The sequence below is a fragment of the Streptomyces lacrimifluminis genome (genome assembly GCF_014646095.1).
Classification (GTDB): Bacteria; Actinomycetota; Actinomycetes; order Streptomycetales; family Streptomycetaceae; genus Streptomyces; species Streptomyces lacrimifluminis.
Window position 1 is genome coordinate 1 of the sequence record NZ_BMMU01000030.1, and the last position, 56,218, is coordinate 56,218.

The following is a 56,218-nucleotide window of genomic DNA, read 5'->3' on the forward strand; positions in this document are numbered from 1 at the left end:
GCTTCCTGATCACCTTCACCTTCGGTGGTCTGACCGGTGTCATCCTGGCGTCGCCGCCGATGGACTTCCATGTCTCGGACTCCTACTTCGTGGTGGCGCACTTCCACTACGTGGTGTTCGGGACGGTCGTGTTCGCGATGTTCTCCGGCTTCCACTTCTGGTGGCCGAAGATGACCGGCAAGATGCTCGACGAACGCCTCGGCAAGATCACCTTCTGGACGCTGTTCATCGGCTTCCACGGCACCTTCCTCGTCCAGCACTGGCTGGGCGCCGAGGGCATGCCGCGCCGGTACGCGGACTATCTCGCGGCCGACGGCTTCACCGCGCTGAACACGATCTCGACGATCAGCTCGTTCCTGCTCGGTCTGTCCGTGCTCCCGTTCTTCTACAACGTGTGGAAGACCGCGAAGTACGGCAAGAAGGTCGAGGTCGACGACCCGTGGGGTTACGGCCGCTCGCTGGAGTGGGCGACGTCCTGCCCGCCCCCGCGCCACAACTTCCTCACCCTGCCGCGTATTCGCAGTGAATCCCCGGCGTTCGACCTGCACCACCCCGAGATCGCGGCGCTCGACCAGCTGGAGAACGCCGGGCACGGCGAAAAGGCTCTCGCGGGCGGCAAGGAGGCGGGCAAGTGAAGGTCCAGGGCAAGATGTTCATCTGGCTCGCCGTCTTCGTCCTCGTCATGGCGATCGTCTACGGCGTGTGGTCGAAGGAGCCGGCGGGCACCACGGCGCTCTTCCTGGCCTTCGGCCTGTGCATCATGGTCGGCTACTACCTGGCCTTCACGGCCCGGCGGGTCGACGTGGGCGCCCAGGACGACAAGGAGGCGGACGTCGCGGACGACGCCGGTGAGGTCGGGTTCTTCAGCCCGCACAGCTGGCAGCCGCTCTCGCTGGCCATCGGCGGCGCGTTCCTGTTCCTGAGCGTCGCGATCGGCTGGTGGCTGGCGTACTTCGCCGCACCGCTGCTCCTGATCGGCCTGTGGGGCTGGGTCTTCGAGTACTACCGCGGTGAGAACCGCACCCAGTAACACGCTCGGTGCTCAGGGGAGCCCGGACACTCCGTCAGGAGGGTCCGGGCTCCCTCTTTTGCCACACCCCCGTTCCCTCGCACGGATCACCCGCCGCGCCGAGGCAGCCGCACGTTCTTAGCGTGAGTCCATGAGGCACTCACCGCGTAACCGTACGGTCGTCAGCTGCACGCTCCTGGTGGCCGCCCTGGGCGCTTCCACCACCGCCTGCGGCTCCGACGGCCATCCCCTCTCGGCGAAGCCGTACGACGCGGCTGAGCGGATCTCCTTCGGCGGCTCTCTCGGCGACGGCAGGAAGGCCGACCCGGACAAGCCCCTGGACGTCACCGTCGACGACTCCGACGACCGCATCACGGACGTCACCGCTGTCGACGCGGCCGGACGGTACGTGGCCGGCGAACTCTCCGCCGACGGCAGTCGCTGGCACAGCACCTCCCCCCTGGCCGCAGGCGCCCGCTACACGGTCCGGGTGAGCACGGAGGACGAGGACGGCGCCCCAGGCCGGAAGACCCTCACCTTCGACACCAGCAGGCCGACCACCAAGAAGCGCCTGAACGTCACCTTCGGCCCGAAGACGGGCACCTACGGCGTGGGCCAGCCGGTGACGGCCGAACTCAGCGAACCCGTACGGGGAAAGGCGCAGCGCGCGATAGTCGAGCGCGCCCTCAAGGTGGACTCGGCCCCCACCACCGAGGGCGCGTGGCACTGGGTGGACGACAGGAAACTCCACTACCGGCCCAAGGAGTACTGGCCCGCCCGGGCCACCGTCCAGGTGCGCAGCAACCTGCCCGGCATCAAGATCGCCGACCGGCTCTGGGGCGGCAGGGCCAAGCCCCTGACGTTCACCACCGGTGACCGGGTCATCGCCGTCACGGACGCGTCGACCCACGAGATGACCGTCTACAAGAACGACAAGGTGATCAACACCATCCCCGTCACGACGGGCAAGCCGGGCTTCGAGACCCGCAACGGCGTCAAGGTCGTGCTCGGCAAGGAGTACTTCGTACGCATGCGCGGCACCAGCATCGGCATAGCCGAGGGCAGCGCCGAGTCGTACGACCTGCCGGTCTACTACGCCACCCGGGTGACCTGGAGCGGCGAGTACGTCCACGCCGCCCCCTGGTCGGTGGGCTCCCAGGGCTCCGCCAACGTCAGCCACGGCTGCGTCGGCATGAGCACCGGCAACGCCGAGTGGTTCTTCGACAACGTCCGGGAGGGTGACGTCGTCAAGGTCGTCAACTCCTACGGCGACACCATGGAAACCTTCGGCAACGGCTTCGGCGACTGGAACCTGAACTGGAAGAAGTGGCAGACCGGCAGCGCCCTCACGAACGGCACGGCGACAGGCCCGGGACCTGAACAGACGGCAAGGCTGCGACCGGCGTCGGTCTGAGGGGCACGGGGCTGTGACATTTGCGGCTCCGCCGCGGGGCGCGACAAGCCACAGCGCCCCCGCACCCACCGAACAGACCAGTTGAACCGAGCTCTTAGGCGCTCAAGGCCTTCTTCGACCGCAGCAAGGAAGCCAACGCCGACGCGAACTCCACCGGATCCACCGGCAGGGTGACCGCGGCCTCGGCCCGGCTCCACGTCGCCAGCCACGCGTCCTGGGGCCGCCCGATCAGCAACAGCACCGGCGGACACTCGAAAACCTCGTCCTTGATCTGCCGGCACATGCCCATGCCCCCCATGGGCACGGCCTCACCGTCCAGCACACAGACATCGATTCCGCCCTTGTCCAGTTCCTTCAGGACGGCGGCGGGCGTCGCACACTCGAGGAACTCGACGACGGGAACGTCGGGAGCGGGGCGCCGTCCCGTCGCCAACCGCACCTGCTCGCGGGTGTTGGAGTCATCGCTGTAGACCAGCACCGTGGCGGTCGGCTGCATTGTTCCCTCCGAGACATCAGCGTCGTACGGACAGACGGACCGGGTCCGTTGGGCCGGATGCTACTCCTTCGGACCGCCTGTCTGAACACCGCTTGGACGCCTGTCCGATGGGCCATACGGGCTGGACACACCCCGCAGACACCCCGAACGGCACCCCCCGGCGTGAGGGCGGGATAAGCGACCGACATAATGTCGGTCGTGGCGACAGCAACGACAGTAGAAACCGGGCACGCGCACCCGTCGGTCAACCGGCCGAACCTCACCAGCGTCGGAACCATCATCTGGCTGAGTTCCGAGCTGATGTTCTTCGCGGCCCTCTTCGCGATGTACTTCACCCTGCGATCGGTGACCGGTCCGGATCACTGGAAGGAGATGGCGTCAAGCCTGAACTTCCCGTTCTCCGCGGCCAACACCACGATCCTGGTGCTCTCTTCCCTCACCTGCCAGCTCGGCGTGTTCGCCGCCGAGCGCGGTGACGTGAAGAAGCTCCGGATGTGGTTCATCGTCACCTTCGTCATGGGTGCGATCTTCATCGGCGGTCAGGTCTTCGAGTACACCGAGCTGGTCAAGCACGAGGGCCTCTCGCTCTCGTCCGACCCGTACGGCTCGGTGTTCTACCTGACCACCGGCTTCCACGGGCTGCACGTGACGGGCGGTCTCATCGCCTTCCTGTTCGTCCTCGGCAGGACGTACGCGGCACGAAGGTTCACCCATGAGCAGGCGACCGCCGCGATCGTCGTGTCCTACTACTGGCACTTCGTCGACGTCGTCTGGATCGGGCTCTTCGCCACGATCTACATGATCAAGTAGCCGGGCCGCCCGATCCTCGCATCGGGTCCGCCCGACACCTCCAGAAGACTCGACGCAGAAGATCCTGACACCGGGGTAATCCGTGAAAAAGCTCTCCGCACGACGACGCCATCCGATGGCGGCGGTCGTCGTCCTACTCATCGCGCTGGCGGCCATCGGGGGGCTGTACTCCGCTGTCGCGCCTACGGGCCAGGCGAAGGCCGATGAAACCGCCCAGTCCCTCACCATCACGGAGGGGCAGCGGCTCTACTCCGTGGGCTGCGCCAGCTGCCACGGCACCGGCGGTCAGGGCACCTCCGACGGTCCGAGCCTCGTGGGCGTGGGCGCCGCGGCGGTCGACTTCCAGGTGGCGACCGGCCGTATGCCTGCCGCGACCTCGCAGGGCGCGCAGATCCCGAAGAAGAAGAACATCTACTCGCAGGCCGAGATCGACCAGCTCGCGGCGTACATCGCGTCGCTGGGCACCGGTCCGTCCGTGCCGACCGAGGAGCAGTACGACCCCGACGGTGCGGACATCGCCAAGGGTGGCGAGCTGTTCCGCACCAACTGCGCCCAGTGCCACAACTTCACCGGCAAGGGCGGTGCGCTCACGCACGGCAAGTTCGCCCCGGACCTTGAGGGTGTCGACCCGAAGCACATCTACGAGGCCATGCAGACCGGCCCGCAGAACATGCCGTCCTTCCCCGACACGACGCTGTCGGAGAAGAACAAGAAGGACATCATCGCGTACCTCGACGCGGTCAACAGCGAGGACACCGTGGAGCCCGGCGGCCTCGGCCTGGGCGGTCTCGGACCGGTCAGCGAAGGCCTGTTCGCCTGGATCTTCGGCCTCGGAGCGCTCATCGCGGTCGCCGTCTGGGTCGCCGCTCGGACCGCAAAGGCCAAGAAGTCATGAGTAGCCAAGACATTCCAGAGAAGAACCTGCCAGCCGCGCAGGAGACCGAGCACGGTGCCGTGGGCGTCGCGGACGAGCAGAACCCGTTCGCGGACCCGGGGCTGCCGCCCCACGAACACCGCGTCCAGGACATCGACGAGCAGGCCGCCAAGCGGTCCGAGCGTGCGGTCGCCCTCATGTTCACGCTGTCGATGGTGGCCACCGTCGCCTTCATCGTCTCGTACGTGGCGATCCCGCACGACAAGGCGATCTACGTCTTCCCGATCGGGCACCTCAACGCGCTGAACTTCGCGCTGGGGCTCTCCCTCGGCCTGGCGCTCTTCCTGATCGGCGCGGGCGCGGTCCACTGGGCCCGCACCCTGATGTCCGACGAGGAGCTCGTCGACGAGCGGCACGCGATCTCCGCGCCGCCCGAGGTCAAGGCGAAGGTCCTGGCCGACTTCAGGCAGGGCGCGAAGGAGTCGGCGATCGGCCGGCGCAAGCTGGTCCGCAACACGATGTTCGGTGCGCTGGCCCTCTTCCCGCTCTCCGGCGTCATGCTGCTGCGCGACCTCGGCCCGCTGCCCGGCACGAAGCTGCGCCACACCCTGTGGTCCAAGGGCAAGCTGCTCGTCAACATGAACACGAACGAGCCGCTGCGTCCCTCGGACGTCGTGGTCGGTTCGCTGACCTTCGCCAAGCCCGAGGGCCTGGAGGAGCACGACCACGAGTTCCAGACCGAGATCGCCAAGGCCGCCCTCATGATCGTCCGTATCCAGCCGGACGACATCAAGGACAAGCGCGAGCTCGAGTGGTCCCACGAGGGCATCGTGGCGTACTCGAAGATCTGCACCCACGTCGGATGCCCGATCTCCCTGTACGAGCAGCAGACGCACCACGTGCTCTGCCCCTGCCACCAGTCCACCTTCGACCTCTCCGACGGCGCCCGGGTGATCTTCGGCCCCGCCGGTCACGCCCTGCCGCAGCTGCGCATCGGCGTGAACGACGAGGGCTACCTCGAGGCGCTCGGCGACTTCTCCGAGCCCGTCGGTCCTTCGTTCTGGGAGCGCGGATGAGCACTACGAAAAACTCCGACGCGCGCTCGTCGCGCGAGAAGGCACCGGCCGGCGAACGCGTCGCCGACTGGGCCGACGGCCGCCTGGGGATCTACTCCCTGGCCAAGGCCAACATGCGCAAGATCTTCCCCGACCACTGGTCGTTCATGCTCGGCGAAGTCTGCATGTACAGCTTCATCATCATCATCCTCACGGGTGTGTATCTGACGCTGTTCTTCCACCCGTCGATGAACGAGGTGGAGTACCACGGCAGCTACATCCCGCTGCAGGGCCAGCTGATGTCCGAGGCGTTCAACTCGACCATGCACATCTCCTTCGATGTGCGCGGTGGTCTGCTGATCCGGCAGATCCACCACTGGGCGGCGCTGATCTTCCTCGCCGGCATGTTCGTGCACATGATGCGCGTGTTCTTCACGGGTGCGTTCCGCAAGCCGCGTGAGGTCAACTGGCTGTTCGGGTTCCTGCTGTTCGTCCTGGGCATGTTCACCGGGTTCACCGGCTACTCGCTGCCGGACGACCTGCTCTCCGGCACCGGTGTGCGCTTCATGGAGGGCGCCGTCCTGTCCGTGCCGGTCGTGGGCACGTACCTGTCGTTCTTCCTCTTCGGCGGCGAGTTCCCGGGCGGCGACTTCGTGGCCCGGTTCTACTCGGTCCACGTACTGCTGCTGCCGGGCATCATGCTCGGCCTGATGGTGGCGCACCTGATCCTGGTCTTCTACCACAAGCACACGCAGTTCGCGGGCCCCGGAAAGACGAACAACAACGTCGTCGGTATGCCGCTGCTGCCGGTCTACATGGCCAAGGCCGGAGGCTTCTTCTTCCTGGTCTTCGGTGTCATCGCGGTCATCTCCGCCATCGCCACGATCAACCCGATCTGGTCCATGGGCCCGTACCGTCCGGACCAGGTGTCCACCGGCGCGCAGCCCGACTGGTACATGGGCTTCTCCGAGGGCCTGATCCGAGTCATGCCGGGCTGGGAGATCAACTTCTGGGGCCACACGCTCGTCCTGGGCGTGTTCATCCCGCTGATGATCTTCCCGCTGGTCCTGGTCGCGATCGCGGTCTACCCGTTCATCGAGTCCTGGGTCACCGGCGACAAGCGCGAGCACCACATCCTGGACCGCCCGCGCAACGTTCCGACGCGCACGGCCTTCGGTGTCGCGTGGATCACCTGGTACATGGTGCTGCTGATCGGTGGTGGAAACGACCTCTGGGCCACGCACTTCCACCTGTCGATCAACGCGATCACCTGGTTCGTACGGATCGCGTTCTTCGTCGCCCCGGTCCTCGCGTTCATCGTCACCAAGCGGATCTGCCTCGGCCTCCAGCGCCGCGACAAGGACAAGGTGCTGCACGGCCGCGAGTCGGGCATCATCAAGCGCCTGCCGCACGGTGAGTTCATCGAGGTGCACGAGCCGCTCAGCCAGGAGGCCCTGCACACGCTCACCGCGCACGAGCAGTACGAGCCGGCCATGATCGGCGCGACGGTCGACGAGAACGGTGTCGAGCGCAAGGTGAAGGGCACGGAGAAGCTGCGCGCCAAGCTCAGCAAGTCGTACTACGGCGAGGACAGCCAGATCCCCAAGCCGACAGCCGAGGAGTACAAGGAGATCACGAGCGGCCACGGCCACCACTGATCACCCCGCTTCGCCACACACGGCAGAAGGGCCCCGTCCGTACACCGGACGGGGCCCTTCGTCGTGCCGTCGGGCTGGATAGGGTGTTCCCATTCCCACCAGAAGTCCCGCGGAGTCCCGTCGGGACCGATCCAGGAGCGGCAGATGAGCGCTGTGAACCCCGCCGGAGGCGATACCGCGGCGGTCCGTTCCTGGCCCCGCGTGCTGAACGGGCTGCTCGACGGCCATGACCTGAGCGCCGCCGACACCGCCTGGGCGATGAACCTGATCATGCGCGGCGAGGCGACCGACGCGCAGATCGCCGGGTTCGTGGTGGCGCTGCGGGCCAAGGGCGAGACCGTCGAGGAGATCTCCGGGTTCGTCGACGCGATGTACGAGCACGCCAACGTGATCGAGGTGCCGGGGCCCACCGTCGACATCGTCGGCACCGGCGGCGACGGCGCCAACACGGTCAACATCTCCACCATGTCGGCGATCGTCATCGCCGGTACGGGCGCCAAGGTCGTCAAGCACGGCAACCGGGCGGCCTCCTCGGCCTCCGGGGCTTCGGACGTGCTGGGGCAGCTCGGGGTCAATCTGGAGCTGACCCCGAAGCGGGTTGCCGAGGTGGCGGAGGAGGCCGGGATCACCTTCTGCTTCGCGGCCAAGTTCCATCCGGCGATGCGTCATGTAGGCGCCGCACGCGGTCAGTTGGGCATCCGGACGGTCTTCAACATCCTGGGTCCGCTGACCAACCCGGCCAAGGTCAGGGCCCAGGCCGTCGGTGTCGCGCATCCCCGGATGGCGCCCATCGTCGCCGGTGTCTTCGCCGAGCGCGGCAACTCGTCCCTGGTGTTCCGGGGCGACGACGGCCTCGACGAACTGACGATCACCGCCACGTCCCGGGTGTGGGTCGTCCGGGACGGCAAGGTGACGGAGGAGGCCTTCGACCCGCGCGACGTCGGCATCGAGCTGGTCCCGGTGGAGGCCCTGCGCGGCGGTGACGCCTCCTACAACGCGGCGGTCGCCCGGCGGCTGCTGGACGGCGAGACCGGGCCCGTACGGGATGCCGTACTGCTCAACTCGGCGGCGGCGCTGGTGGCGCTGGACCCGGGGCAGGGCTCCCTGGCCGAGCAGATCGGCATCGGGATGGCGAAGGCGGCGGAATCCATCGACTCCGGGGCGGCGAAGAGGACGCTGGAGCGGTGGTCGGCGGCCACCAACGCGTAGCCGGCGCGTAGTCGCCGCTCAGCGGTTCCTGGCGAGGGACGTCCCGCGATCCGGACACGGGTTGCGGGGCGTCGATCACTTCACGTACGTTCTGTTCCAGGTCATGAGTGACAGTCATGAGGCCCCGGCCGACTGTCCGGCAACCCTCCGTCCGTGGCGGGGTGCCCCGGGATGAAGACCAGGCCGTAGGCAGCAAGGCTTACGGCAAGCGCGGGCCCCTCTCGACACCAGGGGTCCTGGTCGTTCGAGGGAGTCTTCCGTGAGCAAGCGAATGCGATAGGGCTGCCGAGCCCCGCCTCCACGCACCCTTTTCATCTTTTTCCTGTGCTGAGCCATGTCCGCTCGCACAGCGATTCCTCTTGCCTCTCACGGGAGTTCGCCATGTCTGTCTCCACCGTCGCCGTCGACCAGGCAGTTTGCTGTGACATTTCCGGACCTCTGCCCGTTCTGGGCCGCGATGTCACCGTCCCGCTCGTCACCGGCGGCGAGGTCACCTACGCCGCGCTCGACTACGCCGCCAGCGCCCCCGCGCTCCAGCGGGTCTGGGACGACGTGGCCGCGTACGCGCCCTACTACGGCAGTGTGCACCGGGGGGCCGGCTACCTCTCCCAGCTGTCGACGGACCTCTTCGAGAACGCCCGCAGGACGGTCACCGAGTTCCTGGACTGCCGCGCCGACGACCAGCTGATCTTCACCCGGTCCACGACCGACTCCCTCAACCTCCTCGCCGCCGCCCTCCCCGACGGCTGCCAGGTCTTCGTCTTCGAGACCGAGCACCACGCCTCCCTGCTGCCCTGGCGGGACGCCCAGGTCACCTACCTCGACGCCCCGCGCACCCCTCGGCAGGCCGTGGCCACCCTTGAGGAGGCCCTCGCCGCCCGTACCGCGTCTGGCCAAGAGGGCCAGGGCCCGGCCCTCGTCTGCGTCACCGGCGCCTCCAACGTCACCGGCGAGCTGTGGCCCGTACGGGAGCTGGCCGCCGTCGCCCACGCGCACGGCGCGCGGATCGTCCTCGACGCCGCCCAGCTGGCCCCGCACCACCCGGTCTCCGTCCAGGACCTGGACGTCGACTGGGTCGCCTTCTCCGGCCACAAGCTGTACGCGCCCTTCGGCTCCGGTGTCCTGGCGGGCCGCGCGGACTGGCTGCGCGCCGCCGACCCGTACCTCGCCGGTGGTGGCGCCAGCCGCAAGGTCGCACGGCGCACGGACGGGGGAGTGGACGTGGAGTGGCACGACACCGCGGCCCGGCACGAGGCCGGCTCGCCGAACGTCATCGGCGCCTACTCGATCGCCGCCGCCTGCAACGCCCTCACGGAGGCCGGCTTCGACACCCTGGTGGCCCGGGAGCAGCACCTGATCGACACCGTGCGGGCGGGTCTCGCCGAAGTGCCCGAGGTCCGGGTTCTCTCGCTGTTCGGCGACGACGCGCCGCGCGTCGGAGTCATCTCGTTCGTCGTCGAGGGGTGGAACAGCTCGCACTTCGCCGCGGCGCTCTCCGCGGAGTACGGGATCGGGGTGCGCGACGGGCTGTTCTGCGCGCATCCGCTGGTGCGGACGCTGCTGGGCAGTGACCCGCAGACGCAGGGGGAGTGCGGCGCCCCCGAGGCCGCCCCCGGTGAGAAGTCGCTCAACGCGATTCGGGTGAGCTTCGGTGCGGGTACCCCCGACGAGCACGTCGAGCGGTTTGTCGGTGCGGTGAAGGAGCTTGTGCGGGACGGGGCTCGGTGGCAGTACCGGACCGAGGACGGGCGTTGCGTTCCGGCGGTTTGATCGCCCCCGCCGCCCCTACCCGTCCCGTCCTGTTTCTGGGGGCTCTGCCCCCGGGCCCCCTTCGCGCTGAACGCGCTCGTCCTCAAACTCCCCCAGAGGGGGACCCCAGACGGGCTGGATGGTGCCGGACGGCGCTGGAAGGGTGAACCGGACGGGCTGGGAGGTCAGCTGTCCAGGCCGATCGCGAACGCCGCCTCCAGGTCGTGCTGGGAGTACGTCCGGAACGCCACGTGGGTGTCCGTCGCCTCCACGCCCGGGATCTTGCTGATGCTGCCGGGGATGATCTCCGCCAGGTCCTCGTGGGCCTTGACGCGGACCATCGCGATCAGGTCGTACGTACCGGTGACGGAGAAGACCTCGCTCACGCTGTCCAGCGCGGCGATCGACTCCGCGATCTCGGGAATCCGGTCCACGCTGGTCTTGATGAGCACGATCGCGGTGATCACGGCTGGTTCTCTCCCTCGGGGCCCGCTGCTGAGGATCTCACCCTACTCGCGGTCCAGCCGGCCCGGTTGCTGTGCCTTCCCGGGGGACGCCTCCCGGGAAGGCACAGCGGCGGTACGCCGATGTCGCACCCACGCGTAGGCGAAGCCCAGCCCGAACCCCACCACGTGCGCCAGATACGCCACCCCGGGCCCGGAGGACGCCCGGCCCGCCGCCACCCACTGGAGGGCCGCCCAGAACGGCAGGGTCAGCCAGGCCGGGAAGCGCAGGGGGAGGAAGAAGAGGAACGGGAAGAGGCTCGTGACGCGGGCCCTGGGGAACAGGTACAGGAACGCGCCCAGGATCGCCGAGATCGCGCCTGACGCCCCCACCAGCGTCTGCTGCGAGCCGGCGTTGGCGGCGGCGTACCCCAGCAGGGCCAGGTAGCCGCAGCCCAGGTAGAAGAGGGTGAACTCCAGGTGCCCGAGGCGTTCCTCCGTCATGGCGCCGAAGACGTAGAGGAAGAGCATGTTGCCCAGCAGGTGGACCCAGCTGCCGTGCACGAACAGTGCCGTGGCAGGGGTGAGCGTGGCCCGCGGGGCGCCGGTGAAGAGGTCGGCGGGGACCACGCCCCAGCGGCGGAAGTAGGCCCGCTGGGCGGCCAGCAGGGCATCCCCGGTGCCGTACCCGGGGTTCAGGCCCGAGGCGGGGCCGATGACGAAGAGCAGACAGCAGACGGCGATCAGCCCGTACGTCACCGGCGCCGACTGGGCACGGACCGATCTGCGGACCGCGGGACGCCACTTCTCGAACTCGCCGATCATGGACACAGAGCATGACGTAACGGGACCGAACGGCGCAGACCGCCTCGCCGCTGTGGGCGGACGGGCGGTGGATACCCGCCAGGCCTTAGGGTTACGAGCCACATGCTCCAGGGAAACTGGCGCGGCACGGATACTAGAAGGAAAGCGAACATATCCACGATGACGGTTCCTCTGCCTACCGACTCGACCCGGTGGCGCTGTGCTCTCTGCGGCAACCTCACGCGTTTCGACGTGACCCGCTCCTCCAAGGTCGTGGAGTACGTGCACCTCGACCTTGCCGGAGACCCGAAGGTGGAGGAGCGCGAGGTGGTCAGTGAGACCATCGAGTCGGTGCGCTGCCGTTGGTGCAACGCCGTGGATCAGGTCGAGCTCGTGGACAGGCCGGGCGCCGGCTCCTGACGGGAGCGGCCCGCACAGGAACTGGTTGGGGTGACGGATGGTGGAGACCACGGGCGGGGAGCCGGGCGACGGCGCCGCCGAGGTGCTCGACCGCCCGCTGCCCGACGGCGTGCGCAGGCGCGTCGTGCAGATCGTCTCCGACGGGTTCGGCGGACTCACCGTCGCCGAGCTGCCCGCCCAGTTGCGGCAGTACGCGCGGTTCGCGCCCAATCGGCGGGCCAAGTTCGCCGGCAACGCCATGGCCGCCGCGCTGGAGACCGACACGCTGTTCCGGCAGCGCATCGGGGAGAAGCTCAGGGAGGCCCAGCCGGAGCTGGCCGGGGCTCTCGACGCCGGTTCGCCACCCCCGGCCGCCGATCCGCTGGACGTGGCCGCCGCGGCCTATGTGCTGCGCCCCACGGGCTGGGTGAAGCTCGTCACCGCGGCCGGCGAGGAGGCGCAGCGCGCCGACGCCGAGCGCGCCGACGACGAGAGCCGGGCCGAACTGGAGCGGCTGCGCGAGGAGTTGACCGCCGCCCGCGACCACACCCGCAGCGAGACCGAGCGGCTGCGTACGGAGCTGGAGTCGGCGAGGAAGGAAGCCGAATCGCTCCACCGCAAGCTGCGCGCCGCGCTCAGTGACGTCAAGCGCGGCGAGGCCGCCCTGCGCAAGGTGCACGCCGAGATGGAGACCGTGCGCACCGAGGGGCACACGCACGTCTCCGCGGCCGAGAGCGAGGCCCGGCGGCTCAAGGGGCGGCTGAGCGAGGTGGAGGCGGCGCTGGAGGCCAGCAGACGCGCCGTCCGGGAGGGACGAAGCGTCGAGGACATGCGCGTACGGCTGCTGCTGGACACGGTGCTCGACGCGGCCCAGGGGCTGCGGCGGGAGCTGGCGCTGCCGCCGGTGTCGGTGCGGCCGGCCGAGACCGTGGACGCGGTCGAGCCGGGGCGGATGACACCGAAGGACATCGCCGCCCGGGCGCTGTCCGAGAACGATCCGGCGATTCTCGACCAGTTGCTCGCGCTGCCGCAGGCGCATCTGGTCGTCGACGGCTACAACGTGACGAAGACCGGCTATCCGCAGATGCCGTTGGAGAAGCAGCGGCTGCGGCTGCTGGGGCAGTTGTCGCAGCTCGCCGCGCAGACCGGGGCCGAGGTCACCTGTGTCTTCGACGGGGCCGAACTGGCCGCTCCGGTGCTGCTGGCGCCGCCGCGCGGGGTGCGGGTGCTGTTCTCCAAGGCCGGTGTCACCGCCGACGAGCTGATCCGTCAGCTGGTGCGCGCGGAACCGCCCGGCCGGCCGGTCATCGTCGTGTCGACGGACCGCGAGGTGGCCGACGGGATCGCCAAGGCGGGTGCCCGGCCGGTGGCTTCGGTGGTGCTGCTGAAGCGGTTCTCGCGCGGCTGACGGCAGTCGGCAACATACGGGCGCAATGACCGAATTGACGGAAGTGTCACGCAACGTAGCGTCAATCGAGCATTGCTGTATGTGTGTTGTGTGTAAAAAATGCGATGAGTGACAAACATTTTTCTCTTCAGGATTTGAAGTGATCACGGAGAGGTCACTAAGGTCAGGCCTCGAACCTCCGCTCGGGTGATCACTCAAAGGGAGTGACAGCGGGAGAAGAAGGAGTTCGCCTCCGTGGCGTCCCATCGTCGACCGAAGCAGCCGAGCCGCACCCGCGTGACCGTGCTCACCACCGCCGCGGCTGCCGCCGTGGCCCTCAGCGCCAACGCCGCCAACGCGGCGCCGAGCGAGAAGCCGAGCAAGGACGAGGTCAAGGCCAAGGTCGACAAGCTCTACGAGCAGGCGGAGCAGGCCACCGAGAAGCTCAACGGGGCCGAGGAGAAGCAGGACCGGCTGGAGAAGGAGATCTCCACCCTCCAGGACAACGTCGCCCGCGGCCAGGAAGAGCTCAACGAGCTGCGCGACGGCCTCGGACTCGCCGCCGCCGCCCAGTACCGCAGCGGCAGCATCGACCCCTCCGTGCAGCTTTTCCTCTCCGCCGACCCGGACGACTACCTCGACAAGGCGTCCACGATGGACCAGCTGAGCGCTCAGCAGGTCGACTCGCTCAAGAAGGTCCAGGAGAAGCAGCGCTCGCTCGCCCAGCAGCGCTCCGAGGCCGGCGAGAAGCTCCAGGACCTCGCGGACACCCGCACCGAGCTGGCCAAGAAGAAGAAGGAAGTCCAGGGCAGGCTCGCCGAGGCGCAGAAGCTCCTCAACTCCATGACGGCCGCGGAGAAGGCGGCCCTCGCCGCCGCCGACGCCCGCGCCAGCCGGGCCAGCGAGCGCGCCGTCCTCAGCGATGCGGGCTCGGGCAGTTCGGGCTCGGCCGTCACGGGCCGCGCCGGTTCCGCGTACGCCGCCGCGCAGAGCGTGATCGGCTCGCCGTACGTCTACGGTGCCTCCGGCCCCAGCTCCTTCGACTGCTCGGGTCTCACCTCGTGGGCGTTCGCCCAGGCCGGCATCCAGATACCCCGGACCTCGCAGGCACAGGCCAACGCCGGTACCCGCATCTACTCGCAGAGCGATCTCCAGGTCGGTGACCTGGTCATCTTCTACGGCGACCTGCACCACGTCGGCTTCTACGCCGGCAACGGCCAGGTCCTGCACAGCCCGCGCACCGGAGCGGTCGTGCGGTACGAGTCGATCGACAACATGCCGTACCAGTTCGGCGTGCGGATCTGATCCGCTCTTCGACGGATCGGATCGTCGTACTCCTTCCGGGTCTGTTCAAGATCAGGACACGTTGACGCCCGAACGGGCGAATCACGACACCGTCCGCTGACCCCGCGCCCCGCCCGTGACCTGCGTCATAGGCGGGGCGTCACCGTGTGTGGCCGCCGAGGTCTTTGGCCCGCACGTAGTCGCACGACTACTGTCTGGCGCGCCCCCAATACCGGGGGAGCACATGCGTCCGCCAGCGGAAGGAGTGCGGCTTCTCGTGGGGTTCCATCGCCGCCTTGCACCGTCCGGGTTCGACCGGGGAGCCAGCGCCGCAGGCGCCGCCCTCACCGTGCTGTCCGCCGCAGCCGCGGCTCTCGGCGCCGCCGTGCCGTCGGCGACCGCCGCGCCGACCGACCACACCCGGGCCGAGGTGGACCGGCTCTACGCGGCGGCCGAGAAGGCCACCGAGTCCTACAACCGGGCCGACGAGCGCGCCGACACGCTCCGCGCGCAGGTGACCAGGGCGCAGGACCGGATCGCGCGGCAGCAGTTGCGCATCAACACCATGCGGGAGGCGCTCGGTTCGCTCGCGGGCGCCCAGTACCGGGCCGGAGGCCTGGACCCCTCGCTGGCGCTGCTGTTCTCCGACGACCCGGACGAGTACCTGGAGAAGGCCGCCGCGCTCGACCGGATCAACCTCCACCAGGCCGGTGAGCTCAAAGAACTCCAGGCGGCCATGCGGGAACTCGCCCAGGAGCGCACGGAGGCCACCGGCAAGCTCCGCGAGCTCGACCGCAGCCGCAAGGCGGTCGCCGCGCACAAGCGGACCGTCGAACAGAAGCTGGCGAAGGCGCGGGCGCTGCTCAACTCGCTGCCGTCCGCCGACCGGGCCGCCTACGACCGGGCCTCCCGGTCCGACCGCACCGACCTGCCCGACCTCGGCAACTCCGCCGCGCCGAGCGCCCGTGCGGCAGCCGCCGTCGCCGCGGCCCGGGCGGCGCTGGGCAGTCCGTACGTCTGGGGCTCCAACGGGCCCTCCGGCTTCGACTGTTCGGGCCTGATGCAGTGGTCGTACGCGAAGGCCGGGGTCTCCCTGCCCCGTACCTCGCAGGCGCAGCGGTACGCCGGGCAGCAGGTCCCGCTCTCCCAGGCCCAGCCCGGCGACCTGGTCACGTACCGGTCCGATGCCAGTCATGTCGGGATGTACGTGGGCAACGGCCAGGTGATCCACGCCCCCTACCCGGGCGCGCCGGTGCGGTACGACCCGGTGGGCATGATGCCCGTCTCGTCGGTCACCAGGGTCTGAGCAGGGAGGGTCCGAGCGGCGAGATCCGTACGTCCGGAGCGTCCCCTTCCCCGAACTTCCCGACAATCGGCCCGTACGATCGTCGGCGTGGCTGGTCGTAGGCGTGCGTGGGACGCGTGGCGGGTCCGGGGCGTGGCGCTCTGGCTGCTGCTCGGCGCGCTCGTCTCCCTCGTCGCGTGCGGCGGCGGCCGGTCGGCGACCGACACCGCGTCCGCCGACGTACGGCGGCTGCTGGACCGGCGGGCCGCGGCCGTCCTCGCCGGTGACGCACCGGCGTACGAGCGGACCGGAGCGCCCGCCGGGTTCACGCGGCTGCGCGCGCTCCCGCTGGCGGCCTGGTCGTACCGTCTGATCGCCCTGCACGGCACCGACGGTGGCGTGGTCACCGCCGATGTGGAGCTGAGCTACCGCGTCGAGGGCATCGACAAGGCCCCCGTGAAGGTCGGGCGCACCCTGAGCCTCACCGAGCGGGACGACGGCCGGTGGTACGTCGACCACGACAAGCCCGCGCGGCAGACGGGCCAGCAGCTGTGGGACCAGGGGACCGTACGGGCCGTACGCGGGGCGCGCAGCCTCGTCCTGGGGGTGGGGCAGTCACCGGACTCCCTGCGCCGTTACGCGGGCTTCGCGGACCGGGCCGTGCCGGCGGTGACCCAGGCGTGGGGCGGGGCCTGGACGAAGCGGGTCGTGGTCCTCGTTCCGAAGTCGCTGGAAGGGATGGCGGGGCTGCTCGGATCGCCGGCCTCCGCGTACCGGGGGATCGCGGCGGTCACGACCGGGGAGGTGGGCGGATCGCCGCGGGCACCCGCGGACCGGATCATCGTCAACCCCGAGGCGTACGGCGTGCTCGGCGACTTCGGCAAGCAGGTCGTGCTCACCCACGAGACCACGCACGTGGCGACCCGTACCGCCACCACGGCGGCCACGCCCCTGTGGCTCTCCGAGGGGTACGCGGACTGGGTCGGCTACCGGTCCACGGGCCGTACGGCCGTCCAGGCGGCCCCCGAACTGGCCCGCGCCGTGGCATCCGGCGACGTACCGGACGCGCTGCCCGAGGACGCGGACTTCGGCTTCGGCGGGGACGCGGCGAACCTGGCCCAGTCGTACGAGGGCGGCTGGCTGGCGTGCCGGCTGATCGCCGACCGGTGGGGTGAGGTGCGGCTCGGTGAGTTCTACCGGGCTGTGGGGGCGCACAGGACGCGGGCGGGCGCGGTCGAGGGGGCGATGGCGAACGTACTGGGGACGACGCGGGGGGAGTTCACGGAGTTGTGGCGGGACTATCTCCGGGCTCAACTCGCGTAGTTCCTCGCCCCCGCCGCCTCTGCCCGTCGCATCCCGCCCCCAGAGGGGGGACCCCCGGACGGGCTGGATGATGCCGGCCGGGGCGAAAGGTGTCAGGGGGAGCCCAAGGTCTCCTTCTCGCGGGTCGGCTGGTCCGGGATCGCAGGGAGCTGGGCCCGGGGCGGGGCGGTCGTGCGCCACAGCTCCAGGGCCGCCGTGAGGGCCGCGACGACCAGGAGGCCGTTGCGGGTGAACAGGAGGGCCATGCCGTAGGCGTCGCTGGCGACCACGTGTCCGAAGCCGACGGGGAACTCCAGGACCGTCACCAGGCAGGCGACGACGACCAGGGTGGCGGGCAGGGTCATCGGGCTGGCCCGGAAACAGAGGCAGACGGCGGCGAGGCCGACCAGCCACACCATGTACTGCGGGCTGATCACCCGGCTGGTCACCGTGAACAGCAGCACCGCCACGAAGGCGGCGTCCGCGAGGGTGTGCGGCAGGAAGCGGGTGGCCCGCAGCCGCCACAGCAGCAGCCAGCCGAAGGCGGCCACGGTCAGCAGCAGCGCCACCGTGCTCACCGTCTTCACGAACGGGCCCAGGAACTCGATGGAGCCGTAGTTCAGCGCCACCCGGCCCTCCCAGCCGAAGTGCCGGCCGACATGGAAGACGAGGGCGCCCAGCGACTCCACCTCGGTGCCCCGGTCGCCCTGGAAGGTCAGGAAGGCGAAGGCGCCGGGCATGGTCACCGCGAACAGAGACGCCAGCGCGGCCACCGTGACGGCCGCCGAGGCCCACGCACGCCGTTGTACGGCCCCCACCAGCAGCAGCGCGGGCCAGACCTTCAGCAGCGCCCCGAAGCCCGCCAGGGCGCCCATCAGGCGCGGACGCCGGGCCCCGGCGAGCAGCGCGGCCACCGCCACGGCGGTCACCATCACGTCGTAGCGGGCGTACACGGTCGGGCCCAGCAGCGGTACGCCCACCACCCACGCCCAGGCGCCGCGCGGCGTCCGGCCGGGGCGCCCGCCCGCGTGGCGGAGCAGGGAGAGGACGACCAGGTCGGCGAGGAGGGCCAGGACGAAGAACGCCGACGCGTAGTCCAGGAACGGCAGGGCGCCGGGGGAGAGGATCGCGAGGGCGGCTGCGGGCGGGTACTGCCAGGTGACGTCGGCCAGCGGGAAGGTGCCGTCGCGCAGCACCTCGTACCAGCCGTGATAGATCACCGAGACGTCGCTGGTGACGTCCGGGCCGGGGAAGACGAACACCTTGAACACGAACAGCAGCAGGAGCAGCCGGGTCAGACCCCAGGTGCCCAGTAGTGCCACGGGGAGCCGCAGCCGCTTTCTGTCCGCGATGTCCACGTACATCCCTGTCCGTTCCTCATGGCTGGTTCTTCGTGGCCGATTATCCGCGTCAACCGGTGCGCGGCCATGATCTCCCGCTCGGCTGTGCGAATGCCATCAAGCGGGGCCGGACACCTGTGAGGGTTCTGGGAGGGTGTGGGAGACGGTTCGGTAGGGTCGGCGGCGTGCACAAGACCCTGATCGTGACGAACGACTTCCCGCCTCGTCCGGGCGGTATCCAGGCCTTCCTGCACAACATGGCGCTGCGGCTCGACCCCGACCGGGTCGTTGTCTACGCCTCCACCTGGAAGCGGGGTCCCGAGGGCGCCCGGGCCACGGCCGCCTTCGACGCCGAGCAGCCCTTCGCCGTCGTACGGGACCGGACGACGATGCTGCTGCCGACGCCGGCGGTCACCGGGCGGGCCGTCGGGCTGCTGCGTGAACACGGGTGCACCTCGGTGTGGTTCGGGGCGGCGGCGCCGCTCGGGCTGATGGCCCCGGCCCTGCGCAAGGCGGGCGCCGAACGGCTGGTGGCGACGACCCACGGTCACGAGGCGGGGTGGACGCAACTGCCGGCGGCGCGTCAACTGCTGCGCAGGATCGGCGAGTCGACGGACACGATCACCTACCTCGGCGAGTACACGCGGTCGCGGATCGCCGGCGCGCTGACCCCGGCGGCGGCCCGGCGGATGGTCCAACTGCCGCCCGGGGTCGACGAGAAGACCTTCCACCCGGAGTCGGGGGGCGCCGCGGTCCGCGCCCGGCTCGGGCTCACCGACCGGCCCGTGGTCGTGTGCGTCTCACGGCTGGTCCCGCGCAAGGGGCAGGACACGCTGATCCTGGCGATGCCCCGCATCCTCGCGGTCGAGCCGGAGACGGTCCTGCTGATCGTCGGCGGCGGGCCCTACGCGCGGGAGCTGCGCAAGCTCGCGCACGAGACAGGCGTCGCCGACTCGGTCCGCTTCACCGGCCCGGTGCCCTGGGCCGAGCTGCCCGCCCACTACGGCGCCGGTGACGTCTTCGCGATGCCGTGCCGGACGCGCCGGGGCGGTCTGGACGTCGAGGGGCTCGGGATCGTGTACCTGGAGGCGTCCGCGACGGGGCTGCCGGTGGTCGCCGGTGACTCGGGGGGTGCGCCGGACGCGGTCCTGGACGGCGAGACCGGCTGGGTGGTGCGCGGCAGCTCCGTGGAGGAGGCCGCCGACCGGATCACCGTGCTGCTGGGCGACGCCGAACTGCGCGCCCGGATGGGGGAGCGGGGGCGGGCCTGGGTCGAGGAGAAGTGGCGCTGGGACCTGCTGGCGGAGAGGCTGAGGGCGCTGCTGTGACGGCGGGCGTCCGCGCCGGCGAACTTGTGCAGGTACGCACCTACTAGGCGGAACCCGAAATTCCGCCGATGCTGCGGGCATGACAGAAAAGGTGATACACCGTCAGTTGACGCAGCATCAGCTGACGAGACGTCAAATACTGGGCATGGCCGCCTTCCAGACGGCCGCCGCCCTCGGATTCACCCGCGTCGGCCTTCAGTCGGCCCAGGCCGTCGAACCCGCCGCCGTCGAGTCCGCCCCCGCGATCGTCATCGGCTCCGGATACGGCGGCGCCGTCGCCGCCCTCCGCCTCGGCCAGGCCGGCATCCGCACCCTCGTCATCGAGATGGGCCGCCTCTGGAACACGGCGGGTCCCGACGGCAAGGTCTTCTGCTCCACCGCCGCCCCCGACAAGCGCTCCATGTGGTTCAAGACCCGCACCGAGGCGCCCCTCGCCAGCTTCCTGTGGCTGGACGTCGTCAACAGGGACATCACCCCCTACCCCGGCGCCCTGGACCGCGTCCACTACAACGACATGTCCGTGTTCCTCGGCCGCGGGGTCGGGGGTGGTTCGCTGGTCAACGGCAGCATGGCCGTCACCCCGCTCCAGTCGTACTTCGCCGAGCAGTTCCCCGGCGTCAACGCCACCGAGATGTACGGCACTTACTTCCCGAGAGCCCGCGCGATGCTCGGCGTCAACAGCGTCGACCCCGCCTGGTTCGAGTCCACGGAGTGGTACCGCTTCACCCGGATCTCCCGCAAGCACGCCGAGAAGACGGGCCTGAGGACCACCTTCGTCCCGAGCGTCTACGACTTCGAGTACATGCGGCGCGAGGCGGCCGGCACCGCGACCAAGTCCGCGCTCGGCCAGGAGGTCATCTACGGCAACAACCACGGCAAGCGCAGCCTCGACAAGACGTACCTCGCCTCGGCACTGGGCACCGGCAACGTCACCATCACCACCATGGAGCGGGTCAGGGCGATCACCCGGGCCGCCGACGGGACGTACGTCCTGACCGCCGACCGGATCGACGACACCGGTGCGGTCGTCCAGACCAAGCAGTACGGGTGCACCTATCTGTTCCTCGGCGGCGGCAGCATCGGGACCACCGAACTCCTCGTCCGGGCCCGGGAGACGGGCGCGCTGCCCGCGCTCAACGCCAGCGTGGGGGCCGGGTGGGGCACCAACGGCAACGTGATGCTCGGGCGCGCCAACCATCTGTGGGACACGGTCGGGGCGAACCAGTCGACGATGCCGGTCATGGGCATCGACGACTGGGCCAACACCGCCAACCCCGTCTTCGCCGAAATAGCCCCGCTGCCCACGGGGTTGGAGCACTGGGTGAGTCTCTATCTGGCGCTCACCAAGAACCCGGAGCGGGCGTCGTTCACCTACGACGCGGCGACCGACTCGGCGCGGCTCGGCTGGAGCGCCGCCCAGAGCGCGGTGTCCGTCGCCATGGCCAAGAAGCTGTTCGACCGGATCAACGCGGCCAACTCCACCATCTACCGGTACGACCTGTTCGGCTCCGGCAACAAGGTGTTCGCCGACGACTTCACCTACCACCCGCTGGGCGGCTGCGTGTTGGGCAAGGCGACCGACAACTACGGGCGAGTGAAGGGGTATTCGAAGCTGTACATCACCGACGGCTCGCTGGTGCCCGGCTCGATCGGGGTGAACCCGTTCGTGACGATCACCGCGCTCGCGGAACGGACGATGGCGCGGGTCCTCGCCGAGGACACCGCGCCATGACGTTCAGCAGGACCGGTTGGGCCGAAGGGGCCTGAGTCGGGCCTGGTTGGGTCTGATGGGGCTCACTAACCTTGGTAGATAGCCTCGATCTCGTCCGAGTAGTCCTTCGCCACCACATTGCGCTTGAGCTTCAGGGACGGCGTCAGGTGGCCCGACTCCTCGGTGAACTGGGAGGCCAGAATGCGGAACTTCCGCACCGATTCCGCTTTCGACACCGCGGCGTTGCCGTCGTCGACCGCGCCCTGGATCGCCGCGAGGAGATCCGGGTCATGGGCGAGCGACGCCGCGGTGGACCCGGCCGGCTTGCCGTGCTCGTCGGCCCAACGGCCCAGGAACTCCTCATCGATGGTGACCAGCGCGCCCACGAACGGCCGCCCGTCGCCCACCACCATGCACTCCCCGACCAGCGCGTGCGCGCGGATACGGTCCTCGATCACGGCCGGCGCGACGTTCTTGCCGCCCGCCGTGACGATGATCTCCTTCTTGCGGCCGGTGATACGGAGATAGCCGTCCTCGTCGAGGGTGCCGATGTCGCCGGTGTGGAACCAGCCGTCGGCCAGCGCCTCCTCGGTCGCGCCGGGGTTGTTCCAGTACTCCTTGAACAGGTGCTCGCCGTGCAGCAGCACCTCGCCGTCGTCGGCGATGCGCACCACCGAGCCGGGCAGCGGCTGGCCGACCGTGCCGATCTTCTGCCGGTCCCAGGGGTTGAACGCGGTGGCGGCACAGGACTCGGTGAGGCCGTAGCCCTCCAGCACCGTGAAGCCGATCCCGCGGAAGAAGTGCCCGAGCCGCTCACCGAGCGGGGCGCCCCCGGAGATGGCGAACTCGCCCTTGCCGCCGAGGACGTTGCGCAGCTTGCTGTAGACCAGCCGGTCGAAGACCTTGTGCTTGAACTTCAGGCCGACCGACGGGCCGGACGGCTCGTCCAGCGCCCGGCTGTACGCGATGGCCGTGTCGGCGGCCTTGTCGAAGATCTTGCCCTTGCCGTCCGCCTGCGCCTTGGCCCGTGCCGAGTTGTAGACCTTCTCGAAGACCCGCGGCACACCGAGGATCAACGTCGGCCGGAACGCGGCCAGTTCGTCGGTGAGGTTCTTGATGTCCGGGACGGTGCCCAGCTTGATCGGCGCCATCATCGGCGCGATCTGCACGAGCCGACCGAAGACGTGCGCGAGCGGGAGGAAGAGAAGGACCGAGCACTCGCCGGTCCGGAACAGGGGCCGCAGTCGCTCGACGACGTTCCCGCACTCGGCGAAGAAGCTGCGGTGCGTGAGCACACACCCCTTGGGCCGGCCGGTCGTACCGCTCGTGTACACGATGGTCGCCGGGTCGTCGGCCTTCGTCCGCGCACCGCGTTCCTCGACGGTCGCGTCGCTGACGTCCTTGCCGGCCCGCTCCAGTTCCTGCACGGCGTCGGCGTCGATCTGCCAGACGTGCTTGAGCTCGGGCAGCCGGTCGCGCACCGACTCGACGGAGGCCGCGTGGCCGTCCAGCTCCACGATGATCGCGGTGGCCCCCGAGTCACCGAGGATCCACTGCACCTGCTCGGCGGAGCTGGTCTCGTACACGGGTACGGTCACCGCGCCCGCGCACCAGATCGCGAAGTCGAACAGGGTCCACTCGTACCGTGTGCGGGACATCAGAGCGACCCGGTCGCCCTGCGCGACCCCGGAGGCGATGAGGCCCTTGGCGGTGGCGTGCACCTCGGCGAGGAAGGCCGTGGCCGTCACGTCCTGCCAGGCGCCATCCACCTTGCGGGCGATGACGGCGACATCCGGATGCTGCACGGCGTTTCGGCGGACGATGTCGGTCAGATTTCCGTCCGCGGGGACCTCGTACAAAGCCGGAAGGCTGAACTCGCGCAAGACTGCTGCTCCTCATAGGGCGCCGGCGCCACGACGTTGTGCGATGCGACGGTGCGGTCCATGGCTCGGGCAAGTACTCACGGATCTCGTAGTTGAAATCCTGAGCACGACTGGACTGCCCGGACGTTACCCGCCGGTATGGCTCCTAGGACAGAGGGCCCGGCGAGATGTTCGCGGCGTCACACGGGTTGGTGTCTTTTACGCACAGTAGTGCACGGTTTTCTTGACTGACCAGTAACCGCGAGCGACCCCCCTGTCCTGTTCACTCATGCCGCACACGCCTACCCTTGATCGCCATGGCACCCTCACCGCGGGGCAACCCGGATGGGAAGAAGACGCGCGTTCATGTGGTCAGCGACGTGCACGGCAACGTGCGGGACCTGGCCGTGGCCGGTGCGGGCGCGGACGCCCTGATCTGTCTGGGCGACCTGGTCCTCTTCCTCGACTACGCCGACCACTCGCGCGGCATCTTCCCCGACCTCTTCGGCCCCGAGAACGCCGACCGTCTCGTGGCGCTGCGCACGGCCCGCCGTTTCGAGGAGGCGCGCGCACTCGGGGCCCGGCTGTGGGCGGGCATCGGCATGGACCGGGCGACGGTCATAGAGAAGGCGGTGCGCAAGCAGTACGCCGAACTGTTCGCCGCGTTCCCGACACCGACGTACGCCACCTACGGCAACGTCGACATGCCGACACTGTGGCCGGAGTACGCCGGCCCGGGTACCCAGGTCCTGGACGGGGAGCGGGTGGAGATCGGGGGCCGGGTCTTCGGCTTCGTCGGCGGGGGGTTGAAGACACCCATGCGCACGCCGTACGAGATCAGCGACGAGGAGTACGCGGCGAAGCTCGAGGCGGTCGGCGAGGTGGACGTGCTGTGCACGCACATCCCGCCGGAGGTCCCGGAGCTGGTGTACGACACGGTCGCGCGCCGCTTCGAACGCGGCAGCCGTGCGCTGCTGGACGCGATCCGGCGCACGCGCCCCCGGTACGCGCTGTTCGGCCATGTCCACCAGCCGCTGGCCCGGCGGATGCGGATCGGCGCCACGGAGTGCGTGAACGTGGGGCACTTCGCGGGGAGCGGGAAGCCGTGGGCGCTGGAATGGTGACCCCGGGTGGGGCGGCCGACGTCCGGCGGTGACCGGGGTGCGGGTGCCAACGGCCTGCGCTGCGCGGGGTAGCCTTCACGCTGCACATACGTGCTCACCGACCCTCCCTCACCGGACCGCATCTGGAGGAGCCACTTCGATGGCGGAATTCACCAGTTCGAGCATCACGATCGAGGCGGCACCGAACGAGGTGATGGCGGTGATCGCCGACTTCGCCCGTTACCCGGACTGGACCGGCGAGGTGAAGGAGGCGCAGGTTCTGAAGACCGACGCCCAGGGCCGCGCCGAGCAGGTCCGCCTCGTCATGGACGCCGGCGCGATCAAGGACGACCAGACCCTCGGCTACACCTGGACCGGCGACCACGAGGTCTCGTGGACCCTGGTCAAGTCGCAGATGCTGCGGGCGCTGGACGGCTCGTACATCCTGAAGGCGGCGGGTGACGGCGCGACCGAGGTCACCTACCAGTTGACGGTGGACGTCAAGATCCCGATGCTCGGCATGATCAAGCGCAAGGCCGAGAAGGTCATCATCGACCGGGCGCTGGCGGGCCTGAAGAAGCGCGTGGAAGAGCCCAAGTAGTTCCCCGCCACCTGCCCGCGCTGCTGCTGCGGCGCGGGCAGAGCCTTGAAGCGCGGGCCCGCGTCTTCAGCCCGTCCGGCGCTTGAGGACGAGGCCCGTTCAGGGTCGATGCGGGGGTCCGGGGGCGCAGCCCCCGGAGGCGGGCGCCGACACCGGTACCGTTCACCCACATGCGCACCCTCCTCCTGACCGGCCCCGGCGGCTCGGGCCGTACCACCCTCGCCGCGGCCACCGCACTGACCGCGGCGCGCGACGGCATCCCCACCCTCGTCCTCAGCACCGACCGCACCGACACCCTCGGCGCCGCCCTCGGCACGCCCACCGGCCCCACCCCCGTGGCCGTACCGGGCGTCCCTCACCTCACCGCCTGGCGTCCCGACGCCGCCGAAGGTTTCCGCGCCGACCTCACCGCCTTCCAGGACCGCGCCTCGAACGTCCTCGGCTTCCTCGGCGCCTCCCGGCTCGACCCCGAGGAACCCACCCCCCTCCCCGGCGCCGAGGAGCTCGCCCTCCTGCGCGCCCTGCGCGACGCCGCGCTCTCGGAGGCGTACGACCTCCTGGTCGTCGACCTCCCGCCCACCGCACAGGCGCTCGCCCTCCTCGCCCTCCCCGAGGAACTCCGCCGCTATCTGCGCCGCCTCCTCCCCGCCGAACGCCAGGCCGCCCGCGCCCTGCGGCCCGTACTCGGCCGCCTCGCCGGTGTCCCGATGCCCACGGAGTGGCTGTACGAGGCCGCCGCCCGCTGGGACGTGGAACTGGCCGCCGTCGCCGCGGTCGTCGAGGACCGGGACACCGTCGTACGACTGGTCGCCGAACCCGGCCCGGCCGGCACAGACGCCGTACGCGCCGCCACCACCGGACTCGCCCTGCGCGGCCTGCGCGCGGACGTGCTGCTCGCCAACCGTGTCCTGCCGGAGCCCTCGACCGACCCCTGGCTCGCCTCCGTCACCGCCCAGCAGCGCAAGGCGTTGGACGAGTGGGGCGAGTCGCCGCAGCCGTACGCCCTCCACCAGGTCCCGCACCTCGGACACGACCCGCGCGGCACCGACGACCTGGCAGCCCTCCGCGCACCCGCCGTCAACCGGACCCCCGCCACCGTCGAGTGGCCCGTCACCGACCACCTCGCCGACGACGGTGTGCTCCTCTGGCACATCCCCCTGCCCGGCGCGATACGCGACGAGCTCGACCTGGTCCGGCGCGGCGACGAACTCGTGGTCACCGTCGGCCCGTTCCGCCGTATCGTTCCGCTGCCCTCGGCACTGCGCCGCTGCACGGTGGCCGGTGCCGCCCTGCGCGACGGCGAGCTGAGGGTCCGTTTCGCGCCGGACCCGGATCTGTGGCCGCAGACCCGATGAACGGCGTACGTCCATTCGGGTACCGTCGGAGAGACGAACCGTAGTCAGGAGCCCGCCATGAGCGAAGAGCGCCCCACATCCGACGCCGCTCGGGGGGACGCGGCCGACGAGGCACCGTACGAGACGCCCGCCTCCGACGCCGACGCGTGGGCGAAGGCCTGCGCCGAGGACCTCGAAGCGGAGAAGGCGCGCCGCCGGGCCCGGTACGGCCAGCAGCCGGGCTCCGCCGCCGAGGAACTGCGCAAGCTCGTCGACGCCGTCTCGGAGAAGCTGTCGTCCCTCCAGTCACCGCTGCTCGGCGCGGTCGCCCAGGGCACCGCCCAGCAGGTGGTGCAGCAGGTCGTCCAGCAGGCCAGGGCGGCCGTCGAACCGGTGATCGAACGCAATCCGGATGTCTTCGACCACCTGGCAGCCGCGGGCAACGAACTGCTCGCCGCCTACCGCTCCGCCGTCGAGTCCCAGGAACGCCGCTGGACGACCGGGGAGGCCGACGGAGGAAAGAACCGGGGCGAGGACCCGGGCGAGGGCACCGGCTCCGGCGAGCGCATCGACCTGGACTGACACCCCTTGGACCACGTCCCCGTCGGGCCCGCCCGGCGTGCGGACGAGGGGCACCCGGCGACAGGGCCTCGGGTACGGTTGGCCGTAGCGGGGCTCCACCGAAACTGAGGGATTCATGGGACTCACCATCGGCGTCGATATCGGCGGCACGAAGATCGCGGCCGGCGTGGTCGACGAGGAGGGCAACATCCTCTCGACCCACAAGGTGCCGACCCCGGGCACGCCCGAGGGCATCGTGGACGCCATCGCCGCCGCCGTCGAGGGCGCGCGCGCCGGGCACGACATCGTGGGCGTCGGTATCGGCGCCGCCGGATACGTGAACCGCGAGCGATCCACGGTCTACTTCGCGCCCAACATCGACTGGCGCGAGGAACCGCTGAAGGACAAGGTCGAGACCCGCGTGGGCCTGCCGGTCGTCGTCGAGAACGACGCGAACGCGGCGGCGTGGGGCGAGTACAAGTTCGGCGCCGGCAAGGGCCACCGCAACGTCATCTGCATCACCCTGGGCACCGGCCTCGGCGGCGGCATCATCATCGGCAACAAGCTGCGCCGCGGCCACTTCGGCGTGGCCGCCGAGTTCGGCCACATCCGCGTGGTCCCGGACGGGCTGCTGTGCGGCTGCGGCAGCCAGGGCTGCTGGGAGCAGTACGCGTCGGGGCGCGCCCTCGTCCGGTACGCGAAGCAGCGCGCCAACGCGACCCCCGAGAACGCGGAGCTGCTCCTCTCCCTGGGCGACGGCACCCCCGACGGCATCGAGGGCAAGCACATCTCGATGGCCGCGAGGCAGGGCGACCCCGTCGCCGTCGACTCGTACCGCGAACTGGCCCGCTGGGCCGGCTCGGGCCTCGCCGATCTGGCCTCCCTCTTCGACCCCTCCGCCTTCATCGTCGGCGGCGGCCTCTCGGACGAGGGCGAACTGGTCCTCGACCCCATCCGCAGGTCCTACAAGCGCTGGCTGGTGGGCGGCAACTGGCGCCCGGTCGCCGACGTCATCGCCGCCCAACTGGGCAACAAGGCAGGCATGGTGGGCGCGGCGGACCTGGCCCGTGAACCCGACCCGATCATGTAGAACGCCCTCCGCACCCGTACCTGCTCGCCGTCCCCTGGAAGGGGACGGCGAGCAGCCTTTAGGGGCGCGGGGCTGTGTCATTGTGCGGCTCCGCCGCGTGGGCGCGACAAGCCACAACGGGCCGTCAGACGGCCAACAACCGCACCTCTCACGGCGAGTTCCCGCCGCCCCCCACCCCACCTCCGTATCTTGACCAACATGGCGACCAACCCCCCGCTCCCAACCCCCCGCACGGACCCCGACGGTTCCGCCGTCATCCGAGTCCTCAGCTACAACATCCGCTCGATGCGCGACGACACCACCGCCCTCGCCCGCGTCATCACCGCCTGCGCCCCCGACCTGGTCCTCATCCAGGAAGCCCCCCGCTTCTTCCGCTGGCGCAGAAAGCTCTCCCGGCTCGCGGCAGCCTCCGGCCAGGTACTCCTGTCCGGCGGCGCCACCGCCGCCGGCCCGGCCCTCCTCTGCTCCCTGCGCGCGACCGTCGAACGCACCGAGGACGTCCTTCTGCCGCTCACCCCCGGCCGGCACCGCCGCGGTTTCGCGACGGCGGTCGTCCGCTTCGGGGGCGCCCGGCTCGGCGTGCTGAGCTGTCATCTCAGCCTGCAGAAGGACGAGCGGTACGAGCAGTCCGGCCTGCTCCTCGACCGCCTCGCCGCGCTCGACGTACCCCACGCGGTCGCGGGCGGCGACCTCAACGAACGCCCCGCCGGCCGCAGCTTCCGGCGCCTGGCCACCGGCCTCCAGGACTGCTGGAGCACCGCCCCCTGGGGTACGGAGTACACCTCGACGCCCACCGACCCGCACCAGCGGATCGACGCGATCCTGGCCACGCCGGGCATCGAGGTCCTCGGCTGTGGGGTGCCGACGGGGCACCCAGGGGTGCTGGCGTCGGACCTGAGGGCGGCGACGGATCACCTGCCCGTGCTGGCGGCACTGCGTGTACCGGCATCCTGAGCCCAGCCCGCCGGGCGGAGTCCGGCGCAGCCGCTCGAAGCCTGTGAAGCCCCCTCCGAGCAGTGCGAGTGCGGCGTCGAGAGGAGCTGCCTGAGGGCGGCCACGGACCACCTTCCGGTCCTGGCCGCCCTCAGAATCCCCGCTTCTCAGACGTCCCAGAACGTCCCCGGAGCCGGAGCCGTGGTCGTCAGACCACCGCCCCCCGACCCGGATCCTGCTCGTCGTCCTCGTCGCCCTTCATCCGCATCACCAGCGTCGCGAACCCGCCGAGGAACCCGCCGATGCCCAGCGTCGTCAGCCACCAGGTCATGTCCCAGCCCAGCAGTACGGCGAGCAGCAGCAGGACCGGACCGCCGAGCACCGCCAGCCAGGCGAACCGGGCCGTCGTGTCGGAGGCCGGCAGCGGAGGCGGCTCCGGTGGTACGAAGTGGCCCTCGTCGTCATCGTCGAAGTCGTCCTCCGACGCGTCGGGGGCCGTGTAGTCGCGCGGGCCGCCGACGCCCGGGGCGAAGGCGACGGAGCTGCCCAGCGGCTTCGCGGGCTGTCCGTCGCCCTTGGCCACCTTGTCGGCGTTGCCCTTGGGGTCGGGGTCGACGATGTCGTCGATGTCGTCGTTCGTGTCCGATTCGAGCAGCGCCAGATCCTCGACGGACTTGAACGGTTTGGCGCCGGGCGGGTCCGGCGGCTCGTCGCCGTACGCCTCCACGATCGCGGCCCACGCGGCCGCTTCGTCGAAGGGCACGCCCTTCTCCTCCGGCTCGCGGTCGGAGTCGTGCTCAGCCACCCGTGGCCGTCCCTTCCTGCTGCCCCACTCGGTCTCCCGGTCCCACCGAGTCCTTCGACTCCTCGGACCCCTTACCGGCCGCGGGTGCGAGCCGGAGGACGAACGCGTGGCTCTCCTCGAAGATCCGGTCCGCATCATGGTCCAACGTCGCGACGTGGTAGCTCTGTTCCAGCACGATCTCCGTCACGTCCGTGGACGACACCCGGCTGAGCACCCGGGCCGAGTCGGCCGGCGGCACCACATGGTCCGCGCGGCTGTGCAGCAGCAGCATCGGCTGGGTGACCTGCGGCAGCTCGCCGTCGAGCAGGCGGTAGAACGTCCGCATCGAGTGCGCCGCGTGCAGCGGAACCCTGGGGTATCCGACCTCCGTGGCACCCTCCTTCTTTATGTCGCTCACGATGCCGGGCACCGAGGGCACCAGATGACGCACCACCGGAAGGGCGTACGCGGCGAGGCCGTGCACCTTGTTCGCCGGGTTGACGACCACGATGCCGCTGATCCGGTCGCCGTACTGCGCGGCGAGCCGCAGGGTCAGCGCGCCGCCCATCGACAGGCCGAAGACGAACACCCGGGTGCAGCGCTCCAGCAGGGCGCGCAGCTCACGGTCCACCTCCGCGTACCAGTCCTGCCAGCCGGTGAGCTGCATGTCCTCCCAGCGCGTGCCGTGCCCGGGCAGCAGCGGCAGCGAGACGGTCAGTCCGCGCTCGGCGAGGTACTCCGCCCAGGGGCGCAACGACTGCGGGGAACCGGTGAAACCGTGGCAGAGGAGGACTCCGACCTCCCCGCCCTCATGGCGGTACGGCTCGGCTCCAGGAAGGACCGGCACCATCGGTCTCCTGTTCATGGGGTGGGTGACTGGGGTGGGTGATCACGCATGGAAGCCACGAGGCTTCGAGGCGTACTTCACCGTACGCGACCGCACTGACACCGACCAGGGCCGTCGGGTTCTTTGCCGGTGCCGCGGGTTAAGGTCTGATCCACAGACACAGGAGGCAGTCGGTTGTTGTACGGCGCGATGAAGGTTTCCGTCGGGGTCCCGCTGAAGGTCGCCTTCAGGCCCTGGGTGGAAGGCCTGGAGAACGTTCCGGCCGACGGCCCGGCGATCCTGGCGAGCAATCACCTGTCCTTCTCCGACTCGTTCTTCCTCCCCGCGGTCCTCGACCGCAAGGTCACCTTCATCGCGAAGGCCGAGTACTTCACGACGCCCGGTCTCAAGGGCCGGATGACCGCCGCCTTCTTCAAGGGCGTCGGCCAGCTCCCGGTGGACCGCTCCGGGGCGCGCGGGGCGGGCGAGGCCGCGATCAGGAGCGGTGTCGAAGTCCTCGAGCGCGGTGAGCTGTTCGGCATCTATCCGGAGGGCACGCGCTCGCCCGACGGCCGCCTCTACCGGGGCAAGCCCGGCGGCCTCGCGCGCGTGGCGCTCGCCACCGGGGCGCCGGTCATTCCCGTGGCGATGATCGACACCGAGAAGATCCAGCCGCCCGGCAAGGTGATGCCCAAGCTGATGCGCCCCGGCATCCGTATCGGCGAGCCGCTCGACTTCAGCCGGTACCAGGGCATGGAACACGACCGCTTCGTGCTCCGGGCCGTGACCGACGAGGTCATGTACGAAATTATGAAGCTCTCCGGCCAGGAGTACGTCGACATCTACGCCTCGGCCGCCAAGCGTCAGATCGCGGAAGCGCTGAAGGCGGAGAAACTGGCGGAGAAGCAGGCGCAGAAGGCCCTGGAGAAGGAACGTTCGGGCACCAAATAGCAGTACCGGGGGCGGGTTCGGGGTGGGCGGGGACATGGCTGTACGTGAGAAAACCGGGCGGGAGAAGGCCGGGCGACCGACGATCATGCGGATGTCGGTCGAGCAGCCGCTGTGGCGTGCGCTGGCCGGCTACCGGGTGCTCACCATGCTGTACGCGGTGGGCTTCTTCGCCACCGCCTACGACGGGTTCCAGCGTGTCTGGGTCGCCGTCGCCTACTACGTCGTCCTGGTCGTCTGGACCCTGGCCACCCTGCCCTGGGTCGCCAACGCGGCCAGCTGCACCAAGCGCTTCCTCGCCGCCGACCTCACGATCGCCCTCACCGGCATCCTCCTCACGCCCCTCGCCGACACCCACGAACGCATCCAGTCGGGCGGCCCGACCCTGCCGTCGATATGGACCGCGGGCTCCGTCCTGGCCTTCGCGATCAAGGGCGGCTGGCGCTGGGCGGCCCTCGCCTCGACGCTGGTCGCCGTGGTGAACCTGGTCGAGCGCGGCACCCCGGCCCGCGACACCATCCACAACGTGATCCTGGTGTGGGTCGCCTCCATCGCCATCGGGTACGTCGTCGAGGTAGCCCGCGCCTCCGAGCGCATCCTTGCCCGCGCCCTGGAGATCGAGGCCGCGACCCGTGAACGGGAGCGCCTCGCCCGGGACATCCACGACAGCGTCCTCCAGGTACTGGCGATGGTGCAGCGGCGCGGCGCCGTGCTCGGCGGCGAGGCCGGGGAACTGGGCCGGATGGCCGGCGAGCAGGAGGTCGCGCTGCGCGCCCTCGTCTCCGGCGGCCTCGCACCGGAGTCGCGTGAGTCGCCGTACGGCGAGGCCGTGCACGCGGCGGGGGAGTCCGAGCCGGACGCGTCGGACCCGGTGGACCTGCGCACCCTGCTCGTCCCGTACGCCACCTCGACGATCACCCTCTCCGAGCCGGGCGCGCCCGTGCCGCTCGCCCGGGCCGCCGCGAAGGAGCTGGCCGCGGCGGTCGGCGCCGCCCTGGACAACGTACGGAAGCATGTCGGGGAGGACGCCCGCGCCTGGATCCTGGTCGAGGACGAGCCGACCTCCGTCGTCGTGACCGTGCGTGACGACGGGCCGGGCATCCCGGAGGGGCGGCTCGCCCAGGCCGAGGGCGAGGGGCGGCTCGGCGTGGCCCAGTCGATCCGTGGCCGGCTGCGCGACCTCGGCGGCGACGCCGAACTGATCTCGGTGCCGGGGCAGGGCACCGAGGTCGAACTGACGGTACCGAAAAACACCAGATCGGCACGGGGGAAGGCGGAGCGGCGATGACGGCCACCGGGAACGACGGCAAGGGCACGACCGTTGACGAGGAAGGCGGCCGGGGCCCGCTGCGGGTGATGGTGGTGGACGACCACCCCATGTGGCGTGACGCTGTCGCCCGCGACCTGGCCGAGTCCGGGTTCGACGTGGTCGCCACGGCGAGCGACGGCGAGCAGGCCGTACGCCGCGCCCGCGCCGTCGCACCGGACGTCCTCGTGCTCGACCTGAACCTGCCCGCCAAACCCGGCGTCCAGGTCTGCAAGGAACTGGTCGGGGCCAACCCCGCCCTGCGCGTCCTGGTCCTCTCGGCGAGCGGCGAGCACGCCGACGTACTGGAGGCGGTGAAGTCGGGCGCGACCGGCTACCTGCTGAAGTCGGCCTCGACGGAGGAACTGCTGGACGCGGTGCGCCGTACCGCGGTCGGCGACCCGGTGTTCACCCCGGGACTGGCAGGCCTGGTCCTCGGCGAGTACCGACGGCTGGCCTCCGAGCCGGCCCCGGCCGCGGACGCCGACGAGCCCCGGGCCCCGCAGCTCACCGACCGCGAGACGGAGGTGCTGCGGCTGGTGGCCAAGGGACTCAGCTACAAGCAGATCGCCGAACGCCTGGTCATCTCCCACCGCACGGTCCAGAACCACGTCCAGAACACCCTGGGCAAGCTGCAACTGCACAACCGGGTGGAACTGGTGCGGTACGCGATACAGCGCGGCCTGGACGACGAGTGAGAAGAGTACGGAGCCTCGACGCCGAGTGAGGCGCGCGTCACACTGATCCTTCGTCAGGAACCCGCGGCGAAGGGACACTTCCATGCGCGTCGGAGTACTGACCGGAGGCGGCGACTGCCCCGGGCTCAACGCCGTCATCCGGGCCATCGTCCGTAAGGGCGTACAGGAGTACGAGTACGACTTCGTCGGCTACCGGGACGGCTGGCGGGGTCCGCTGGAGGGCATCAGCGTGCGCCTCGACATCCCCGCCGTGCGCGGCATCCTCCCGCGCGGCGGCACCATCCTCGGCTCCTCACGGACCAACCCCCTCAAGCAGGAGAACGGCATCGCCCGCATCCGGGAGAACCTCGCCGCGCAGGAGGTCGACGCGCTCATCGCGATCGGCGGCGAGGACACCCTCGGCGTCGCGGCCCGCCTCACCGACGAGTACGGGGTGCCGGTCGTCGCCGTACCGAAGACGATCGACAACGACCTGTCCGCCACCGACTACACCTTCGGCTTCGACACCGCGGTCGGCATCGCGACGGAGGCGATCGACCGACTGCACACCACCGCCGAGTCGCACATGCGCGTCCTCGTCTGCGAGGTGATGGGCCGGCACGCCGGCTGGATCGCCCTCCACTCCGGCCTCGCCGGCGGTGCCAACGTCATCCTCATCCCCGAACAGCGCTTCGATACCGAACAGGTGTGCGCCTGGGTGACCTCGCGCTTCAGCGCCTCGTACGCCCCGATCGTGGTCGTCGCGGAGGGCGCCATGCCCAAGGACGGCGACATGGTGCTGAAGGACCAGTCCCTCGACTCCTTCGGGCACGTGCGCCTGTCCGGCGTCGGTGAATGGCTGGCCAAGGAGATCGAGAAGCGGACCGGCAAGGAGGCGCGCACCACGGTGCTGGGCCATGTCCAGCGCGGGGGCACACCCAGCGCCTTCGACCGCTGGCTGGCCACCCGCTTCGGCCTGCACGCCATCGAGGCGGTCCGCGACGGCGACTTCGGCAAGATGGTCGCCCTGCGCGGCACGGACATCGCCCGCGTCCCGATCGCGGAGGCCACGGCGAAACTCAAGACGGTCGACCCGAAGCTGTACGAGGAGGCCGGCGTCTTCTTCGGCTGAGCGCGCGGGGCGCCCGGGTGCGAGCCCGGGCGCCCCTCCGCCTCACCCCAGGGTGCCCGCACCCCGCAGCCGACCCATCAACTCCCGTACGACAGCAGCCCCGTTCAGCGAGAGCACCGACTCCGGATGGAACTGCACCCCGGCGAAACCGGGCCCCCGCAGCGCATGCACCTCCCCGCTCGCACTCCGGCTGACCTCGACCCCCTGCGCCGCCAGCTCCCTGCTCGCCTCGTCGTCGCAGTGCGCCACGAAGCTGTTGTAGAAGCCGACGGTCTCCGTCCGCCCGAACAGGTCGATCTCCGTCTGCGCGCCCTGGAACGGCACGTCCTTCCGGACGATCTCCAGCCCCAGCTCCGCCGCGATCAGCTCGTGCCCGAGGCAGACACCGAGGACGCCGTGCCGGTGCTCCCGGACGACCTCGGCGGTCAGTTCGCGCAGGAACCGCATCTTCGGGTCGGCCGGGTCACCCGGGTCGCCGGGGCCGGGCCCGAGCACCAACGGCCCCATGTGCCCTGCGACGGCCTCCCGCAGCCCCGGCTCGTCGTAGCGCCGCACGGTCACCTCCAAACCCGAGGACCGCAGGACGTGCGCGAGCATCGCCGTGAAGGTGTCCTCGGCGTCGACGACCAGGGCGTGCCCGGTCGGCTCCGCTGCCGTTGCGGTGGCTTCCCGCATCCGCAGCCAGAACGGCGCCAGCGAGGCCCGCCGCCCGTCCAGCGCCGCCCGCACCCTCGGATCGTCCGCGAGCCGCGGCCGTACGCCCGTCTCCCGGGGCGGCCCCGGCACCACACCCAGTGCCGCCAGCACCCCGGCCGCCTTCGCGTGGGTCTCGGCGACCTCGCCCGCCGGGTCCGAGCCACGGACGAGCGTGGCGCCGACCGGCACCCGCAGCCGTCCGTCCGGCGCGATGTCGGCGGTCCGGATGAGGATCGGCGAGTCGAGGGTCTGCGCCCCGCCGGCGTCCCGCCCGACGAGTGCCAAGGCCCCCGCGTAGTAGCCGCGCCCACCGACCTCGTGCCGCTCGATCACCCGGCAGGCGTTCTGCACGGGCGACCCGGTGACGGTCGCCGCGAACATCGTCTCCTTCAGCACCTCCCGCACATCCAGCGAGGACCGCCCCCGCAACTCGTACTCCGTGTGCGCGAGATGGGCCATCTCCTTCAGCCGCGGCCCCACCACGACCCCGCCCATGTCGCCGACGGTGCACATCATCTTGAGCTCCTCGTCGACGACCATCGACAGCTCCTCGATCTCCTTGCCGTCGGCGAGGAAACCGAGCAGGTGCTCGGGGGTGGGCCCCTCCGCCGGATAGCGGTACGTGCCGCTGATCGGGTTCATGACCACGGTCCCGCCGGACATCCTGACGTGCACCTCGGGACTGGCGCCCACGAGGGTCCGCTCGCCGGTGTGCACCACGAACGTCCAGTACGCGCCCCGCTCCCCGACCAGCAGCCGCCGGAACAGGGCGAGGGCGTCGGCGCGTCCGAACCCCGGGATCTCGCCCTCGTAAGTCCGCCGGATGACGAAGTTCGCCCCCTCGCCCCGCCCGATCTCCTCCCGCAGCACCCGCCCGACGATGTCCGCGTACTCCTCGTCGCCGACGTCGAAGCCACCGCCCTCGACCCGCACGTCGTGCGCGGGAAGCTGGACCAGCGCCTCCTCCAGCGGGAGTTCGTACGTCTCCTCGGGCGTGAGCACCGTGAGCGGGGTGCCGTCGTCGCGGACGTCGAAGCCGCGCTCGCGGATCTGGCGGAAGGGGATGAGGGCGAGGCCCTCGTCGGGGATGTCGGCGAGCCGGTCGTACGTGGTCACCGGGCCGAGCAGCAGTTCGACCACGGCCCCCGTTTCGGCGGCACGGCCGGGCGTGCGGCGGCGGAGCAGGGCGAACGGGCGGTTGTCGTGCAGGAGCCGGTCGAGTCGCATCGTTCCTCTTCCATCGATCGATGACTGGATCAGTGATCGGGAGGAACGGCCGGCGCGGAAGTCCGCGAAAACACCGAAGGCCGCCCCTCGGGCGGCCTTCGCGAAGTCGTGCGTACGCGCAGTCAGTGGGCCGCCGGGTGAGCGGGCCACCACCAGTTCTGGTTCTGGGTCGAGTGCGCGAACATGCGACGGACCATACACCACAGGCCGTGGACGGATCATGAACCGGCGCGCGGACCGGTCATTCCGCTGACCGGACCCGAACGAGCGAACCCCGTCTCACGTGATGAGCAGGCGGTTGGACGCCCGACACGACCCCGTAATGTTGGGGCCGTGACCGTGAACGCTAAGACCAGCGCCAGCGCTGGCAACACCTGGCGAGACCTGCCCGCGGCGCAGCAGCCCGAGTACCCCGACACCGAGGCTCTGCGCGCAGTCGTTGCGGAGCTGGAGTCGTATCCCCCGCTTGTTTTCGCGGGCGAGTGCGACCAGCTGCGCGCCCGGATGGCGGCCGTCGCCAAGGGAGAGGCGTTCCTCCTCCAGGGCGGCGACTGCGCGGAGTCCTTCGACGCCGTCGGCGCCGAGCAGATCCGCGCCAAGCTGAAGACCCTCCTCCAGATGGGCGCCGTCCTCACCTACGCGGCCTCCGTGCCGGTCGTGAAGGTCGGGCGGATCGCCGGCCAGTACTCCAAGCCGCGTTCCAAGGGCACCGAGACCCGCGACGGCGTGACCCTGCCGACGTACCGCGGTGACTCGGTCAACGGCTTCGACTTCGACGAGGCGTCCCGGATCCCGGACCCCGAGCGGCTGAAGCGGATGTACAACGCGTCCGCCTCCACGCTCAACCTGGTCCGCGCCTTCACCACCGGCGGCTACGCCGACCTGCGCCAGGTGCACGCCTGGAACCAGGACTTCGTGAAGTCGTCCCCGTCCGGCCAGCGGTACGAGCAGCTGGCCCGCGAGATCGACAACGCGCTGAACTTCATGCGCGCCTGTGGCACGGACCCGGCCGAGTTCCAGACGGTCGAGTTCTACTCCTCGCACGAGGCGCTGCTGCTGGACTACGAGTCGGCGCTGACCCGCGTCGACTCCCGCACCGGACGGCTGTACGACGTCTCGGCGCACATGGTGTGGATCGGTGAGCGCACCCGGCAGCTGGACGGCGCGCACATCGAGTTCGCCTCCCAGGTCCGCAACCCGATCGGCATCAAGCTCGGCCCGACGACGACGGCCGAGGAGGCGCTGCAGTACATCGAGCGCCTCGACCCGGACCGTGAGCCGGGCCGGCTGACCTTCATCGTCCGCATGGGCGCCGACAAGGTCCGCGACAAGCTGCCCGAGCTGGTCGAGAAGGTCACGGCGTCGGGTTCGACGGTGGCCTGGATCACCGACCCGATGCACGGGAACACGTACGAGGCGGCCTCCGGTCACAAGACCCGCCGCTTCGACGACGTCCTCGACGAGGTCAAGGGCTTCTTCGAGGTTCACAAGGAGTTGGGTACGCACCCCGGCGGTATCCATGTGGAGCTGACCGGTGACGACGTCACCGAGTGCGTGGGCGGCGGCGACGAGATCTTCGTCGACGACCTGCACCACCGCTACGAGACGGCCTGCGACCCCCGCCTGAACCGCAGCCAGTCGCTCGACCTGGCGTTCCTGGTCGCGGAGATGTACCGGGACCAGTAGCAGATCACCAGCTGTTGCGCCTCTTACCGGCGCGTGTCGTGGGGCGCGGATCACATACGATCCGCGCCCCACACCACTTTTCGGGCCCCTGCGAGCCGGGTAAGGTTAGGTTTGCCTCACCGGCCAAGCGGACATCCTGGTCTCGGTACGGCACGACCTTTGGACCCCGTCGGGAGGTGACCCGCGTGTACGTCTGCAACTGCTTCGGAGTGACCGAGACGCAGGTGAGGAAGCATGCGGCGGACGGCGCCTGCACGCCCCGGCAGATAGCGTCGGCCTGCAAGGCGGGCACGGACTGCGGCTCGTGCGTACGGCGCATCCAGGCACTGCTGGGCAGGGGCGCGTACCCGACCCGCGGACTCGTGGACGAGGGTCGGCCGGTCCGGGCTGAACAGTTGGACGAGGCCGCCTAGCCTGGAGCGGGCTCAGCTCTCGGGTTGCTCGATGAGCTGCGCGATGTAGAGCGCCTCGCCGAGCTTCTCCACCAGTTCCAGCTGGGTGTCCAGGTAGTCGATGTGGTGCTCCTCGTCCGCGAGGATCGACTCGAAGATGTTCGCCGACGTGATGTCACCCTTGCCGCGCATGACCTCGATACCGCGCTTGAGGCGGTCGATCGCCTCGACCTCGACCTGCCGGTCCGCCTGGAACATCTCCGTGAGGGTCTGGCCCACCCGCACATGGAAGAGCCGCTGGTAGTTCGGCAGGCCGTCCAGGAACAGAATCCGGTCGGTGAGGAGCTCCGCGTGCTTCATCTCGTCGATGGACTCGTGTCGCGTGTACTTCGCGAGCTTCGTCCAGCCGAAGTTCTCCTGCATCTTCGCGTGCAGGAAGTACTGGTTGATCGCCGTGAGTTCGGCGGTCAGCTGCTCGTTGAGGAATTCGATGACCTCGGGGTCGCCCTGCATCGCGGCGGTTCCTTCCAAGCGGGGGAGTGGGGTGGTTGCCGCCGAATGATTGCATCGCCGCCGAAGATCGTCCAGTAAGTGCGCACTTAGTAAGTAAGGGCAGGCTTAGTCCATGTTATCCGGACTTGACGGAGTCTGGACTGGCCTGGTCATGCGCACTCTCCCTGGTCTGTCAGGATGGAGTCATGGGTCAGCCGGTGGAAAGTGAATCGGGAGAGCGCGATTCAGGAGGTGCGGCGCAGCCCGAATTGCCGCCGGGACAGCGCGTACAGCGCGGCTGGCCGGTCACCCATTATGGGCCGGTGCCCAAATTCCGCCCCGAACGCTGGGAGTTCAGGGTTTTCGGCGCCACCGCCGACGGTGACAAGCACTGCTGGAACCACGAGGAGTTCACGGCCCTGCCGCACTCCTCCGTTCTGGCCGACCTGCACTGCGTGACGAAGTTCAGCATGCTCGGCGCCGAGTGGGGCGGAATTCCGGCGCGGACGATCCTTGCGGCGGCTCCGCCGGCGCCCGAGGTCACGCACGTCATGGTCTGGGCGGAATACGGCTTCAGCTCGAATCTCCGACTGGCCGATTTCGCCTCCGACGGCACGATCTTCGCCACCCACAAGGACGGTGAACTCCTCACCGCCGAACACGGCTTCCCGCTCCGGCTGGTCGTGCCCCACCTGTACGCCTGGAAGGGTCCCAAGTGGGTGCGCGGGGTCGAGTACATGACCGCGGACCGCCGCGGCTTCTGGGAGGAGCGCGGCTATCACAACGTCGGCGACCCGTGGCGCGAGCAGCGCTACTCCTACCAGGAGGAGCCCGGGGACGGCCCCGAGCTCTGAGGTCCTGAGTGTTGAGGTCAGTGGTGGTAGCGGTGCACCACCGCGTGGCCCTTGCCGCGGCCGATCGTCCACTTGTTGACCGGTGTGGTGATCACGAAGGCGGCGGCGAGCGCGATGGCCAGTACCCACCAGAAGCTCGCGTCCGTCAGTTCGGCGTCCATCGCTCCCGGCCAGAAGAGGATCACGCCGTTGTCGATCAGCTCCATCACGGCGATGGAGAGGGTGTCGGCGGCGAGCGCGACCCGGATCGCGGTCTTGAGGCCGACGCCCGCCTTCAGGACGCCGCGCAGGGTGAAGGCGTAGCCGAAGAAGAAGGCGAGTGTGATCGCCAGGACCAGCGTGGGGACGTCGCCCCAGCCGAGCGCGGTGCCGATCACCATGCCCAGCACCTCGCCGATGGCGCAGCCGGTCAGACAGTGAAGGGTGGCCTGGACGGCCACGGCCCAGGTGGCGGCCGGGGTGTGGGCTGGTGTGTGCTGGTGTGCGTGTGTCTGGTGCTCCATGAGTGCTCCCGGTGTCACGCGGTCACGGTTTCCTGCACTCGTCAGCAATATACCCCCCGGGGGTATTCCCGGGTATTGCCCCCGCTGCTCTGTGTCCTACCCGTCCCGGAGTTTCTTCAGCCGCTCCACGTCCGCCGCGTGCCCCTCCTTCCCGCCGGGCGTCTCGATGATCAGCGGTACGCCGTCGGTCGCGGGGTGCGTCATCAGCGCGCGGAACGGGTCCTCGCCGATATGACCCGCGCCGATGTTCGCGTGCCGGTCCTTGTGCGCGCCGACCACGTCCTTGGAGTCGTTGGCGTGGATCAGCTTCAGCCGCCCCTCGCCGACCGTGTCCACGAGCAGGTCGAGGGTCTGGTGCATCCCGCTGGGCCCGGTCAGATCGTGCCCGGCGGCGAAGATGTGGCAGGTGTCGAGGCAGACGCCGAGCTTCGGATGGGCGTCGAGCGCCTCGAAGTACGGCCCGAAGTCCCAGGTGCGCGAGCAGAGGGAGGAGCCCTGCCCCGCGGTCGATTCGAGGAGCAGATACGGGTCGTCGTCGTGGGTGAGCTCGTCGAGCAGCGGCAGCAGGTGCTCCCGTACCTGCTTGAGGGCCACGGACCGCTCCCGCCCGCCGGTCGCGCTCCCGGTGTGCACCACCACGCCCAGCGCGCCGATCTCCCGCCCGCGCCGCAGTGAATGGCGCAGCGACTCCACCGACCGCTCGACGGTCGCCTCGGTGTGCGAACCGAAGTTGATCAGGTACGGGGCATGGACGTACGCCGGGATCGAGCCCTCGGCGCAGGCCGTCCGGAACTCCTCGTCCTGCCGGGGATTGCCGACGGGCGTCGCCCAGCCACGCGGATTGGCGACGAAGACCTGAACCGTCTCGGCCAGGAGGTCGCGGGCGTAGGACAGGCCGACGGAGTGGAGACCGCCGGCCACGGGAACATGGCCGCCGACGGGATTGCGGAGCTGCTTGCTGGTCACCCTTTCAGGGTGGCACGCGGCGCTCCGTGTCCCGTCGGCGGATGCCGATGGCCTGCGACTGCGACTGCGACTGTCCGCAGGGGTCAGCGGATCGTGATGGTGATCGTCGACCCCTTGGCGGCGGTGCCGCCGCCGTCCACGGACTGCTTCTTCACGGTGTCGCCGAAGAGCCCGAGCAGCCCCCGGTCCTCCTCGACCGCGAACCCGGCCCCCTCCAGAGCCGCCTTCGCGTCGTCGACGCTGTCGCCCACCACATCCGGGACCTCGATCATCTCGGGACCCTTGGAGACCGTCAGCGTGACCGTGTCGCCCTCCTCGGCCTCGCTGCCGGCCGCCGGTGACTGGACGGCGACCTGCCCCTGCGCGAACTCGTCCGAGGTGACGGACTTGGCGGCGACCTCGACCTTCAGTCCCGCCTCCTCCAGCACGGCCTGCGCGTCGGCGAGGTCGGCGCCGGTGACGTCGGAGACCTCCACCGGGCTGCCCTTGCTGACGACGAGGGCGATCGCGGAACCCGCACGCCGCTCGGTGCCCGGACCCGGGCTGGTGCTGATCACGGAACCGCGGGGCACCTCCTCGCTGAACTCCCGGGTGACCCTCCCCGGCTCCAGACCGCTCCGCTTCAGCAGCGCCCTGGCCTTGTCGAGGCGGTCGCCCGTGACCTGGGGCACCGGAACTGTCTCCGGCCCCAGGGAGATGGTCAGCGTCACGGTGTCGTTGACCCGGATACGCTCGCCGACCTTCGGATCCGTACTGATGACGCTGCCGCGCCGCACCGTGTCGCTGTAGTCCTCGTCGCGCCTCACCTCGAGCCCGGCGTCCTGCAGCCGGGCCGTGGCCCGCGCCTCGGGCTGTGACAGCACCGTCGGGACCTGTGTGAACTGCCCGGAGTTGATGTACCAGACGCCCGCCCCCGCACCGAGGACGAGCAGCACGGCGACGAGGACGGCGAGCGGCGTACGCCGCTTCCGCTCCCGCGCGGCCCGCCGGGAGGGCGGAGCGGGTGCCGGGGGAGCGCCGACGGCGCCCAGCCGACTGGTCCGGTTCAACCGCCGCTCGTCGACCGGGGGTTCGTCCTCGTTTACGGGCAGGGGCCGGGGCACGGACAGCGCGCGCGGGATGACACTCGTCAGGTTCTCGGCGTTGCCGTGCTCCGAGGTGACGGCCTGCGGCGGTACGGCGTCCAGTTGCTCGGCGTCGAGCGAGCCGCGCGTCTCCAGGACCTGCGAGAGCAGTGCCACGGCGTCGTACGGGCGGATGTCGGCGTTGCGCGCGGTGGCCGAGGCGACCAGCGCGTCCAGCTCGAAGGCCAGCCCCGGTACGACGGCCGAGGGCGGCGGCACGTCCTCGTGCAGGTGCTTGTAGAGCACGAGCGCGGGGGAGTCGCCGTAGTGCGGCTGGTCGCCGGTCAGCATCTCGTAGAGGACGATTCCGCAGGCGTACACGTCGACCCGGGGATCGGCGGTGCCGCTCTCGATCTGCTCGGGCGCCAGGTAGGAGACGGTGCCGAGGACGGAGCCGGTCGTGTTGGTGACCGTGTCCACGGCCCGCACGAGTCCGAAGTCGGCGACCTTGACCCGCCCGTCGTCCCCTATCAGCACGTTCTCGGGCTTCATGTCGCGGTGCACGAACCCGGCCCGGTGCGCGGCGCCGAGGGCGGCGAGCACCGGCTCCAGGATGTCGAGCGCGGCCCTCGGCTGGAGCGCGCCACGCTCGCGCAGCACGTCACGCAGGGTGCAGCCGGCGACGTACTCCATGGCGAGATACACGTACGGCCCGTCGGTGCCCTGGTCGAAGACCTGCACGACGTTCGGGTGCGCGAGCCGGGCCACGGACTTCGCTTCCCGGATGAACCGCTCGACGAAGGACACGTCGGCGGCGAGCGTCGGATGCATGACCTTGAGAGCGAGCACACGGTCGAGACGGGTGTCCACGGCCCGGTAGACCGTGGCCATCCCGCCGACCGCGATCCGCGCGTCCACGCGATAGCGACCGTCGAGCAGCTGCCCGACGAGAGGGTCCTGAAGGGTCGTGTCCACGCAGGTGAGTGTACGAGCCACCGCTGACAAGCCCGCAGTTTCGGCCAGGAAAGCACAGGAAAGCAGCGGTACTGAAGCCGACCTGTGACGCGGATCGCACGGGACGGGGAGGGGTTGGCGGCCGATGGATCGGACCCGCAGCCGCCGACGGCGGGAAGCTCCCACGGGAAAGTCCCGCTGGTAAACGGGCCGGAAACGGGCTGGAAACGGGTGATGCGTGGGTGGGAGATCAAAGGGTGGTGAAGCGCCGGGTGCCTAGAAAGCAGGTCGCTCGGGATCCAACGCGGCCAGCCCGGCAACGGGGGACGACGCCGCAGCGAAGTGCCGCCGGGGTATCCGCCCGGCCCGGTAGGCCAACCGCCCCGCCTTCACCCCGCTCCGCATGGCGGCAGCCATCAGCACGGGCTCCTGAGCCCGGGTGACGGCGGACGCCAGCATCACTCCCGCACACCCCAACTCCATCGCCAACGCCACATCCGACGCCGTCCCCGCCCCCGCGTCCAGAATCACCGGCACACGCGCGTGCTCCACGATCAGCTGGAAGTTGTGCGGGTTGCGAATCCCCAGCCCCGACCCGATCGGCGACCCGAGCGGCATGACCGCGGCGCACCCCACGTCCTCCAGCCTGCGTGCCAGCACGGGGTCGTCGTTCGTGTACGGCAGCACGGTGAACCCGTCCTCCACCAGCACCTCCGCCGCGTCCAGCAACTCGATCGGATCCGGCAGCAGCGTCCGCTCGTCGGCGATGACCTCCAGCTTCACCACGTCCGTCCCGAGCGCCTCCCGGGCCAGCCGGGCCGTCAGCACGGCCTCCCCGGCGGTGAAGCACCCCGCGGTGTTGGGCAGCACCTGGATGCCCAGCCGGTCCAGCACCGACAGCACCGACCCGTGCACCGAGGGATCGACGCGCCGCATCGCGACCGTCGTCAGCTCCGTGCCGGAGGCCACCAGCGCCCGCTCCAGCACGTCGAGGCTGGGCGCACCCCCCGTACCCATGATCAGCCGGGACGTGAAGGCCGTACCGCCGAGGACGAAGGGATCGTCGGCCATGGCTCAGCCCCCCTGGACGGCGGTGAGGACTTCGACGCGGTCACCCTCGGCGAGGGCGGTCGACGACCACCGCGCGCGCGGGACGACGGTTTCGTTGAGCGCGGCGGCCACCCCGGAGGGCGCCGGGGTGAGGGAACTCACCAGAGTGTCGAGCGCGGTTCCCGGGGAGACCTCGCGCCGCCGGCCGTTGACCAGAATGTTCAGGTGATGGCTCATGCGAACTGCTCCATGCGTACGGTGTCGAACCGGCGGGGTGTGAAGGCCCGGGCCTCCTCGGGCAGTTCACCGGTGGCCAGCGCGCAGGCCAGCGCGTCACCGGTGACCGGGGTCAGCAGCACACCGTTGCGATAGTGGCCGGTGGCCAGCAGCAGCCCCTCCAGGGCGGTCGGACCGAGCAGCGGCGCGTTGTCGGGGGAGGCGGGGCGCAGGCCGGCCCGTGTCTCGGTCAACGGCAACTCGGTGATCCCGGGGACGAGTTCGTGGGCGTCGCGCAGCAGCTCGTACACGCCGCCCGCCGTGACCGTCGTGTCCCAGCCCAGTTCCTCGCTCGTCGCCCCGACGACCAGCTCACCGTTCTCGCGCGGCACCAGATAGACCTGGCTGCCGCGCACCACGGCCCGCACGGTCCGGCTCAGGAACGGCGCGTACCGCTGCGGCACGGTCACCCGCAACACCTGCCCCTTCACGGGCCGTACGGGCGGCAGCACGGCCTCCGGGACGCCCGCGAGCCGTCCGCTGAGGCTGCCCCCCGCCAGCACGATCGACCCGGCGGCCAGTTCGTCGCCGTCCGAGTCGGTCACCGACACGGCCCGCTCCCGCCGTACGTCGAGCCGCTCGGCCCAGGTCCGGCGCAGCACCACCCCGGCCCGCTCGCACGCGTCCACCAGCGCCCCGGCCAGCCGCCGGGGGTCGATCTGGTGGTCGCCGTCCACCCGCAGCCCCCCGCGCACGCCCGGCGCGAGCATCGGCTCCAGGCGCCGGCACTCACGCCCCGAGAGCCACTCCGACTCCAGGCCCGACCGCTGCTGCAGGGCGTGCAGTTCGCGCAGTTCGGCGCGGTCGTCGGCGTCGAGTGCGACGGCGAGCGTGCCGCAGCGGCGGTAGCCGAGGTCGTGGCCGGTCAGCTCGGTGAGCTCGGCCACGAAGTCCGGGTAGCGGCGGGCCGACTCCAGGTTCAGCCCCAGCAGGGTCTGCTCGCCGTGGTGCAGCTCCGTGACGGCGGCCAGCATCCCGGCCGCCACCTGCGCGGCCCCGCCGCCCGGCTCGGGATCCACGACGGTCGTGGCGAGCCCGCGCTGCGCGGCCCGCCAGGCCGTCACCAGCCCGATGATCCCGCCTCCGACGACAACGACGTCCGAGGTGTGTGTACGCGACATGGGCGTCCAGCCCCTCCCTTCGCCGGCATGACCCGGATCAGGTTCGTACGGTCGGAGGCCGCCCAGCCTCCCTCTCAGCCCGGTGCGTCCGGGCTCCCGCGAGTGCTTACGCTGGTCACCCTAGCCCGCGGGGCAACTCACATGTAAGGGAGCCTCCGCCCATGGCCCGATCGCTCGACGGTCTCGTCCTCGCCCCGGTCATGGACCAGGCGCCGGGCCAGGTGGGTACGCGCACCCGGTTCACCTACCACGAGCAGGACGGTGGGATCTGGGCCGAGTACGCGGGCGGGGATGTCGTACGCGGCCGTCTCGTGGGTACGCGGGAGGGGGACCGTCTCGACTTCCGGTACGTGCAGCTGAAGCTCGACGGGACGACGTCCTCGGGCCACTGTGTGTCCGAGGTGACCGAACTGCCGGACGGGCGGGTGCGGTTGACGGAGACCTGGGAGTGGGAGTCGCAGCCGGGCAGTGGGACGAGCCTGGTCGAGGAAGTCGCGGAAGCCGAACGAGTCGAGCCCGTGGGTGTGCAGCAGGTCACTGACCGCGCCCACTGACTGACAATTTGTCAGTTGTCTATGGTGATCGGGTGAGTGAGCAGACGCAGACACAGGGCACACAGGGCTTGTCGCAGCCGCGGCGCGTGGTCGTCGTGGGTGCGGGCATGGCCGGGGTGCAGAGCGCGGTCGCCCTGCGGGAGCAGGGGTTCACCGGCACCGTCACGCTGTTCGGCGCCGAACCCCATCAGCCGTACGACCGGCCCCCGCTGTCCAAGGCCGTCCTGCTCGGCAAGGCGGAGGGCTCCGCCTTCGACGTCGACTTCGAGGCCCTCGGCATCGAACTGCTGCTCGGGCGCGAGGTGCTGGGCGTCCGGGCCGGCGAACACGAGCTGGACACCCCTGAGGGACCCGTGCCCTACGACGCCCTGGTCCTCGCGACCGGCGCCGAGCCGATCCGGCTGCCGGGCACCGAGGGCGTACCCGGTGTGCATCTGCTGCGCACCCTCGACGACACCGAGCGGCTGCGGCCCGTACTCGCGCGCCAGCACGACATCGTGGTCGTCGGGGCCGGCTGGATCGGCGCCGAGTTCGCCACCGCCGCGCGCGAGGCCGGCTGCGCCGTCACCGTCGTCGAGGCCGCCGACCGGCCGCTCGCGGGCGCCCTGCCCGCCGAGGTGGCCGCGCCGATGGCCGCCTGGTACGCCGACAGCGGCGCCTCGTTGCGCACCCACGCGCGCGTGGCCCGCGTCGAGCCCGGCGCGGTGGTGCTCGACGACGGCTCGCGGCTGCCCGCGGGCGCTGTCGTCGTCGGCATCGGGGCCCGCCCGGCCACGGCCTGGCTCGCGGGCTCGGGGATCGCCCTGGGCGACCACCGCGAGGTCGTCGCCGACGACCACCTGCGCACCTCCGCGGCGGATGTCTACGCGGTCGGCGACTGCGCCTCCTTCCCGTCGGGAAGGTACGGCCGGCGCCTTCTGGTCCACCACTGGGACAACGCGCTCCAGGGACCCCGCACGGTCGCCGCGAACATCATCGGGGAGACCCCGGCGGTCTACGACCCGGTCCCGTACTTCTGGTCGGAGCAGTTCGGCCGCTTCGTCCAGTACGTCGGCCACCACCAGTCCGCCGACACCACCCTCTGGCGCGGCGACCCCTCAGGCCCCGCCTGGACGGTCTGCTGGCTGCGGGAGGGCCGTCTGGTCGCCCTGCTGGCCGTGGGCCGCCCCCGGGACCTGGCTCAGGGGCGCCGCCTGGTCGAGGCGGGCACCCTGATGGACGCCGAGGCGCTGACCGACCCGTCCCGGCCCCTGAAGGCGGCCACGGCCTAGCGCGACGCGGCTGACGAGATGGCTCGACGCCACCGGATCGGCGCAGGTCGGAGGGGCTTGGCTTCCGACTGTCAGTGCGGGATGGCAGGCTTGTCCCGTGACCGAGATTGACGCAAAGACCGATGCTCTCGTGCCCGCCTGGCTCACGCTGCCCGATATCGCGGAAATCCTCGATATCGAGGTGACACGCGTCCGGCAGCTGGTCAGGGAGGGCCAAGTGATCGCCGTACGCCGTGGTGAGAACCGCGCGTTGCACGTTCCCGCCGCCTTCATCGACGGGGTCGAGCAGAAGGTCGTCAAGGGCCTCACCGGCACCCTGACGCTCCTGAGGGACGACGGCTACTCCGACGAAGAGATGCTGGAGTGGCTCTTCACTCCCGACCCGAGCCTGCCCGGCACCCCCGCGCAGGCCCTCGCCGAGAACCGCGGCACGGAGGTGAGGCGTCGCGCCCAGGCGCTCGCCGTCTGATTCGCCCAGCCGTTCGATGTGCGGGCTGCGGTCCGCACACCGCCACACAGGGGCGCGCCCGGGGGAGAACATCCCGGGGGCGCGCCCATGGGGGGACAACCGTATGCCCGAGACGTCCGACACCGTGCCCGGGGCAACCGCCGACACCGGCACGGCCCGTGCCCGGCTCGCCGACGCCCGGGTCTACCTCTGCACGGACGCCCGCAGACGGCAGGGCGACCTCGCCGAGTTCCTGGACACCGTGCTGGCCGGCGGGGTCGACATCGTGCAGTTGCGCGACAAGGGCATGGAGGCGGCCGAGGAACTGGACCACCTCCAGATCTTCGCCGACGCCTGCGCCCGGCACGGCAAGCTCCTCGCGGTCAACGACCGGGCGGACGTCGCCCACGCGGTCCGCGCCGACGTACTGCACCTCGGCCAGGGCGACCTGCCCGTCCCGGCGGCCCGCGCGATCCTCGGCCCTGACGTGCTCGTGGGCCGTTCCACGCACGCGGGGTCCGAGGCCGCCGCAGCCGCCGTCCAGGAGGGCGTCGACTACTTCTGCACGGGCCCCTGCTGGCCGACCCCCACCAAGCCGGGCCGCCACGCGCCCGGCCTCGACCTGGTCCGTTACACGGCGGCTCTCGCCACCGAGCGCCCCTGGTTCGCCATCGGCGGCATCGGCCTGGGCAACCTGGACGAGGTACTGGAGGCGGGTGCCCGCAGGGTCGTCGTCGTACGGGCGATAACGGAGGCGGACGATCCGGGCGCGGCGGCGGGTGAGTTCGCCAAGCGGCTGCGAGTCCTGTAGCCGGGCGACGGGACATCCCTGAGTTCCGGGAGATCCCTGAGGTCCGGGTGTCCGAGTCCGGGTGTCCGAGGCGTGGTGTCCGAGGGGTGGACAACAAGTCGACAATCCGGGCAAATTCCCTCCATCCGGTTGGGGGACCGCCGCCCCCTGACTAACCTGCGGGTATGGCCCTCGGAACCGCGTCCACCAGGACTGACCGCGCTCGCACCGTGCGTGACATGCTCGCGTCCGGCAAGACCACGTATTCCTTCGAGTTCTCGGCGCCGAAGACTCCCAAGGGCGAGCGGAACCTGTGGAACGCGCTGAGAAGGGTCGAGGCGGTCGCGCCGGACTTCGTGTCCGTGACGTACGGCGCCGGCGGGTCGACGCGCGCGGGAACGGTCAAGGAGACCCAGCAGATCGTCTCCGACACGACGCTCACCCCGGTCGCCCACCTCACCGCGGTCAACCACTCCGTCGCCGAACTGCGCAACATCATCGGCCAGTACGCCGACGCCGGCATCCGCAACATCCTGGCCGTGCGCGGAGACCCGCCCGGCGATCCGATGGCCGAGTGGGTGGCGCACCCGAGCGGTCTGACGTACGCGGCCGAACTCGTGCGTCTCATCAAGGAGTCGGGCGACTTCTGCGTAGGCGTCGCCGCCTTCCCCGAGACGCACCCGCGCTCTCCCGACCGGGACACGGACGTCACGCACTTCGTCGACAAGTGCCGGGCCGGCGCGGACTACGCGATCACCCAGATGTTCTTCCATCCGGAGTCGTATCTGCGGCTGCGGGACGCCGTCGCGGCGGCGGGCTGCCCGACCCCCGTCATCCCCGAGGTCATGCCCGTGACCAGCGTGCGGATGCTGGAGCGGTTGCCGCAGCTCAGCAACGCGGCCATCCCTTCCACCCTGAAAGAGCGGATCCTCACAGCCAAAGACGACGCGGCGGCTGTACGCTCCATTGGCATCGAGTTCGCCACGGAGTTCTGCGCGCGACTGCTGGCCGAGGGAATCCCCGGACTGCACTTCATTACGCTGAACAACTCCACGGCATCGCTGGAAATCTACGAGAACCTGGGCCTGCACCACCCACAGCGGGCCTAGACCGGCCACACCGGCGTACGACACACTGCGTAGCGGCCACTGGGAGAGGGGCGTACATGGGCTGGACGGTCCTCTACATCGCGTTTGGCATCGTCGCGTTGTGGCTACTCGGCGAGGTTCTGCTGCAGTACAAGGCGCGGCTGCGCTGGCGACTGCTGGCCTTCGTCGGCTTCCTCGGCGTGGTCCTCGGCGTGCTCATCTCGCAGGTACTGGTCATCGGCCTGGGCGCCGCGGCCTTCGCGGTCGGGCAGACGTACGTCACCCTGTCGTTCCGCAGCGGCTTCTCGGCCGGTTGGGCCGTTGCCGGCCGCTCGGGCTTCCTCGCCCGGTTCGGCAAGGGCAAGGGCCGTGGCGAGGGGGAGTACAAGGACCCGACCCTTGAGGTCTCCGGCCTGGAGGCGCGCGAGGGCGCGTACGGACCGGGCAACGGCGCCGACGCGGGCTTCGACGGCAACTCCGCCGCCGGCGTCGGGAACGACGCCTACGACACCGGTGCCGGAACGTACCGGCAGGGCGACGACTTCGACCGCGACTACGACCGGGACGATGTCTTCACCCCCGCCCGTTCCGCCCGGCCCGCGGGGGCCGAGAGCGGCGCCGTCTACGAACCGCAGCCCCTCCCCGACGACACCGGCTCGTACGGCATATACAGCGACGCCGCGTACGCGGCGGCGACCGGCCAGGACCAGCCGTACGCGGCGGCCCAGAGCGGCGACCAGACCTACGGGTACGACGGCTACACCGGCTACGACCAGCAGCAGTACGGCTACGACGCCTCGGGCCAGCAGCAGTACGCCGCCTACTCCGACCCGTACATCGGCCAGGGCTACGGCGGCAACTCGTACGACGCCGGCTACGACCAGCAGCAGTACGGTCAGCAGGGCTACGGCCAGGACCAGTACGGTCAGCAGGGTTACGGCGAGACCCCGGCGAGCGGTGTCTGGGTCCCGCAGCAGCGGAACACCGACGACCCGTTCTCCGGCGGCGAACTCCCGCCGGAGCAGCAGTATCCGTACCAGGACAACGGCCAGGGCACCGGCCACGGCCAGGACAGCGGCAACGACAACGGTCAGACGAACGGGCACGGGTACGACGAGCAGCAGTACCGCTTCTAGCCGCGCCGCTTCCGGGGGACCGCCTCCCCGCCCGGGTTCCCGGGGTTCACTGCGAGCCCCGGAAGCCCGGCCCCTCCACGATCAGCCCCGCCACCAGCGCGCCCGACATGCCCGCGTGCGGAAGGCCGCCCCCGGGATGCGACCAGCCGCCCACGCGATACAGCCCCGGTAGCCGGGTGCTGTTGGAGGGACGCAGGAAGTACCCCTTCCCGCCCGCGAGCGAGGGCGCGGGCATGCCCCCGCAGAAGGCGCCCGTCTCGTCCCCGTTGTGACCGGGTGTTCGTGTCTCCTGCCACAGGATCCGCTCACGCAGCCCGGGAATCGCGGCCCCGGCCTCGTGGACCATCATTTCCACGAACGGCTTCGACGAGCCGTCCGCAGCCCAGTCGCCCTTCGGCCGTGCCGTCGCCGTCAGGACCACGGACTCGTGCTCCTCGTCCGGCCGCAGCGCGGGATCGTCCGGCCGCAGTACGGTCACCGTGGGCCGCACCGGGCCAGGTCCCTCCCCGCTCACCCAGTTCAGCTCGGCCCCCCGGTCCGGAGTGTGCACGACCGTGCGATGCGCGGCCTCCGCCTCCCGGGCCCCGCGCAGGGCCAGCAGCACGGTGAACCGGCCCGGTGACGGCGCCGACGCGTCGGGGAACACGTCACCGTCCTCGTCGAGCGCGTGCTTCGTGAGTCCCCTCAGCCGTCCGGGATCCACGCCCGCCACGACATGGTCCGCCTCCGTCACCGTCCCGTCGGCCAGCTCCAGCCCCGCCGCCCAGCCGTCCTTCTCGACGATCCGCGTGACCTCGGCGCCGAAGACGAACTCGACCCGCCGGGCCACGCACCGCTCGTACACCGCACGCGCCAACTCCCGGATACCGCCCCGGACGTACCAGGTGCCGAAGGCGTGCTCCATGTACGGCAGCACGGCCGCGCTCGCCGGAACGTCCCGGGGGTCGAGGCCGTACGCCAGGGCGTGGCTGTCCAGGAGAGCGGTCAGGCGCGGATCACGCAGCTCCCAGGCGGCGATCTCGGCGAGCGTGCCGGCCCGGCGGGTGCGCAGCAGCCGCTTGTGGGGGACCGCCGGATAGGGCTCCCGCTCGGCCAGCACCTGCCAGTCGGTCCACAGGGGCTCCTCCAGGAGCGGCCTGCGGGTGCGGTCCCAGGCCTCGCGCGCCCTGACCAGGAAGTCACCCCAGCGGTCACCCACGCCGGCCCCGAGAGCCGCCTCCAGGGCCTGGACGACGCCCGCGCGGGACGCGTTCGGCAGGGCCACCTCAGTGCCGTCCGGGAAGACATGCCGGGAGGACGGGTCGACCTGGACCAGGTCGACGCACTCCTCCAGGGGCTGCTTGCCGGTCTTGACGAACAGGTCGCGGTAGACCGCGGGCAGGGTGAGCAGCCCGGGGCCCGTGTCGAACGAGAAGCCGTCGCGCTCGAAGCGGCGCACCGCTCCGCCGTACGTCTCCCCACGCTCGTACACCACCACCCGGTGGCCCGCGACGGCCAGCCGGGCAGCGGCTGCCATCGCGCCCATGCCGGCGCCGATCACCGCAATCCGTGCCATGCCAGGGACTTTATCGGCCCCCACTGACAGTCCGGCCACGGGTCTGTGACCAGGCAGTTCGCGACGACGCGGGTGGCCTGGATCAGCCCGGTGGCCATCCGGTCCGGGCCGCGAGCCGTTTCTCCTCGCGCCGCTGGGCCCGGCGCCGCAGGAACCGTCTGATCCGGGAGGCCAGGAAGAACAGGACGACCAGGCCGGCGAGCAGCAGGCTGCCCGCGATGATCGCCGCCGCCTCCGGGTTGAACATCGCGAACGTCACGATGCCGCCGACCCCGAGATCCTCGGCGAGGCTCAGGATCACGTTGCTGAACGGTTCCGGCGAGGTGTTGACCGCCATCCGCGTGCCGGCCTTGACCGCATGGCTGGCCAGCGCCGTCGAACCCCCGATCGCGCCCGCCGCGAGATCCGGCAGCGAACCGCTGTGACCGGCCAGCAGCGCCCCGACGACGGCCCCGGAGACCGGCCGGATCACGGTGTGCACCGCGTCCCACGCCGAGTCCACGTACGGGATCTTGTCGGCGACCGCCTCGCACAGGAACAGCACGCCCGCCACGACGAGCACCTCGGGGCGCTGCAACGACTCGGGCACCTCGTCGCTCAGCCCGGTCGCGCCGAAGACACCGAGGAGCAGCACCACCGCGTAGGCGTTGATGCCGCTGGCCCAGCCGCTCGTGAAGACCAAGGGGAGTACGGACACGGACGCGATGGTAACCAGTCGGCAACGGCGCGTCCTGGGGTTGAGTGCGCAGGGCTGAGTACGCGTACCTAGGGCGAGAGATGAGTAGCCGCACGGATGGGCTGCGACCTGCGGGAACGAGAGAGTGGAGCCACGGGAAAGGGCACGGCTCCGGTACCGCCGACACGGGGCGGCGGAACGGTGCCGGTGCCCTGGACCGCTCCTTCCGCCGATCCGTCGGCGGAAGCGAGGCACGGGGGGACCCGGGGGAACGACCGCACGGGGGAACGGGGAAAGCGGGGGAGGGAACGGGGGAGCAGGAAGGAAGCGCCGGTTCGAGGCGGCCCGCGGGGGACGCGGCCACATCGGACCGGCGCTTTCCCGCGCGTCCGGACCCGCTCGCTCAGCGGTTGCCGCTCACCCGTCCCTGGAGCAGCCGGGACAGCGCCGAGTGGACGTCGTCCAGGGAGCGTTCCGGCTGGAAGGACTGCCAGTCCAGGGCGGCGACCAGGACCATGCCCACCAGGGCCGCCGCGGTCAGCGGGATGTCGATCTCGTCGCTGAGCTCGCCACCCGCCACCGCCTCGCGCAGGACACCTTCGACGACCGCCACCGCCTGCTGTCTGACCACCATCAGGGTGGACTGCCAGGTGCGGTTGGTGCGCCACAGCTCGGCCACGTAGAGCTGGGTGAAGGCCGGGTACCGGCTGATGAAGACGAGCCCGGCCCGGATCATCGCGTCCAGGGCGTCGACCTTCGTGCCGCCGTCCCGGTCGGTCCGCTCGGCCGCCTCCCGGAGAGAGGCGGTGAGGAGTTCCACGCCGTGCCGCAGCAACTCCTCGAAGAGGACCGACTTGCTGGCGAAGTTGTAGTAGACCGTGCCCTTGGCGACTCCGGCCCGCTCGGCGATCTCGTCCACCGTGGTGGCGGAGAAACCCTGTTCCGCGATAAGTGTGACGGCGGCCTCGTAGAGCTTCTGCCGGGTGGCCTCGCGGCGCGTACTGCCGCCGGACGGGGTGCTGCTGCGTTCCATGGCCCTGATTCTCACAGGAACAGCGGGCCCACGCTGACGAGACGTCACAGGCTCAACTCCGGGTGCAGCCGGTCCAGGGTCCACACCTGCCTGCGGCGGGCCGACAGGGCGGTCAGCGCCAGGGCGCCGGCCGTGAACGCCGCCAGCACGGCACACGCCTGCCACACCGGCCCGAGCCCACCGCCCGTGATGAGCCTGCGCAGGGCCTCGACGACGTAACTCATCGGCATGAAGGGGTGGATCGCGTTGAAGAAGCCGGGACTGGTCTGTACGGGATAGGTGCCGCCCGCGGACGTCAACTGGAGCATCAGGAGGGCGAGTACGAGAATCCGGCCCGCCGCTCCGAAGCGTGCGTTCAGCCACTGGACGATCGCCGCGAAGCAGGCCGTGACCAGGAACAGGAAGCCCACCGTCCCGGCCGCCCGGACCATCTCCAGGCCGATCGCCCAGTGCAGTACGGACATCAGGGCCACGGTCTGGAGCACACCCAGGGCGGCCACCGGGAGCCAGCCCGCCAGTGCGATGCGCCACGCCGGGGCGCCCGCGGCGAGTGCCCGCCGGTTGAGCGGTGGGATCAGCATGTAGGCGACCATCGCGCCCACCCACAGGGACAGCGGGATGAAGTACGGGGCGAATCCGGTGCCGTAGTTGGGCGCCTTGTGCAGGTCCCTGGAGGCGAGCTGGACCGGGTCGGACATGACCTCGGTGCGCGCGTCGCGGTCCTGCCGGTCGTAGTCGGGGATCTGCCCGGCGCCGTCGTGCAGCCCGCCGGCGAGTTTCCCGGAGTCGTCGGCGAGCCTGAACATGCCTCCGGAGAGGTCGTCCGCACCCGTCTTGAGGTCGCCGACGCCCGTGTCCAGGGTGGTCGCGCCGGTCCTGGCGGTGGCGAGCCCGGTGTGCAGCTTCCGCGCTCCCGCGGCGACCTGGGCGGCCCCCGCGTTGAGCTTGTCGACCTTCCGGACGGCGTCGTCGAGGTCCTCGGAGAGGCGCGGCGCGCGGTCGGCGAGCGCCTGGGCCTGCTTCTGGAGGGTGGCGAGGTTCCGGTCGAGGCGGTCCAGATCGCCGTTCTGGTCGGCGATCAGCGTGTTGACGTCGTCGGCGACCGTCGCCACGTCCGCCGCCGCGTCCCTGGCCTTCCTCAGGTCCGCGCAGGCGGCGTCGGGCAGTACGGCGGTCTCGCAGCGCGCCCGGTAGACCCCGTTCAGCGTGTCGGAGGCCGTGTGGGCGCCCTTGGCGGCGGCCGGGGCGGCCTTCACGAGGGTGCCGAGGTTGCGCCGGACCGTACCGGCCGAGTCGGCGACGAGCCGGGCGGAGTCCCCGATGGTCTTCTCGTTGTCCTTGAGGAAGGGCCCCAGCCGGTCCGAGACGCCGTGGACCCGGTCGGCGAGCGTCTGCGTGCCCGTCGCGACCTGCCGCGAACCGTCCGCCAGATCGCCCGCGCCCGTGTCGAGCTTCCTCAGCCCCCGGACCAGCTTGCCGCTGCCCGCCTTGGCGTCCTTCAGCCCCTCGGCGAGATCCTTGGAGCCCCGCTCGGCCTTGCCGATGCCGCCCGTGAGGGTGTCGGCGCCCTTGGCGGCCTTCACGGTCCGGCCGTGGATGTCGGAGAACGAGACGAAGATCCGGTCAAGGAAGGACCGCGACGCCTTGGTGGAGGCGGCCGTCCGCACCTCGC

The 56,218-nt window shown here is 70.6% G+C and carries 55 protein-coding genes and 2 riboswitches (1 of these 57 cut by a window edge); of the genes, 35 read left to right on the plus strand and 20 right to left on the minus strand.

Features of this window, described 5'->3' with window-relative positions; translation table 11 throughout:
- From IEY89_RS32270 to IEY89_RS32280, 3 genes are all read left to right on the plus strand, one after another.
- Positions 1–635 (plus strand): cytochrome c oxidase subunit I (locus tag IEY89_RS32270; RefSeq protein WP_189151075.1); only part of this gene is annotated, 635 nt, incomplete at its 5' end.
- A complete protein-coding gene (locus IEY89_RS32275; protein ID WP_189151076.1) occupies positions 632–1,030 on the plus strand; it encodes a cytochrome c oxidase subunit 4 in 399 nt (132 codons plus the stop codon). The genes IEY89_RS32270 and IEY89_RS32275, both read left to right, overlap by 4 nt.
- 130 nt (positions 1,031–1,160) lie before the next feature.
- On the plus strand, positions 1,161–2,423 hold the full coding sequence (locus IEY89_RS32280; RefSeq protein ID WP_189151077.1) for a L,D-transpeptidase: 1,263 nt from the start codon (positions 1,161–1,163) through the stop codon (positions 2,421–2,423).
- 94 nt (positions 2,424–2,517) lie between these two features.
- On the opposite strand, the gene IEY89_RS32285 is transcribed toward IEY89_RS32280, so the two are convergent.
- Positions 2,518–2,919, minus strand: a complete 402-nt coding sequence (locus IEY89_RS32285) for a response regulator (RefSeq protein WP_189151078.1) — start codon at positions 2,917–2,919, stop codon at positions 2,518–2,520.
- Between the two features lie 189 nt (positions 2,920–3,108).
- Between IEY89_RS32285 and ctaE the strand changes: the two genes are divergently transcribed.
- The 6 genes from ctaE to IEY89_RS32315 all read left to right on the plus strand — a co-directional run bounded on the left by ctaE (position 3,109) and on the right by IEY89_RS32315 (position 10,295).
- The gene (ctaE, locus tag IEY89_RS32290; RefSeq protein WP_189151079.1) at positions 3,109–3,729 is read left to right on the plus strand and encodes an aa3-type cytochrome oxidase subunit III; all 621 of its coding nucleotides are present in this window, start codon (positions 3,109–3,111) and stop codon (positions 3,727–3,729) included.
- An 82-nt stretch (positions 3,730–3,811) separates the two neighbouring features.
- A complete protein-coding gene (gene qcrC, locus IEY89_RS32295) occupies positions 3,812–4,624 on the plus strand; it encodes a cytochrome bc1 complex diheme cytochrome c subunit (protein WP_189151080.1) in 813 nt (270 codons plus the stop codon).
- Positions 4,621–5,679 (plus strand): cytochrome bc1 complex Rieske iron-sulfur subunit, encoded by a 1,059-nt coding sequence (gene qcrA / locus IEY89_RS32300; RefSeq protein ID WP_189151081.1) that lies wholly within the window; start codon positions 4,621–4,623, stop codon positions 5,677–5,679. The genes qcrC and qcrA overlap by 4 nt, the downstream gene beginning before the upstream one ends.
- The gene (gene qcrB, locus IEY89_RS32305) at positions 5,676–7,316 is read left to right on the plus strand and encodes a cytochrome bc1 complex cytochrome b subunit (RefSeq protein WP_189151082.1); all 1,641 of its coding nucleotides are present in this window, start codon (positions 5,676–5,678) and stop codon (positions 7,314–7,316) included. The genes qcrA and qcrB overlap by 4 nt, the downstream gene beginning before the upstream one ends.
- Positions 7,317–7,460: 144 nt before the next feature.
- Entirely contained in the window at positions 7,461–8,525 is a 1,065-nt protein-coding gene (trpD, locus tag IEY89_RS32310) for an anthranilate phosphoribosyltransferase (RefSeq protein WP_189151083.1), read from the plus strand.
- A 99-nt stretch (positions 8,526–8,624) separates the two neighbouring features.
- A riboswitch (SAM riboswitch) is annotated at positions 8,625–8,742 on the plus strand.
- A gap of 164 nt (positions 8,743–8,906) precedes the next feature.
- Positions 8,907–10,295, plus strand: coding sequence for an aminotransferase class V-fold PLP-dependent enzyme (locus tag IEY89_RS32315; protein WP_189151084.1), 1,389 nt, complete (start codon positions 8,907–8,909; stop codon positions 10,293–10,295).
- Positions 10,296–10,459: 164 nt separating this feature from the next.
- On the opposite strand, the gene IEY89_RS32320 is transcribed toward IEY89_RS32315, so the two are convergent.
- The gene (locus IEY89_RS32320) at positions 10,460–10,741 is read right to left on the minus strand and encodes an Lrp/AsnC family transcriptional regulator (RefSeq protein WP_164314487.1); all 282 of its coding nucleotides are present in this window, start codon (positions 10,739–10,741) and stop codon (positions 10,460–10,462) included.
- Between the two features lie 42 nt (positions 10,742–10,783).
- Positions 10,784–11,542, minus strand: coding sequence for a rhomboid family intramembrane serine protease (locus IEY89_RS32325; RefSeq protein ID WP_189151085.1), 759 nt, complete (start codon positions 11,540–11,542; stop codon positions 10,784–10,786).
- Between the two features lie 159 nt (positions 11,543–11,701).
- Here IEY89_RS32325 and IEY89_RS32330 point away from each other — a divergent pair, with 159 nt between their 5' ends.
- From IEY89_RS32330 to IEY89_RS32350, 5 genes are all read left to right on the plus strand, one after another.
- Positions 11,702–11,941 carry a hypothetical protein gene (locus tag IEY89_RS32330; RefSeq protein WP_164314491.1) on the plus strand — a complete coding sequence of 80 codons (240 nt, stop codon included), beginning with the start codon at positions 11,702–11,704 and terminating at the stop codon, positions 11,939–11,941.
- Between the two features lie 37 nt (positions 11,942–11,978).
- Positions 11,979–13,328, plus strand: coding sequence for an NYN domain-containing protein (locus IEY89_RS32335; protein ID WP_189151086.1), 1,350 nt, complete (start codon positions 11,979–11,981; stop codon positions 13,326–13,328).
- A gap of 234 nt (positions 13,329–13,562) precedes the next feature.
- A complete protein-coding gene (locus IEY89_RS32340) occupies positions 13,563–14,612 on the plus strand; it encodes a C40 family peptidase (RefSeq protein WP_189151087.1) in 1,050 nt (349 codons plus the stop codon).
- A gap of 256 nt (positions 14,613–14,868) precedes the next feature.
- On the plus strand, positions 14,869–15,897 hold the full coding sequence (locus IEY89_RS32345; RefSeq protein ID WP_189151088.1) for a C40 family peptidase: 1,029 nt from the start codon (positions 14,869–14,871) through the stop codon (positions 15,895–15,897).
- 87 nt (positions 15,898–15,984) lie between these two features.
- Positions 15,985–17,199 (plus strand): hypothetical protein, encoded by a 1,215-nt coding sequence (locus IEY89_RS32350; RefSeq protein WP_229695527.1) that lies wholly within the window; start codon positions 15,985–15,987, stop codon positions 17,197–17,199.
- A gap of 92 nt (positions 17,200–17,291) precedes the next feature.
- On the opposite strand, the gene IEY89_RS32355 is transcribed toward IEY89_RS32350, so the two are convergent.
- On the minus strand, positions 17,292–18,542 hold the full coding sequence (locus tag IEY89_RS32355) for a glycosyltransferase 87 family protein (RefSeq protein ID WP_189151089.1): 1,251 nt from the start codon (positions 18,540–18,542) through the stop codon (positions 17,292–17,294).
- Between the two features lie 161 nt (positions 18,543–18,703).
- On the opposite strand from IEY89_RS32355, the gene IEY89_RS32360 reads away from it, so the two are divergent.
- Positions 18,704–19,846 (plus strand): glycosyltransferase family 4 protein, encoded by a 1,143-nt coding sequence (locus tag IEY89_RS32360; RefSeq protein WP_189151090.1) that lies wholly within the window; start codon positions 18,704–18,706, stop codon positions 19,844–19,846.
- A 79-nt stretch (positions 19,847–19,925) separates the two neighbouring features.
- A complete protein-coding gene (locus IEY89_RS32365; protein WP_486389066.1) occupies positions 19,926–21,578 on the plus strand; it encodes a GMC oxidoreductase in 1,653 nt (550 codons plus the stop codon).
- 65 nt (positions 21,579–21,643) lie between these two features.
- On the opposite strand, the gene IEY89_RS32370 is transcribed toward IEY89_RS32365, so the two are convergent.
- The gene (locus IEY89_RS32370; protein WP_189151092.1) at positions 21,644–23,440 is read right to left on the minus strand and encodes an AMP-dependent synthetase/ligase; all 1,797 of its coding nucleotides are present in this window, start codon (positions 23,438–23,440) and stop codon (positions 21,644–21,646) included.
- A 347-nt stretch (positions 23,441–23,787) separates the two neighbouring features.
- Between IEY89_RS32370 and IEY89_RS32375 the strand changes: the two genes are divergently transcribed.
- The 6 genes from IEY89_RS32375 (at position 23,788) to IEY89_RS32400 (ending at position 29,062) form a co-directional block, all read left to right on the plus strand.
- A complete protein-coding gene (locus IEY89_RS32375) occupies positions 23,788–24,543 on the plus strand; it encodes a metallophosphoesterase family protein (protein ID WP_189151149.1) in 756 nt (251 codons plus the stop codon).
- A 139-nt stretch (positions 24,544–24,682) separates the two neighbouring features.
- The gene (locus IEY89_RS32380; RefSeq protein WP_189151093.1) at positions 24,683–25,123 is read left to right on the plus strand and encodes an SRPBCC family protein; all 441 of its coding nucleotides are present in this window, start codon (positions 24,683–24,685) and stop codon (positions 25,121–25,123) included.
- Positions 25,124–25,293: 170 nt separating this feature from the next.
- Positions 25,294–26,478, plus strand: coding sequence for an ArsA family ATPase (locus tag IEY89_RS32385; protein WP_189151094.1), 1,185 nt, complete (start codon positions 25,294–25,296; stop codon positions 26,476–26,478).
- 57 nt (positions 26,479–26,535) lie between these two features.
- A complete protein-coding gene (locus IEY89_RS32390) occupies positions 26,536–27,039 on the plus strand; it encodes a DUF5304 domain-containing protein (RefSeq protein WP_189151095.1) in 504 nt (167 codons plus the stop codon).
- A gap of 115 nt (positions 27,040–27,154) precedes the next feature.
- The gene (locus IEY89_RS32395; RefSeq protein WP_189151096.1) at positions 27,155–28,108 is read left to right on the plus strand and encodes an ROK family glucokinase; all 954 of its coding nucleotides are present in this window, start codon (positions 27,155–27,157) and stop codon (positions 28,106–28,108) included.
- 198 nt (positions 28,109–28,306) lie between these two features.
- Positions 28,307–29,062, plus strand: a complete 756-nt coding sequence (locus IEY89_RS32400) for an endonuclease/exonuclease/phosphatase family protein (RefSeq protein ID WP_189151097.1) — start codon at positions 28,307–28,309, stop codon at positions 29,060–29,062.
- 187 nt (positions 29,063–29,249) lie between these two features.
- Here IEY89_RS32400 and IEY89_RS32405 read toward each other — a convergent pair whose 3' ends face one another.
- Both IEY89_RS32405 and IEY89_RS32410 read right to left on the minus strand, forming a co-directional pair.
- A complete protein-coding gene (locus IEY89_RS32405; RefSeq protein WP_189151098.1) occupies positions 29,250–29,846 on the minus strand; it encodes a hypothetical protein in 597 nt (198 codons plus the stop codon).
- The gene (locus IEY89_RS32410; RefSeq protein ID WP_189151150.1) at positions 29,839–30,672 is read right to left on the minus strand and encodes an alpha/beta hydrolase; all 834 of its coding nucleotides are present in this window, start codon (positions 30,670–30,672) and stop codon (positions 29,839–29,841) included. The genes IEY89_RS32405 and IEY89_RS32410 overlap by 8 nt, the downstream gene beginning before the upstream one ends.
- Positions 30,673–30,861: 189 nt before the next feature.
- Here IEY89_RS32410 and IEY89_RS32415 point away from each other — a divergent pair, with 189 nt between their 5' ends.
- The 4 genes from IEY89_RS32415 to IEY89_RS32430 all read left to right on the plus strand — a co-directional run bounded on the left by IEY89_RS32415 (position 30,862) and on the right by IEY89_RS32430 (position 34,714).
- Positions 30,862–31,602 carry a lysophospholipid acyltransferase family protein gene (locus IEY89_RS32415; RefSeq protein WP_189151099.1) on the plus strand — a complete coding sequence of 247 codons (741 nt, stop codon included), beginning with the start codon at positions 30,862–30,864 and terminating at the stop codon, positions 31,600–31,602.
- Positions 31,603–31,636: 34 nt separating this feature from the next.
- Positions 31,637–32,887, plus strand: coding sequence for a MacS family sensor histidine kinase (gene macS / locus IEY89_RS32420; protein WP_229695528.1), 1,251 nt, complete (start codon positions 31,637–31,639; stop codon positions 32,885–32,887).
- Between the two features lie 68 nt (positions 32,888–32,955).
- Positions 32,956–33,603, plus strand: a complete 648-nt coding sequence (locus IEY89_RS32425; protein ID WP_189151152.1) for a response regulator — start codon at positions 32,956–32,958, stop codon at positions 33,601–33,603.
- An 82-nt stretch (positions 33,604–33,685) separates the two neighbouring features.
- Positions 33,686–34,714 carry a 6-phosphofructokinase gene (locus IEY89_RS32430; protein ID WP_189151100.1) on the plus strand — a complete coding sequence of 343 codons (1,029 nt, stop codon included), beginning with the start codon at positions 33,686–33,688 and terminating at the stop codon, positions 34,712–34,714.
- A 42-nt stretch (positions 34,715–34,756) separates the two neighbouring features.
- Here IEY89_RS32430 and IEY89_RS32435 read toward each other — a convergent pair whose 3' ends face one another.
- Positions 34,757–36,637: an anthranilate synthase family protein gene (locus IEY89_RS32435; protein WP_189151101.1), complete on the minus strand. Its 1,881-nt coding sequence runs from the start codon at positions 36,635–36,637 to the stop codon at positions 34,757–34,759.
- A 122-nt stretch (positions 36,638–36,759) separates the two neighbouring features.
- Positions 36,760–36,834 carry a trp operon leader peptide gene (locus IEY89_RS42040; RefSeq protein WP_189151153.1) on the minus strand — a complete coding sequence of 25 codons (75 nt, stop codon included), beginning with the start codon at positions 36,832–36,834 and terminating at the stop codon, positions 36,760–36,762.
- A 136-nt stretch (positions 36,835–36,970) separates the two neighbouring features.
- Here IEY89_RS42040 and IEY89_RS32445 point away from each other — a divergent pair, with 136 nt between their 5' ends.
- Positions 36,971–38,323, plus strand: coding sequence for a class II 3-deoxy-7-phosphoheptulonate synthase (locus IEY89_RS32445; RefSeq protein WP_189151102.1), 1,353 nt, complete (start codon positions 36,971–36,973; stop codon positions 38,321–38,323).
- 176 nt (positions 38,324–38,499) lie between these two features.
- Positions 38,500–38,736, plus strand: coding sequence for a (2Fe-2S)-binding protein (locus tag IEY89_RS32450; protein ID WP_189151103.1), 237 nt, complete (start codon positions 38,500–38,502; stop codon positions 38,734–38,736).
- Positions 38,737–38,748: 12 nt separating this feature from the next.
- On the opposite strand, the gene bfr is transcribed toward IEY89_RS32450, so the two are convergent.
- A complete protein-coding gene (gene bfr / locus IEY89_RS32455; protein WP_189151104.1) occupies positions 38,749–39,228 on the minus strand; it encodes a bacterioferritin in 480 nt (159 codons plus the stop codon).
- 185 nt (positions 39,229–39,413) lie between these two features.
- On the opposite strand from bfr, the gene IEY89_RS32460 reads away from it, so the two are divergent.
- Positions 39,414–40,061 carry a sulfite oxidase-like oxidoreductase gene (locus IEY89_RS32460; RefSeq protein WP_189151105.1) on the plus strand — a complete coding sequence of 216 codons (648 nt, stop codon included), beginning with the start codon at positions 39,414–39,416 and terminating at the stop codon, positions 40,059–40,061.
- 17 nt (positions 40,062–40,078) lie between these two features.
- On the opposite strand, the gene IEY89_RS32465 is transcribed toward IEY89_RS32460, so the two are convergent.
- The 6 genes from IEY89_RS32465 to thiO form a co-directional block, all read right to left on the minus strand.
- Positions 40,079–40,564, minus strand: coding sequence for a DUF4396 domain-containing protein (locus IEY89_RS32465; RefSeq protein WP_189151106.1), 486 nt, complete (start codon positions 40,562–40,564; stop codon positions 40,079–40,081).
- A 96-nt stretch (positions 40,565–40,660) separates the two neighbouring features.
- The gene (locus IEY89_RS32470) at positions 40,661–41,530 is read right to left on the minus strand and encodes a deoxyribonuclease IV (RefSeq protein ID WP_189151107.1); all 870 of its coding nucleotides are present in this window, start codon (positions 41,528–41,530) and stop codon (positions 40,661–40,663) included.
- Between the two features lie 83 nt (positions 41,531–41,613).
- Positions 41,614–43,569, minus strand: coding sequence for a Stk1 family PASTA domain-containing Ser/Thr kinase (gene pknB / locus IEY89_RS32475; RefSeq protein WP_189151108.1), 1,956 nt, complete (start codon positions 43,567–43,569; stop codon positions 41,614–41,616).
- Positions 43,570–43,824: 255 nt separating this feature from the next.
- Positions 43,825–44,619 carry a thiazole synthase gene (locus IEY89_RS32480; RefSeq protein ID WP_189151109.1) on the minus strand — a complete coding sequence of 265 codons (795 nt, stop codon included), beginning with the start codon at positions 44,617–44,619 and terminating at the stop codon, positions 43,825–43,827.
- Between the two features lie 3 nt (positions 44,620–44,622).
- On the minus strand, positions 44,623–44,823 hold the full coding sequence (gene thiS, locus IEY89_RS32485) for a sulfur carrier protein ThiS (RefSeq protein WP_189151154.1): 201 nt from the start codon (positions 44,821–44,823) through the stop codon (positions 44,623–44,625).
- A gap of 8 nt (positions 44,824–44,831) precedes the next feature.
- A complete protein-coding gene (gene thiO, locus IEY89_RS32490; protein WP_189151110.1) occupies positions 44,832–45,995 on the minus strand; it encodes a glycine oxidase ThiO in 1,164 nt (387 codons plus the stop codon).
- A riboswitch (TPP riboswitch) is annotated at positions 45,993–46,105 on the minus strand. (Overlaps the previous gene by 3 nt.)
- Positions 46,106–46,156: 51 nt before the next feature.
- Between thiO and IEY89_RS32495 the strand changes: the two genes are divergently transcribed.
- The 6 genes from IEY89_RS32495 (at position 46,157) to IEY89_RS32520 (ending at position 51,282) form a co-directional block, all read left to right on the plus strand.
- Entirely contained in the window at positions 46,157–46,549 is a 393-nt protein-coding gene (locus tag IEY89_RS32495; protein ID WP_189151111.1) for an avidin-fold protein, read from the plus strand.
- Between the two features lie 32 nt (positions 46,550–46,581).
- A complete protein-coding gene (locus IEY89_RS32500; RefSeq protein WP_373287319.1) occupies positions 46,582–47,820 on the plus strand; it encodes an NAD(P)/FAD-dependent oxidoreductase in 1,239 nt (412 codons plus the stop codon).
- A 97-nt stretch (positions 47,821–47,917) separates the two neighbouring features.
- Positions 47,918–48,289: an Rv2175c family DNA-binding protein gene (locus IEY89_RS32505; protein ID WP_189151112.1), complete on the plus strand. Its 372-nt coding sequence runs from the start codon at positions 47,918–47,920 to the stop codon at positions 48,287–48,289.
- Positions 48,290–48,392: 103 nt separating this feature from the next.
- Entirely contained in the window at positions 48,393–49,079 is a 687-nt protein-coding gene (gene thiE, locus IEY89_RS32510; RefSeq protein ID WP_189151113.1) for a thiamine phosphate synthase, read from the plus strand.
- Positions 49,080–49,243: 164 nt separating this feature from the next.
- Positions 49,244–50,167, plus strand: coding sequence for a methylenetetrahydrofolate reductase [NAD(P)H] (gene metF, locus IEY89_RS32515; RefSeq protein ID WP_189151114.1), 924 nt, complete (start codon positions 49,244–49,246; stop codon positions 50,165–50,167).
- A gap of 56 nt (positions 50,168–50,223) precedes the next feature.
- Positions 50,224–51,282: an SCO2102 family sporulation regulator gene (locus tag IEY89_RS32520; RefSeq protein WP_189151115.1), complete on the plus strand. Its 1,059-nt coding sequence runs from the start codon at positions 50,224–50,226 to the stop codon at positions 51,280–51,282.
- Positions 51,283–51,328: 46 nt separating this feature from the next.
- Here IEY89_RS32520 and IEY89_RS32525 read toward each other — a convergent pair whose 3' ends face one another.
- From IEY89_RS32525 to IEY89_RS32540, 4 genes are all read right to left on the minus strand, one after another.
- Positions 51,329–52,837 carry a phytoene desaturase family protein gene (locus IEY89_RS32525; RefSeq protein ID WP_189151116.1) on the minus strand — a complete coding sequence of 503 codons (1,509 nt, stop codon included), beginning with the start codon at positions 52,835–52,837 and terminating at the stop codon, positions 51,329–51,331.
- Positions 52,838–52,919: 82 nt separating this feature from the next.
- Positions 52,920–53,534 carry a DUF4126 domain-containing protein gene (locus tag IEY89_RS32530; RefSeq protein ID WP_189151117.1) on the minus strand — a complete coding sequence of 205 codons (615 nt, stop codon included), beginning with the start codon at positions 53,532–53,534 and terminating at the stop codon, positions 52,920–52,922.
- 382 nt (positions 53,535–53,916) lie between these two features.
- The gene (locus IEY89_RS32535) at positions 53,917–54,546 is read right to left on the minus strand and encodes a TetR/AcrR family transcriptional regulator (RefSeq protein ID WP_189151118.1); all 630 of its coding nucleotides are present in this window, start codon (positions 54,544–54,546) and stop codon (positions 53,917–53,919) included.
- Between the two features lie 44 nt (positions 54,547–54,590).
- Positions 54,591–56,218: the 3' portion of a YhgE/Pip family protein gene (locus tag IEY89_RS32540; protein WP_189151119.1), read on the minus strand. Its footprint extends 457 nt past the window's final position; the window shows 1,628 of its 2,085 coding nt (coding positions 458–2,085); the start codon falls outside the window, past its right edge — the gene reads right to left on this strand; it ends in the stop codon at positions 54,591–54,593.

What these genes read in the sequence shown, in the direction of transcription:
- IEY89_RS32280 (WP_189151077.1), top strand. Translation starts at nt 1,161, where the DNA reads ATGAGGCACTCACCGCGTAACCGTACGGTCGTCAGCTGCACGCTCCTG.
- IEY89_RS32285 (WP_189151078.1), bottom strand. Translation starts at nt 2,919, where the DNA reads ATGCAGCCGACCGCCACGGTGCTGGTCTACAGCGATGACTCCAACACC.
- ctaE (WP_189151079.1), top strand. Translation starts at nt 3,109, where the DNA reads ATGTCGGTCGTGGCGACAGCAACGACAGTAGAAACCGGGCACGCGCAC.
- qcrA (WP_189151081.1), top strand. Translation starts at nt 4,621, where the DNA reads ATGAGTAGCCAAGACATTCCAGAGAAGAACCTGCCAGCCGCGCAGGAG.
- qcrB (WP_189151082.1), top strand. Translation starts at nt 5,676, where the DNA reads ATGAGCACTACGAAAAACTCCGACGCGCGCTCGTCGCGCGAGAAGGCA.
- trpD (WP_189151083.1), top strand. Translation starts at nt 7,461, where the DNA reads ATGAGCGCTGTGAACCCCGCCGGAGGCGATACCGCGGCGGTCCGTTCC.
- IEY89_RS32315 (WP_189151084.1), top strand. Translation starts at nt 8,907, where the DNA reads ATGTCTGTCTCCACCGTCGCCGTCGACCAGGCAGTTTGCTGTGACATT.
- IEY89_RS32325 (WP_189151085.1), bottom strand. Translation starts at nt 11,542, where the DNA reads ATGATCGGCGAGTTCGAGAAGTGGCGTCCCGCGGTCCGCAGATCGGTC.
- IEY89_RS32330 (WP_164314491.1), top strand. Translation starts at nt 11,702, where the DNA reads ATGACGGTTCCTCTGCCTACCGACTCGACCCGGTGGCGCTGTGCTCTC.
- IEY89_RS32335 (WP_189151086.1), top strand. Translation starts at nt 11,979, where the DNA reads ATGGTGGAGACCACGGGCGGGGAGCCGGGCGACGGCGCCGCCGAGGTG.
- IEY89_RS32355 (WP_189151089.1), bottom strand. Translation starts at nt 18,542, where the DNA reads ATGTACGTGGACATCGCGGACAGAAAGCGGCTGCGGCTCCCCGTGGCA.
- IEY89_RS32365 (WP_486389066.1), top strand. Translation starts at nt 19,926, where the DNA reads ATGACAGAAAAGGTGATACACCGTCAGTTGACGCAGCATCAGCTGACG.
- IEY89_RS32380 (WP_189151093.1), top strand. Translation starts at nt 24,683, where the DNA reads ATGGCGGAATTCACCAGTTCGAGCATCACGATCGAGGCGGCACCGAAC.
- IEY89_RS32385 (WP_189151094.1), top strand. Translation starts at nt 25,294, where the DNA reads ATGCGCACCCTCCTCCTGACCGGCCCCGGCGGCTCGGGCCGTACCACC.
- IEY89_RS32390 (WP_189151095.1), top strand. Translation starts at nt 26,536, where the DNA reads ATGAGCGAAGAGCGCCCCACATCCGACGCCGCTCGGGGGGACGCGGCC.
- IEY89_RS32395 (WP_189151096.1), top strand. Translation starts at nt 27,155, where the DNA reads ATGGGACTCACCATCGGCGTCGATATCGGCGGCACGAAGATCGCGGCC.
- IEY89_RS32400 (WP_189151097.1), top strand. Translation starts at nt 28,307, where the DNA reads ATGGCGACCAACCCCCCGCTCCCAACCCCCCGCACGGACCCCGACGGT.
- IEY89_RS32415 (WP_189151099.1), top strand. Translation starts at nt 30,862, where the DNA reads ATGAAGGTTTCCGTCGGGGTCCCGCTGAAGGTCGCCTTCAGGCCCTGG.
- macS (WP_229695528.1), top strand. Translation starts at nt 31,637, where the DNA reads ATGGCTGTACGTGAGAAAACCGGGCGGGAGAAGGCCGGGCGACCGACG.
- IEY89_RS32425 (WP_189151152.1), top strand. Translation starts at nt 32,956, where the DNA reads ATGGTGGTGGACGACCACCCCATGTGGCGTGACGCTGTCGCCCGCGAC.
- IEY89_RS32430 (WP_189151100.1), top strand. Translation starts at nt 33,686, where the DNA reads ATGCGCGTCGGAGTACTGACCGGAGGCGGCGACTGCCCCGGGCTCAAC.
- IEY89_RS32435 (WP_189151101.1), bottom strand. Translation starts at nt 36,637, where the DNA reads ATGCGACTCGACCGGCTCCTGCACGACAACCGCCCGTTCGCCCTGCTC.
- bfr (WP_189151104.1), bottom strand. Translation starts at nt 39,228, where the DNA reads ATGCAGGGCGACCCCGAGGTCATCGAATTCCTCAACGAGCAGCTGACC.
- IEY89_RS32460 (WP_189151105.1), top strand. Translation starts at nt 39,414, where the DNA reads ATGGGTCAGCCGGTGGAAAGTGAATCGGGAGAGCGCGATTCAGGAGGT.
- IEY89_RS32465 (WP_189151106.1), bottom strand. Translation starts at nt 40,564, where the DNA reads ATGGAGCACCAGACACACGCACACCAGCACACACCAGCCCACACCCCG.
- IEY89_RS32480 (WP_189151109.1), bottom strand. Translation starts at nt 44,619, where the DNA reads ATGGCCGACGATCCCTTCGTCCTCGGCGGTACGGCCTTCACGTCCCGG.
- thiO (WP_189151110.1), bottom strand. Translation starts at nt 45,995, where the DNA reads ATGTCGCGTACACACACCTCGGACGTCGTTGTCGTCGGAGGCGGGATC.
- IEY89_RS32495 (WP_189151111.1), top strand. Translation starts at nt 46,157, where the DNA reads ATGGCCCGATCGCTCGACGGTCTCGTCCTCGCCCCGGTCATGGACCAG.
- thiE (WP_189151113.1), top strand. Translation starts at nt 48,393, where the DNA reads ATGCCCGAGACGTCCGACACCGTGCCCGGGGCAACCGCCGACACCGGC.
- metF (WP_189151114.1), top strand. Translation starts at nt 49,244, where the DNA reads ATGGCCCTCGGAACCGCGTCCACCAGGACTGACCGCGCTCGCACCGTG.
- IEY89_RS32520 (WP_189151115.1), top strand. Translation starts at nt 50,224, where the DNA reads ATGGGCTGGACGGTCCTCTACATCGCGTTTGGCATCGTCGCGTTGTGG.
- IEY89_RS32525 (WP_189151116.1), bottom strand. Translation starts at nt 52,837, where the DNA reads ATGGCACGGATTGCGGTGATCGGCGCCGGCATGGGCGCGATGGCAGCC.
- IEY89_RS32535 (WP_189151118.1), bottom strand. Translation starts at nt 54,546, where the DNA reads ATGGAACGCAGCAGCACCCCGTCCGGCGGCAGTACGCGCCGCGAGGCC.